The following is a 57,671-nucleotide window of genomic DNA, read 5'->3' on the forward strand; positions in this document are numbered from 1 at the left end:
AGATGCCCGGGTTCGGCGCGGCCGGGCCGGACGGGCACTGCGCCGGCCTGATCTTCGACGCCAGCAGTATCACGGACAGCGAGGGGCTGTCCGCCCTCTACGAGTTCTTCCACCCCGTGATCCGCTCGCTGCGCCCGTCGGGGCGGATCATCGTCCTCGGGAGTCCGCCCGAGCTGTGCACCAGCGCCCGGGAGGCCACCGCCCAGCGCGCGCTCGAGGGGTTCGTGCGCTCGATGGGCAAGGAGGTCGGGCGCGGCTCGACCGCCCAGCTGGTGTACGTGGCCCCGGGCGCCGAGGAGGCCACCGAGTCGACGCTGCGGTTCCTGCTGTCGGGGCGCTCGGCGTACGTCTCGGGCCAGGTCGTGCGCATCGGCCCGGCCGCGGTGGACGTCCCGGACGACTGGGACCAGCCGCTGGTGGGCCGCACCGCGATCGTGACCGGCGCCGCCCGCGGCATCGGCGAGGCGATCGCCCGGGTGCTGGCCCGCGAGGGCGCCCACGTGGTCTGCCTCGACGTGCCGGCCGCCGGCGAGGACCTGTCGCGGGTGGCCAACGAGGTGAAGGGCACCGCCCTGCAGCTCGACCTGACCGCCGAGGACGCGCCGCGGCGGCTGGCCGACTTCATCGCGACCCGGCACGTGCACGCCGACGTCTTCGTGCACAACGCCGGCATCACCCGGGACAAGACGCTCGGGCGGATGGACGAGGGGCAGTGGCGCTCGGTGCTCGACGTCAACCTGTCCAGCCAGGAGCGGATCAACGACGTGCTGCTGGCCGAGAACCTGCTCGGCGGCAACGGCCGGATCGTCACGGTCTCCTCGGTCTCCGGCATCGCCGGCAACCGCGGCCAGACCAACTACGCCACCTCCAAGGCCGGCGTGATCGGCCTGGTCCAGGCCACCGCCGGGGCGGTCGCCGAGCGCGGGCTCACGATCAACGCGGTGGCGCCGGGCTTCATCGAGACGACGATGACCGCGGCCATGCCGATGTTCGTGCGCGAGGGCGGCCGGCGGCTCAACAGCATGTCGCAGGGCGGCCTGCCGGTCGACGTGGCCGAGACGATCGCCTGGCTGGCCAACCCCGCCTCGGGCGGCGTGAACGGCAACGTCATCCGGGTCTGCGGGCAGAGCCTGCTGGGGGCCTGAGATGCCGGAGGTCACCGTCCTGCAGCGCCCGCCCCGGATGGGGCCGCTCTACCGGGCGGCCGCCCTGCGCCGCTCGGCCGGCGGCACCGCGCTTCCCGACCGGGCGCTGCGGCTCGACGGGGTGCGCGTCGACCGGGCGCACCTGGCCGAGTACGACCGGGTGTGCGGGTTCCGGCTGTCCGACGAGCTGCCCGCCACCTACCCCCACGTGCTGGCGTTCCCGCTGGCCATGGCCCTGATGACGGCGAGCGACTTCCCGTTCCCGATCCTCGGCCTGGTGCACGTGGCCAACCGCGTCGAGGTGCGCCGCCCGCTGCGCGCCGACGAGACGCTCTCGCTGGAGGTGCGGGCGGAGCACCTGCGCCCGCACGACCGGGGCACCCAGCTGGACGTGGTGGCCACGGCGACCGTCGACGGCGAGGAGGTCTGGGTGGACCGCTCGACGTATCTCAGGAAGTCCGGGAAGTCCGAGAGGTCGGGCAGGAGCGCGCCGGACGAGCAGCCGGGGGAGATCGTCTGGCGCGTGCCGAGAAGCACCGGCACCGACTACGCGGCCGTGAGCGCCGACCGCAACCCCATCCACACGAGCCGCATCCTGGCCAGGGCGTTCGGCTTCCCCTCGACGATCGCGCACGGCATGTGGACCAAGGCGAGGTGCCTGGCCGCGCTGGAGGGCCGCCTCCCCGACGCGTACGCCGCGGAGGTCGCCTTCAAGCTCCCCGTCCTGCTCCCGGCCACCGTCGCGTTCCGAGCACGCCGAGGCGGCGACGGCAAGGGCTGGCGGTTCGACGTACACGATCGAAGGACAGGCAAGCCACACCTGACCGGCGCGATCGTTGACCCCGACTGTGCAGACCCCGACGAGGGCGACCGCGCCGACTGAACCCCGCGACACTCCAACCCTTCCGACGACCAGGGCCGCCGGGCGCCGCGAGCAGCGGTTCGCGGGCCCGGCGCTGCTGCTGCTCGCCGCCGTCGCCGTGCTGTGGTACTACCGCGTGCCCCCGGCGACCACCGCGATCTTCGCGCTGTACCTGGCCCTGGGCATCGCCCTGCCCGGCACGCTGTGGTGGCGGTTCCTCACGAGGAAGCCCGGGATGGCCGACATCCCCGCCGGCCTCGCCCTGGGCTATGTCGGCGAGGTCTTCACCTACATTCCCGCCCGCCTGGCCGGCGCCCCCCTGCTGGTGCTGGCCTGGCCGCTCGGCACCATCGCCGTCTTCCTGAGTTGCAAGAGCCTGCGCCGGTACTTCCTGAGCGCACCGGACCCCGACCGCCCGCCCGCCGCGTGGCGCTGGGCGATGACCGCCATGTGCGGCCTGCCCCTGCTGTGGAGCGTCAAGTTCTACCGCGTCTACGGCCTGAGCTACCCCGCCAACGCCTCCCCGGACACCGACTCGACGTTCCACCTGGCCCTGCTCGGCGAGGCCCGCCACCACATGCCGATGCGCGTGCCGTGGATCGAGGGCGAGCCGCTGCTGTACCACTGGTTCGTCTACCCGGAGATGGCCGCCACGAGCTGGGTCACCGGCATCGAGCCCAACGTCCTGCTGCTGCGCCTGTCCATGCTGCCGATGCTCATGGCGTTCACGCTGCTCGTGGCGCTGCTGGCCCGCCAGGTCACCGGCGGCTGGTGGACGGGCGCGGCCGCGAGCGCCGTGACCCTGCTGGTCCTGGCCCCCAACCCGTACCAGTGGCAGCTCTACGCCTTCTACCGCGACATGGCCTTCAGCGGCCTCGACGACGGCGGCGCGCTGCGCCAGACCGTGTGGACCGGCCCGACCCAGACCTTCGGCGCCCTCCTGTTCGTCCCGCTCATGCTGGTGCTGACCGACCTGCTGCGCGGCGGCGCCGGACGCCGGGCCTGGCTGCTCTTCGCGCTGCTGCTGGCCGGCGTGATGGGCGCCAAGGCCACCTACCTGCCGCTGCTGGCCGCCGGCCTGGCCCTGCTGGTGGCGCTCGATCGGGTGCGCCGCCGCCGCTGGTCCCGCCCGGCCCTGGCGGCGCTGGCGCTGACCTGTGCCGGCGCGCTCGCCGCCCAGCTGATCCTGTTCGGCGGCAGCAGCCAGGGCACGAAGCTCGCCCCGCTGACCGACATGGCCACCGGCGGCATCGGCGTGACGACCGCCTACTCCGCGGGCCGGGTCCCCTGGCGGCTGCTGGTGCTGGCCGCCCTGACCCTGCTGTGCTGGGCCGCCATCTGGGCCGGCCTGGCCGGGCTGCGCCGCCGCCCGCTGAGCCCGGAGCTGGTGGTCATGCTCGGCATCGGGCTGGCCGGCGCCACGGCCACGCTGCTGCTGGGCCAGGACGGGGACAGCCAGCGGTACTTCCTGGAGTCCGCCCGCCCGTATCTCAGCATCGCCGCCGTGGCCGGCCTGGCCGCCTGGCTCCCGGGCGCGATGACCTGGCGGCGCGCGGCCCCCTTGGCCGCCGCGGCATTCCTGGGCCTCGTGGTCGTCCAGGTCGTGCAGCAGCTCGGCCGGCACGCCATTCCCCGGCCGGCGACGACGGCGGAGCTCGTGCTGCCCTACGCCGGGCTGGGGCTGGTCACCCTCGCGCTCTACGCGGCCGCGCGCCGGATCAGGCGCGGCCCGCCCGCGTTCGCCCTGCTCGTCGCGCTGCTCGCGGGCTTCGGGGCGAGCACCTCGGCGCAGCACTTCGCGCTCATCGCCCAGGAGTCGCGGCAGCAGGGCTGGCGCGACGTGGTGCGCGACTCGCGGTACGTCTCGGAAGGCACCCTGGAGGCCGGCCGCTGGCTGCGCGAGCACTCCGCGCCGGACGACCTGGTCGCCACCAACGCCCACTGCCTGACCTTCGAGGGCCGCTGCAGCAACCTGCACTTCTCGATGACCGCGTACTCCGAACGGAGGATGCTCGTCGAGGGCTGGGGCTTCGCCACCACCGCGCACGCGGAGGCGCAGCGCCTCGGGACCTGGGTCGGCGCGGTCCCCTACTGGAAGCCCGAGGTGCTCGCGGCCAACGACGCCGTCTTCGCCGCACCGAGCGTGGAGAACGTGGCAGCGCTGCGCGACCGCTACCGAGTCCGGTGGCTGTTCGTTGATGAAACACAGAGCACCGTTTCGCCGGAACTATCCACCTTCGCCCGGTTTCGCTACCGGTCCGGCGTCTGCGCGGTGTACGAGCTGCCCCGTTCCTGACGTTAGGTAGGCGCCGCCGATGAGAGCCACGAAGCAACTCGCCGTCCCGTTCAACAAGGGGTACCTCACCGGGGCCGAGACCGGATACATGCAACAGGCGATGGCCGGCGGCCCGATGACCGGCGACGGCCCGTTCACCAAGCGCGCCAACCAGCTGCTCAACCAGATCATCGGGTCCCGCCACACGCTGCTGACCACGTCGTGCACGCACGCGCTGGACATGACCGCGCTGCTGCTCGAGCTCGGCCCGGGCGACGAGGTGATCCTGCCGTCGTTCACGTTCTGCTCCACCGCCAACGCGTACGCCCTGCGCGGCGCCACCCCGGTCTTCGTCGACTGCCGGCCCGACACGCTCAACCTCGACGAGCGGCTGACCGAGGCGGCGGTCACCGAGCGGACCCGGGCGATCGTGGTCGTGCACTACGCCGGCGTGGCCGTGGAGATGGACGCGATCATGGCGATCGCCCGCCGGCACGGCCTGGTGGTGATCGAGGACAACGCGCACGGGCTCGGCGGCACGTACCGCGGCCGCAACCTCGGCTCGATCGGGGAGCTGGCCACCCAGAGCTTCCACGAGACCAAGAACGTGCACTGCGGCGAGGGCGGCGCGCTGGTGCTCAACGACGACCGGTTCCACGACCGGGCCGAGATCATCCGCGAGAAGGGCACCAACCGGGGCCAGTTCTTCCGGGGCATGGTGGACAAGTACCGCTGGATGGACCTCGGCTCGTCGTACCTGCCCTCCGACCTGCTGGCCGCGTTCCTGACCGCCCAGCTGGAGCACTTCGGCGAGATCCAGCGCCGCCGCCAGCACGTGTGGAACAGCTACCACAACCGGCTGGCCACCTGGGCGGTCGAGCACGGCGTGAGCCAGCCGACGGTGCCCGGCGACCGCACCCAGCCGGCCCACCTGTACTACCTGCTGCTGCCCGACCTGGAGAGCCGCTCGGCGATGCTGGGCCACCTGCTCGAGCGGGGCGTGCTGGGCACCTTCCACTACCAGCCGCTGCACCAGGCCCCGGCCGGGCTCAAGCACGGCCGCACGGGCCCCGGCGGCTGCCCGGTGACCGAGGACGTCGCCGACCGACTGCTGCGCCTGCCGCTCTACGCCGGCATGAGCAACGACGACATCGAGCTGGTGATCGGCGCGGTCCAGTCCTACCGGCCGGCGCGGCGGATGCTGACGTGTCCGCAGTGACCACAATGGACCGCTTCCTCGCCGACCGCCGCGTGCGTTACGTGGCGGTCGGCGGCTTTTCGTCGGCCGTCTACTACGCGCTCTTCGCCGCGCTCTACCTGACCACCCGGCACCACCTGCACTACCTGGCGCTCCCGGTGCTGGCCAACCTGGGCTGCGCGATCGCCACGTACCCGCTGCAGCGCCGCTGGGTGTTCGTGAGCAAGGGACCGGTGCTGTCCGGGTTCCTCAAGTTCTATGTGATCTGCCTGTGGGCGATGCTCTTCACCTACGCCGGGCTGCCGCTGCTCGTGGAGCTCGCGGGCGTGCCGGTGCTGGTCGCGCAGGCGGTGCTCATCGTCACCGCCCCGCTCGTCAACTACCAGCTCAGCAAGTCGTGGGCATTTCGCCGCTGAGCGGTGCTCTCGCGGATCACGTACGTCGGGCGGCCCATGCCGTGTGCGTGGACGCGGCCCAGGTACTCGCCCAGCACGCCGATGCCGATGAGCTGGGCCGAGGAGAACAGCGCGACGAGCGAGGCGAGCGTGGTGAAGCCGGCGACCTTCGTGTCGCCGATGAAGTACAGCCAGATGAGACGGGCCGTCAGCAGCACGCCGCACACGCCGATCATGAAGCCGAGGTACGTCACCAGCCGCAGAGGCTTGGTCGAGTAGCCGAGGATCATGTTGATGGCGTGCTTCGTCAAGGACTTCAGCGTGAAGCCCGAGCGGCCCTCGGTGCGCCGGTCCATCCGCACGGTCACCGACCCGACCCGGGTGGTGGTCCACGACAGCACGATGTCCACGGACACGTGCGGCCCGCTGACCTGGTCGAAGCCGGCCCGCAGGAAGGTGCGGAAGATGCGCAGGGCGCCGAGGACGTCGGCGTTGGGAATGCCCATCGTGCGCCCCATGACCAGGCTCTTGGCGCCCCACGAGGTGAGGTTGCGCACGGCGCCGTGCTCCTCGGTCTCCGGCACGGCGTAGACCAGGTCGAGGTCGTCGGTGAGCGCGGCGACGAGCTTGGGCAGCTCCTCCGGCGGGTGCTGCAGGTCGTCGTCCATCGTGATGATCCGCTCGCCGGAGGCGGCCCGGATGCCGGCGATGAGCGCGTTGTGCTGCCCGTAGTTGCGGGCCATCCGGATCGCCTGCACGTGGGCGAACTCGGTGGCGAGGGCGCGGGCCGCGTCCCAGGTGGCGTCGGTGCTGTCGACCACGAGGATGATCTCGTGCCGCGGATGGATGTCCGGCAGTACCGCGTTGAGCCGCGCCACCAGCCTGGGCAGGATGGCCGCGGAGCGGTAGCAGGGCACGACGACGGAGACAGACACCTCGGGAAACTCCTCAGGCGGCGATCGTGATGATGCGGGTGAACTCGTGCAGCAGGTCGAGGCCGTCCCAGACGCCGGCGAAGGTCAGCGCCCGGCCGAACGGCACGATCCGGTCCAGGCCGCGCCCGGCCAGCACGGTGACGAAGTCGTCCAGCTCGGCCTGGGAGAAGCCGAACTGGCTCAGCGTCTGGTCCTTGCGGGTGACCGCCGGAGCCAGCTCGGCCAGCGAGCCGACGGTGACGTGGCAGATGGTGCCCGCGCCCAGCCAGCCCCGCTGCAGCGCCTCGAGGCCGGCCAGGTCGACCTCGGCCAGGGCGTTGCCGGCGAAGGTGACCCGGGTGGCCGCCCCGGTCGCGGCGAGCCCGTAGGTGGCCACGTACTTCTCCACCGCCATCGCCGGGTCGACCGCCCAGCCGCGGCGGGACACCTCCTCGGCCAGCATCCCGGTGAACTCGGCCCGGGCCCGCGCGGCCGGCTCGGCCGCGCCGACCCAGCACAGGTCCCGGGGCGAGGAGCAGGCGGCCTGGTCGAACCAGAAGAGGTCGGTGGCCAGCCCCGCCACCGCGGCCCGGCGCTGCTGGGGCGGGGCCGCGAGCCAGCCGTCGACGGAGATCGCGGCGAACGAGGAACGGTCCGGGAAGGCCAGCTCGCGGGCCAGCGGCCGGATCGGGTGGCGGCGCAGCGCGGCCACCGAGGCGTCGCCGCCCCACAGCACGCGCAGGTCGCAGGCGGCGCTCAGGGCGGCGGTCAGCGCGTCGTCGCGCTCGTAGGTGACCATCCGCTGGGTCTGCGCCACGGCCGGGTCGGCGCCGGCCAGCGCGTCGTTGAGCGCCTCCAGCACGGCCTCGGCGGCCCCGGCCGAGCGGCTGGAGATGCGCACGACGTTGTGGTTGCCGGCCAGGGCGGACAGCGCCCAGGAGTACACGAAGATCGTGTCGACGTTGGCCGGCGGGAAGTGCAGCACCAGGCCCCGCGGGGCGCGGCGCTGGCCGCCGGCCCCGTCGCCGAGGCGGGCCACGGCCCGGGCCAGCTCGCCCTTGCGCAGGAAGAAGCCGAGCGAGCCCAGCTCCGGGTGGCGGCGGGCCGCGTCGGGCCGGAGGAGCCGCGCGGAGAACGCGGCCAGGAAGTCGCGAATCCGCTCGTCGCCGACGGCCAGGCGCCCGGCCGGCGGCTCGGAGGTGACCTCCCGGAGAAGATCACCCAGGCGCACCGTGCCCGAGAAATGCGGAAATTTCACCTCAAACGTCATACCGCGGCCCCGACGAAGGTGTCGCTGCAGCCCCGGGCCTCGGCGCGGGGCAGGCGGCCCAGGATGGAGAAGCGCTTGCCGGGCCAGGCGCCGTCGTCGACGCCGTGCACCACGCCCAGGTCCTCGGTGAGCAGCACGTGCCCGGGGTAGGACTCCGGCAGCGTGCTGAGCACCTCGACCAGCCCCGGCCGGCCGGGCGGCAGCGGCTCCCACGTGTCCGGGTCGCGCACGATCACGTCGGCGAAGTCGGGGCAGTACAGCGAGTCGCCGTCGGGGCCTTCGAGGTACACGACGCCGATCTGCTCGACCATGCCGTAGAAGTTGTGGATGCGGGTCAGCCCGGTGTCGCGGCGAAACGCCCGGCGGAACTCGGCGTTGCCGACCCGGCGGTCCGCCAGCTTCTTCCAGCCGCCCGAGTGGACCAGGATCCCGTTGGCGAGGTCCAGCCGGTGGTCCCTCGCGAGCTCGTACAGGTACTGCCAAACCATGAACGTGAAACCGAAGACCAGGAACGGGCCGCCGCCGTGCTCGGCCAGGAAGCCGCGGATGGTCTCCAGGTCGGGACGGCCCTGCTCGTCCAGGGCCCAGGCGTGGTCCCGGCCGAACGTGATCATGCCCAGCACGCCGGCGCCGCGGGCGCTGAACGAGCGGCGGTCCTTGATGATCGCGGTGGTGTCGACGACGAGCATCGGCAGCCGGCGCGGGCCGAGCACGGTCTGCAGGGTCTGGCCGAGCATCCTCGTCTGCGCGGCGGCGGCCGCGCGGTCCAAGTAGATCCGGCTGACGTCGCCGGTGGTGCCGCTGGAGGTCAGCACCTTGAACACGGCCTCGTCGGGGATGCTCTTGAGCATCTGGGTCTTGAACAGCCGGACCGGCAGCCAGGGCAGCTCGGCGGTGTCGCGGTAGATCCGCCCGGTGTGGTGGCCGGTGGCGGCGAGGATGTTGGCGTACTCCTTGCCGCGGGCGCGGTGCCGCTCGGTCAGCTCGATGAGCCGGGGCAGCAGCCGCGCCTCCCGCTCGAGCTCGGACAGCGTGAAGACGGTCATCGCATCGCCTCCAGCGCCCGGTAGTCGATCTTTCCGTTGGGGAGCAGGGGGAGGCCCTCCACCGGCCGCACCTCGAAGCCGGACCAGTGCAGCTTGAGGTGTTCCGCGAGTTTATGCCCGAGTTCAACCGGGTTCGTGCAGTTTGCGAAGACGATCACTCGGTCGTCGCCGGCCACCGCGGCCGCCGGGACGGGGAGCAGGCGCTCGATGTCGTCGAGGTTGAGCCGCACGCCGAAGACCTTGCCGAAGCGCTTGAGGCGGCCGTCCAGGTAGAGGTACCCGTCGGCGTCGAGGTGGCCCAGGTCGCCGGTGACCAGCAGGCCGCCGTGGTCGTCGCCGCGGGCCAGGTCGGCCGCGGTCTCGGCGTAGCCGAGCATGACGTTGGGGCCCCGGTAGAGCACCTCGCCCACGAGGTTCGGCTCGGTCGTCTCGGTGCCGTCCCCGAGGCGGATGCTGAGCCGCCCGCCGGGCACCGCGGGCCCGACCGAGCCCGGCTTCTCCCCGAGCCGATCGGCCGGCAGGGTGGTGAGCCGCGGCGCCGCCTCCGTCTGGCCGTACATGACGAACAGCCGCCCGTCGACCGCCGTCATCCGGTCGTGGAACTCGCGCACGAGCTCGGGCCGCAACCGGCCGCCGGCCTGGGTGAGGGTCCGCAGCGCCGGGTGCGCGGCGGAGTCGAAGCGAAGACGGACCAGCATGTCGTACTGCGACGGCACCAGCGCCAGCGAGGACACCCGGTAGCGGTCGATGGCCGGCCAGAACCCGCGCCCGAGCAGCCCGCCGTCCTCGACCACCAGCGCCGCCCCGGCCACCAGGTGCGTGTTGAGCACCGACATGCCGTAGCTGTAGTAGAACGGCAGCGCGCTGATCGCCACGTCGGCCCCGGTGATGCCGAGCGCCTCGACGATCGACTCGGCGTTGGCCAGCAGCGCCCGCCGGGACAGCCGGACGAGCTTCGGGTCGCCGGTCGAGCCGGAGGTGGCCAGGAGGACGGCCAGGTCCGGGTGCGGCGCGGTGTCGGGCCCGGTCTCGCGCACCCATGCCTGGTTCAGGGCCGCATAGCCCTTGGCCGGCTCGTCCGGCAACGGCCCGAGCACGGCGGCCGGCTCGAACCGGTCGATGAACTCCAGCAGCGTCTCGTCCGCGAGCCCCGGGTCGAGCAGCGCGACGGGCCGCCCCAGCTCGAAGGCGGTCACGTAGGCGGCGACCGAGTCGACGGTGGTCGGCATGCGCAGGAACACCACGCCCGGCGGCACGCCGTCGAAGATCTCCGGGCGCACCAGGTCGGTGACGACCGCGCCGGTGGCCGCGTCGATGATCCGCGCGGCGGGGTTGAGCAGCCTCACACGACCACCCCGCCGTCCACGCCGAGGACCTGCCCGGTGACGAACCGGGCCCGCCTGGAGAGCAGGAACGCCACCACGTCGGCCACCTCCTCGGGCGCGCCCAGACGGCGCAGCGGGGTCGCCTCCACCCGCTCGGCCCGGCCGGCCTCGTCGAGCGAGGCGAGCATGTCGGTGGCGATGAAGCCGGGGGCGACCGCGTTGACCCGGATGCCGGCCGGGCCGAGCTCCTTGGCCGCGGCCCGGGCCAGCCCCGCCACGGCGGCCTTCGAGGCGCCGTAGACGGCCTGGCCGGCCGCGCCGGCGGTGCCCATGACCGAGGAGACCAGCACGACGGCGGGCGCGTCGCCGCGGCGCAGCAGCTTCACCGTCGCCTGCAGGGTGTGCGCGGCACCGGCCGCATTGACCGCGAAGAGCCGGTCGACGGCCTCGGCGCCCATCATCCCGAGCAGGCCGGCCTCGTGCACGCCGGCGTTGACCACCAGGGCGTCGAGGCGGCGGTGGCGCTCGAAGACGGCCCGCACGATCCCGGCCACGTCCTCGGCCCGGCTCACGTCGCCGTGCACGACCAGGTGCTCGCCGGGGATCTCCTCGGCGGTGGCCTTGGCCGAGCCCTCCTCGCGGCCGTGCAGCACGAGCTGGTAGCCCTCGGCGCCCAGCGCCAGCGCGACCGCCCGGCCGATCCCGCGGGAGGAGCCGGTGACCAGCGCGACCCTAGCCGGCGAGCGCGACATCGTGCTTTCCGAGGATCTCGACGGCCTTGTCGAAGGAGCTGAGATCGATGACCTCATCCGTGTCGATCATGACGTCGAACGCGTCCTCGATCTCGGCCACCAGCGTCAGGTGGGCCAGGGAGTCCCACTGCTCGATGCCGCGGTACTCCAACCGGTCCACGTCGACGTCGTCGGGCAGGCCGAGCGCCGTACGGAAGGCGGAGCGAAGGCGGTCGAGGTTACTCAAGGGGGTTCCCTCCGTTGTAGGAGTCGTCAAGGTGCTCAACGACCTAGGAGGTGCCGAGGTGCTGCGCGAGGCCCGGGAGTCGGACGTGGAGAGCATTCGCGAGTGGCGCAACCACCCGAAGACCCGGGGGGCGAGCATCTGGACGGCGTACATCACGCCGGAGGGCCACGCGCAGTGGTGGGCGAAGGTGCGGGCCGACCCCGCCCGCCGGGTGCTGATCTTCTCGTACGCCGGACGGGACTGCGGCGTCGTGACGTTCAACGACCACGACCCGGTCGCCGGCTCCGCCGAGTGGGGCTTCTTCCTGGACGTCGACGGGCTGCAGGAGCGCGGCGAGCTGCTGCCGGCGTGGATGGAGCTGGAGCGCGCGGCCGTGGACTACGCGTTCGGCGAGATGGGCCTACGCTCGGTCGGCGGGCGCACGCTGGCGTGGAACAAGCAGGTCATCGCGCTGCACCGGCGCTTCGGCTTCGTCGAGGTGCCTTCGCGGCGGTACACCACCGAGATCGACGGCGCCGAGCAGCTGGTGGTGTGGACGGAGAAGACGCGTACAACCTGAGCGGGAACGGCACCCGTCTGAGGGGGGACGAAAACCCTAGACGGGAGGGACCCCTCGATGGGCGACACCGCCGACTCCGAGTACGTGGAGTACGTGACGGCGCGGCTGCCGGCGCTGCACCGTCTCGCGTTCGTGCTCAGCGGCGACTCCCACCGCGCCGACGACATCGTCCAGCAGACGATCACCAACCTGTACGTGAAGTGGTCGCGGGTCCGCACGGTCGATCACCTGGACCGGTACGTGCGCAGCATGCTCGTCAACGCGTTCCTCGACGAGAAGCGGCTGGCCTGGGCCCGGGTCCGGCTCTTCGCCGAACCCCCGGACGCGGTCGCCCCCGACGGCGGCGACGAGGCCGAGGACCGCACCCTGCTGCGCACCGCCCTGACCCAGGTGCCGCGCCGCCAGCGCGCCGTGCTGGTGCTGCGCTTCTACTACGACCTGCCCATCGATGAGGTCGCCAAGGTTCTCGGCGTCTCGTCCGGCACGGTGAAGAGCCAGACCTCCCACGGCCTGGCGGCCCTGCGCCGCCTGCTCGGCGAGCGCCCCGTCGCCGCCCTGACTAAGGAGCGCTGAAGTGGTCGACCTCAACGAACACAACGCCGGCGACCTGCTGCGGACCCTGCCCGGCCACTCCCCCCGCCCGCCGGCGGTCGACATCGCCCGGGCCATGCGGGAGGGCCGCCGCCGGCGCACCACCCGCCGCGCCACCGTGGCCGGCGCCATCGGCGTGGCCGTCCTCGTCGTGGCCGGGCTGCCGGCGGTGCTGCTGACGAACCGCGACAACAGCGCGCCCCCCGCGGGCACACCCACCACCACGCCGGCCTCGACCCAGCGCCCGAGCGTCCCGCCCGCCGTCCCCAATGCGCCGGTGCCGACCTCCTGCCGGGCCGAGCGCCTCCCGGAGAACGGCAACGGCCAGACCCTGATGACGGCGGCCGACCCGACCGGGAAGATCTTCTACGGCCTGACCGACCCCAGCGGCGGCGACCAGGCCGTGGTCCGCTGGCAGGACGGCAAGCTCACCAAGGTCCCCGTCCCCGGCGCCTACCCGACCGTCTCCGCGGTGAACGCCAACGGCCTGGCCGCCGGCTACTCGGGCGGCCGCGACCAGGAGAAGGCCTTCCTGCTCCGCGATGGCAGGATCGTCGACCTCCCCCGCCCCGAGGACATCGAACCCGTCGGCATCAACAGCTATGGCGACGTGGTGGGCCACTGGATCGGCAGCGCCCACGCCCGCCCGGCGGTGTGGCGCGACCTGAGCGCCGAGCCGGAGTTCCTGCCCCTCCCGGAGGGCGCGGTATGGGGCGAGCCGAAGGCCATCGCCGACGACGGCACGGTGGTCGGCGTGGTCTCCTTCGGCTCCCAGCAGTGGGCCTATGCCTGGGCCCCGGACGGCACTCCCCGCCGCCTGGCCGTGCCGGAGGGCACCCCGATCACGCCGACCGGCGGCCCGAACCCGGGCCCGAGCGTGGTCGCCGAGTGGGCGCGGGGCGACTGGGCGAGCGGCATGGTCGCCAAGTACACGGACCGGGCCCAGCCGGTCCGCTGGAACCTGCGCACGGGCAAGGTGGAGGGCCTCTCGGGCATCACCATCCCGGGCGGCCCGGTCAACGGCCTGGGCTGGGTGGCGGGCGAGACGACGGACGGCCACGGGGTGCTGCTGGCGGGCGGGAAGCGGATCCCGCTGCCCGACGCGTACGGCTACCACGGCCGCGTGCCGGCCAACACGCCCTCGTTCGTGAGCGACGACGGCCGGGTGGTGGCCGGCCAGTCCTTCGACACGCACGGCGCCTACCACGCCGTGCTCTGGCGCTGCTCCTGACTACGAGGGGTCGGGCAGGCGGCCCGGTGCCAGGCGGTCCTCCGGGTCGAGCGACACCCACGGCGCCTACCACGCCGTGCTCTGGCGCTGCTCCTGACTACGAGGGGTCGGGCAGGCGGCCCGGTGCCAGGCGGTCCTCCGGGTCGAGGGCCAGCTTGAGCCGGGCCGCGGCCGCCGGCACCGGCTCCGGCCCGTACGTCTCCACCAGCTCGCGCAGCTCCAGCGGCGCCCGCAGCAGGGTGCAGCCCCCGCCGCCCCGGGCCAGCAGCACCGTGCGCGCCGCCGTCAGCATCCCGTCGAGCCGCTCCGGAGTCACCGTGTCCGGCAGGGCCACGTGCGCGACCCCGAGCCCGACCGACCCCCGCACCGGCACCGGCACACCCGCGGCGTCGCGGATGGCGTACACCACGGCGAAGAGCTCGCTCGGCCGGCCCCAGATCTTCAGGGCCACGTCGTCGGCCTCGAAGGGGTAGCGGCCCCACCAGGCCGGCGGCAGCTGCTCGACCGTGGCTCCGCCGCCGAGCAGCTTGGCCGCGGACTCGGCGCGGTGGGCTGCGGCGGCCCGGTCGCCCTCGAAGAGCGCGGCGAGCTCGGCCGGGCGGCCACCCGCGGCGCCGGGCAGATCGGCCTCGATCGCGACCGGCTCCAGCGCCGAGGCGGCCAGGGCCTCGGTCAGCTGCCGCACCTCGCGCGGGGTCGACACCGGCCGCACCACCCAGGCGCGGGCGGCCGGTAGGGGCTCCAGCCGTACCGTGGCCTCGGTGATGACGCCGAGGGTGCCGTAGGAACCGCAGGCGTGCCGGGCCAGGTCGTAGCCGTCGACCGCGCGCTCCAGGCTGCCCTCGTCCAGCGCCACCCGGACGCCGGTGACCCGGTCGCGCGGCGCGCCGAAGCGGTGGCGCAGCGGGCCGGCCTCGTTGGTGGCGAGGACGCCGCCGAGGGTAGCGGCCGGGGAGCCGACGTCCAGCGGCAGCCGCAGGTTGTCCTTGAGCAGCATGGCCCGCAGGGCGCGCAGCGGGGTGCCGGCGGCGACGGTGGCGGTGCGGCCGGCCGCGTCGTACTCGAGCACGCCCGTCATCCGGCCCAGGTCGAGCAGCAGGTCCGCGTGCGTCGGCGGCGCGCCCCAGTCGAGCTTCGTGCCGGCACCGGAGGCCACCACGGCGAGCCCCTCGGCGGCGGCGAAGCGCAGCACGTCGGCCACCTCGCCCGGCCCGCCCGGCGCGGCCACCCAGCCGACCGGCACGCCGTCGACGGTGTCGACCGGCCCCGCTTCCCATACGTGCTCCGGCCCGCACGCCTCGGCCAACGCCTCGATCACCGTCACCGCAGCTCCCGCTCCCTGGTCCATCAGCCGATGTCGTGGGGAAGATCGGTCGATGGGAATCGCGGTAGCCGGGATGAGGAGGTCATGATCCAGGCTTTCCCAATGACGCGCGTCAACTCATGCTCGACGACCGGCCGATGCACATGGTGCACCAACCGACATCGAACATACGTTCGAAGCCTATGCGCCCCCGCCGGGGACCGCAAGCCCTACGACAGGCGCAACGCCTGCTTGAGGAAGGCGGTGCGGTCGGCGGTGGCGGCCTGGAAGCCGATCAGGTCGTGGCCGGTGTCGTAGTCCTTGCGCTGCTTCGAGCCGGCCACCGCCGCGGTCAGCTCGTCGCGCTCCGCGGCCGGCACCACCGCGTCCTGCTTGCCGAACTGCAGCAGGACCGGGCGCTTGCCGCCGACGGCCACGTAGGGCCCGGCGTCGAAGCGGGACAGCGAGTCGAGATACCCGTGCCAGTCCGCCGGCACCTTCTGCTTGACCATCCAGCGGGAGAAGCGGCTGGTGCCGGAGGCGAGGACGGCGGCGGTGATCCGCGACTCCAGGCCGAGCAGCACCGCGCCGAGGGCGGCGCCGGAGTGGTGGCCGGCGTAGCCGACCCGCGAGCCGTCGCAGTCGGTGCGCCGGATGAGCAGGTCGAAGGCCCGCCGCTGGGCCAGCACGGCGGCGGCCATGGCGGTCGCGTCGGCGATCGGGTCGCCGGTCGGCTTGATCGGCACGCTCGCCACCATGACCAGGGCCTTCATCCGGGCCAGGCCGGTGGCCTCGTCCAGCAGCTTGTCGCGGTCGCCGTCCGGGCCGGTGCCGAGGACGATGGCCGGCATGCGCAGGGTGTCGCCCGGGATGTCGGCGCTGAGCACGTACGCCGGGATGGCGTCGTTGCCGCGCGTGTCCGAGTACGTGATGTCCTCGAGAATGACCCCGTCGCCGGTGCGCTTGTCGGTCAGCTGCGCGTTGAGCGTCGAGCCCTTGTCGTAGTTGTAGAGCTTCTTGAGCTCCGCGATCGGCACCGGCTTGGGGACGTACCCCGAGGGGTCGAGCGTCGATCCGGCTTGCGGAGTGACTGACGGCGACGCGGTACCCCGCGCCGACGGTTCGCTCCCCGCCCCAGGTGTCTTCGTCGACCCCTCGGAGCACGCCTGGACCAGCATTGCTGCCAGCCCGGTCACCCCGATGTGCAACACCCCACGACGCCGCACCGGCATCCCTCCGTGGTCTCGCCCGAACTACGAGACCTTGACGGTAACCGGCGTCGCTCTCTCCTGATGGACAGACCACCGAACGACGCGCGTGGTTGCGTGGCGGAGGGGGTAACGTCTGGCTGTGTGACAAGCGAGCAGCCGCCCACCGCGAAGCGAGTCCCGCACGAGCGGGTCCACCACGGCGACACCGTGGTCGACGAGTACTTCTGGCTCCAGGACAAGGAAGATCCGGACACGGTCCCCTACCTGGAGGCCGAGAACGCATTCACGACCGCGGCCACCGCACACCTCGAGCCGCTGCGCGAGACGCTGTTCGGCGAGATCAAGTCCCGGACCAAGGAGACGGACCTGTCGGTGCCCACCCGCAAGGGGGGCTACTGGTACTACACCCGCACCGAAGAGGGCAAGCAGTACGGCATCCACTGCCGCGTCCCGGCGGCGGACGGCCGGATGGCGCCCCCCGAGATCGGCGACGGCGCCGCGCTGCCCGGCGAGGAGGTCCTGCTCGACGGCAACGAGCTCGCCGGGGACTCCGAGTTCTTCGCCCTCGGCACCTTCGACCTCAGCGTCGACGGGCAGCTCCTGGCGTACAGCACCGACTTCTCCGGCGACGAGCGCTTCACGCTGCGCGTGAAGGACCTGCGCACCGGCGAGGTCCGCCCCGACGTCATCGAGGACGCGTTCTACGGCTCGGCCTGGTCAGCGGACGGCTCGACGCTGTTCTACGTCACCGTCGACGAAGCCTGGCGGCCCTACCGGGTCTGGCGGCACACGCTGGGCACCCCGGCGTCCGAGGACGTCATCGTGCACGAGGAGCCCGACGAGCGCTTCTGGGTCGGCGTCGAGCTGACCCGCTCGGAGCGCTTCCTGCTCGTCGACATCAACAGCAAGCTGACCAGCGAGGTGCTGGTCATCCCGGCCGACGCGCCGGACACCCCGCCGCGCCCGATCGCGCCGCGCCGGCAGGGCGTCGAGTACTCCGTCGAGCACCACGGCCACCGGTTCCTGATCCTGCACAACGACGGCGCCGAGGACTTCGCGCTGTCGTACACGTCGGTGGACAACCCCGGCGACTGGACCACGCTCATCGAGCACCAGCCGGGCACTCGGCTGCTGCAGGTCGACGCGTTCAGCGGGCACCTGGTCGTCTCGCTGCGCCGGGACGGGCTGACCGGGGTCCGGGTCGTGCCGCTGCACGGCGCGGCGCCCTACGACATCGCGTTCCCCGAGCCGCTGTACTCCGTCGGGCCCGAGGCCAACCTGGAGTACGACACCACGTCCTTCCGGCTGCACTACGTGTCGATGGTGACGCCCGACTCGGTGTACGACTGCAACCTGGACAGCGGCGAGCTGACCCTGCGCAAGCAGAAGCCGGTGCTCGGCGGCTTCGACCCGGCCCGCTACGAGCAGCACCGCGAGTGGGCCATCGCCGACGACGGCACCCGCGTGCCGATCTCGATCGTGGCCCGGGCCGGCACCCCGCGGGACGGCTCGGCGCCGGCCGTGCTGTACGGCTACGGCTCCTACGAGTCCTCAATGGACCCCTGGTTCTCCATCCCGCGCCTGTCCCTGCTGGACCGCGGGGTCGTCTTCGCCATCGCGCACATCCGCGGCGGCGGCGAGATGGGCCGCCGCTGGTACGACGAGGGCAAGCTGCTGGCCAAGAAGCACACCTTCACCGACTTCATCGCCTGCGCCGAGCACATGGTGAAGGCCGGCTGGAGCGCGCCGGAGCGGGTGGTGGCCCGCGGCGGTTCGGCCGGCGGCCTGCTGATGGGCGCGGTGGCCAACCTGGCCCCGGCCTCGTTCGGCGGGATCGTCGCCCAGGTGCCGTTCGTCGACGCGCTGAACACGATCCTCGACCCGTCGCTGCCGCTCACCGTCACCGAGTGGGAGGAGTGGGGCAACCCGCTCGAGGATCCCGAGGTGTACGCCTACATGAAGTCGTACACGCCGTACGAGAACGTCGCCGCGGTCCCCTACCCGCCGATCCTCGCCGTGACCAGCCTCAACGACACTCGGGTGCTCTACCACGAGCCGGCCAAGTGGGTGGCCCGGCTGCGGGTCGCGTCGCCGGGCTCGGAGGTGCTGCTCAAGACCGAGATGGGCGCCGGGCACGGCGGCCCGAGCGGGCGCTACGACGCCTGGCGCGAGGAGGCGTTCATCGCCGCCTGGGTGCTGGACAAGGTCGGCAAGGCGTAATCCACACGTTGTCCACAGCGGTTATCCACAGGGCTTGTCCACAGCCCTGTGGATAACCCTCAGGAGAAGATCCGGGCGACGCGACGATCGGGCAGGTGCCCGGCGATCAGGCGAAGAGCCGGGCGGCCAGGTCGGGGGCGATGTTGCCGCCGCTGATCACGGCGACGGTCCGCCCGGCCGGCAGCTCGTCGCGGCGGTGCAGCACCGCCGCGGTGGCCGCCGCGCCGCTCGGCTCCACGATCAGGCGCGCCTTGCGGGCCAGCGTCCGGACCGTGTCGAGGATCTCCTCCTCGCTCACCGTGACGATGGCGTCGAGGTAGGTCGACAGGTGGGCCAGCGTGAGCTCGGACAGCGGGGTGCGCAGCCCGTCGGCGACGGTGCTGAGCATCCGCTCCTCCGGCCACACCCGGACCATGCCGGCGGCGAGGCTCTCGGCGGCGTCGGCCGCGACCGCCGGCTCGACCCCGATGACCGCGACGTGCGGGGCGAGCGACTTGACCGCGGTCGCCACGCCGGAGGACAGCCCGCCGCCGCCGACCGGCACCACGACGACGTCCACGCTGGAGAGGTCCTCGAAGATCTCCAGGCCGATGGTGCCCTGACCGGCGATGATGTCCGGGTGGTCGTACGGCGGGATGAGCGTCAGCCCGCGCTCGGCCACCAGGCGCTTGGCCTCGGACTCCCGCTGCGACTGCGGCACGAGGATGACCTCGGCACCGTAGCCCCGGGTCGCCTCGATCTTCAGCGGCGTGGAGACCTCGGGCATGACGACGGTGACCGGCACGCCCAGCGCCCGGCCCGCGTAGGCGAGGGCCTGGCCGTGGTTGCCCGACGAGTGGGTGACCACGCCCGTGCGGCGCCGCTCCAGGTCGAGGCGGTGCAGTGCGTTGGTCGCGCCGCGCAGCTTGAACGCGCCGATCGGCTGCAGGCTCTCCGGCTTGAGCCACAGCTCCTCGGCCCACGGGCTGGGCAGCAGCGGGGTGCGCACCACGAGCCCGGAGATCCGGGCGGCGGCGTCCCGGATGTCGTCCAGGTGAACGAGATTTTGTTTGGTGCCGGTCACGTCGCCCATCCTGACATCACCCAGGCCGTTTCACCCTCGTCGCGGACGCCGAATGAGAGATCCATAACGCCGAGCCGGCCTCACACATTCAGCCGCTGCTATAGAACCGTGCGGCCCCCGGATGCAACGGGATCGGGTCGGTCTGCGGCGCGGTGCCCTTGTCGAAGTTCCCGCCCTCGGGGTGGACCTTGGCGAGGTCCTTCTGGTACTCGAACAGCACCTTCGTCAGGTCGTGGGCCAGCTGTTCGGGCATGTCGGGCGAGACGACGATGTAGTTGCCGATGACGATCGTGTCGATGTCGGCGGGGGTGCCGTACGCCTCCTTCGGGATCTTGGCACTGCTGTAGACGGTCCCCCAGCGGGCCGTCAGCGGCTGCAGCAACGACGACAGCGGCAAGACCACGTAGTTGCCCGGCGAGCTGGCGAGCAGGTCGGCGATGCCCGGCGTGGGCAGGCCACCGGCGAAGAAGAAGGCGTCGAGCGAGCCGTTCTGCATGCCCTTGGTGGTCTCCGGCAGCGACAGCCGCTCGCGCACGATGTCGGTGTCGGGGTTGAGCCCGCCGGCGATGAGGACCCGCCCGGCCATGACGTCCGCGCCGGAGCCCACAGAGCCGGTGGAGACCCGCTTGCCGCGCAGGTCGGCGAGCTTGTTGATGTTGGCCGAGCGGCGCACGACGAGCTGGACGTAGCTCTTGTACACCCGGGCCAGCGCGACCATCTTCTGCGGCTTGCCGTCGAAGGCGCCCTTGCCGGAGTAGGCGTCGGCCGCCGTGTCTGCCAGGGTCAGCGCGATGTCCATGTCGCCGGTGGCCACGCGCTGGATGTTGTCGCCCGAGGCCCCGGTGGCCTCGGCCCGGGCCTCGTAGCCGGTCACGTGCTTGGAGATGAGGTCCGCGTAGCCGCCGCCGATCGTGTAGTACACGCCGGTGGTGTTGCCCGTGGCGATGAACAGCCGGCCGTTGTGCCACAGGCCGGCCCCGGGCCGCTGAGGCGCGCTGGCGCAGCCGGTGACAAGGAATGCCACCACCAGCGCCAGCGCGACGTTGCGAAGCTTCAAGCGGTACCTCTCACCTGGACAGAGCGTCGCGCGGAAGGGGGTCCAGGGCGTCGGCGACGCGGTGGACCAGCATGGCGGTCTCGTAGCCGACCTGGCCCAGGTCGCAGCCTGGGGCGGCGAGCACACCCAGCAGGGCCCGGTCGCCGACGGACATCACGATCATGACGCCGCCGTCCATGTCGACGATCGTCTGCCGCACGTGGCCGGCCTGCATGACCCGTGCGGCCCCGAAGACCAGGCTCGCCAGGCCGCTGATGACGGCGGCGAGATGGTCGGCCTGGTCCACCGGCAGGTCGGCCGATGCGGCCAGGCGAAGCCCGTCGCCGGACACGGTGATGGCGTGCGCCACATCGGGCACCTGCCGCGCGAAGCTCACCATCAGCCAGTCGAGCTGTCCGGCGCCGTGCGGTTGCTGAGACATCATGAATCCTTTTGTCCTGGGGTTGTGCTGTTGGAACGTCGTGCAGCGGCCGAGACGCCCTCGGCGAACGCCGACAGCCGCGACCGGATCTGCTCCGGGTCGACCGTCGCGCCTCTGGGCTCGGCGCGCTGTTCAGTGGTTTCCGGCAAGAGTTGGGCGCCGGGACGGCGACGCGGGAGATGCTCTTCGTTCGGCACTGGGCCACCTCCGAAGGTGGACGGGCCCCCGGGCCGTGGCGGCCATGTGCCGGGGCCAGGGGGACCCCAGGTGGGTTGGGCGGTAGCGGGTTGGGGTGGGGTGGGGGTGGGGGTGGGGTAGGCGGGAGGTTGCGGCGGCTGGGGGGCCACCTGAGCGATGCCGCGCGGCGGGGTGTGACCGCCCGGCTGCACCATCGTCGGCTGGTTCCAATTGCCGACCCCGATGGTGCTGGTGCTGGTGTTGTGCTCACTTCCGGTGCTGCTCAGATACGGCCGGAACCACGGGGTCGCGACCGCGGGCTCGGGCTCCGGGCGCCGCTGCTCGGGCGCCCGGGACTGGGGCCGGCCGATCGGAGCGCCGACCGTCGAGGGGACCTGCACCGGCCGCGGGGCCGGGGCCTGCACCGCCGGGACCGGCGCGGCGCTCGCCGGGGTGCGGCCGGCGGGCAGGGCGCTGACGCGCTCGAGCACCCGGTGCGGCAGCAGCACGTAGGCGACCGTGCCGCCGACGACGCCCTGCAGCTGCACCCGGATGCCGTGCCGGGCCGCAAGATGGGAGACCACGTGCAGGCCCATCGTGCCGGCCGCGGCCGAGCTCAGGGTGCTCGGCACGGCCAGCCGGGAGTTGATCTCGGCCAGGCGGGCCGGGACGATGCCGATGCCGCGGTCGTGCACGCGCAGCATGGCGCCCTCGACCGTCGGCCGCGCGTCGACCAGCACCGGCTCGGTCGGCGGTGAGAACGAGGCCGCGTTCTCCAGCAGCTCGGCCAGCAGGTGCACGAGGTCGCCGACGACCGGGCCGGCGATGGCCAGGTCGGCCGGCTGGAACTCGACCCGGGCGTAGTCCTCGATCTCCGACGCGGCGGCCGTGACAACCGCGCCGAGCCCGACGGCGGTGGTCTGCGGGCGGCCGGGCTCGCCGCCGGAGAGGACCAGCAGGTTCTCCCCGTTGCGGCGCAGGCGGGCGGCGAGGTGGTCCAGGGCGAAGAGCCGGGCCAGCACGTCGGGGTCGGTCTCGTCCCGCTCGAACTCGTCGAGGAGGCGCAGCTGGCGGGTGATGAGGGTGCGGATGCGCCGGGCCAGCACCTCGGCCATGCGCGACACGTCGACGCGCAGCTCGGCCTGCTCGCCGGCCAGGCGCAGCGCGGTGCGGTGCACCGTGCCGAAGGCCTCGGCCACCTGGCCGACCTCGTCGTTGGTGGCCGCGATGCCGCGGGTGACCTCGGCCGCGGTCCGGCCGCCCTCCATCACCGACGGGGCCGGGGCGGCCGAACCGGCGGTGACCGAGGTGATGGCGTCGGGCAGGTCGCGGCGGGCCACCTGCAGCGCCGCGCTGCGCAGCAGGTTGAGGCGGCGGGCGGTGCGCACGGCGAGCATGATCGCGATGGTCAGGGCGGCCACGGCCAGCAGACCGGCGCCGAGACCGGTGATCCAGGCCCGGCGGGTGGCGTTGACCGCGATCTGCCCGGCCCGGGCGTCGAGGCTGTCGGCGATGTCGAGGCTGACGATGGTGACCCGGCGGATCACGCCGCTCTGGGCCGCGAACCAGGCGTCGCCGTCGACCCGCACGCCGGAGATGTCGCGCTCGGCGTTGCGGGCGGAGGCGGCCATGCTGTCGGCGTTGTCGACGTCGGTGCCCTGCATCTCCTTCGAGTACCACTGGGCCTGCTCCGGCGTGGCCACCCGGCGGAACTCGGCCTCGCGCTGGCCGCGGGCGCCCTGGATGAGCGAGAGGGCGCCCAGGTCGCCGGGCTGCAGGTTGGCCCGGCCGAAGACGGTGCGCAGCAGGTCGCGCTCGACCGCGGCGTAGTGCTCGATGGCGGCCATGGCGGCCAGCGCGCGGGCCGCCTTGGCCAGCTCCACGTCCTCGATCTGGCCGGGCACCGCGTCGGCCACCGTGAGCAGGGCGTCGGCCAGGCCGCCGTAGACGACGTCGGTGACCAGCACCATCGTGGCCGTGCCCTTGTCGATCGACTGCCGGGTGTAGCGCAGCTGGCCGTAGTCGTCGCGGACTACGCGCACCGGGGTGGCCAGCGCCGGCGCGGCCTTGACGGCGCCGCTCGCGTCGGCGAAGAAGCGCTCGGCGGCGGCATCGGTGCGGGAGCGCTGCGCGGTGACGAGGGCGGCGCCGGACTTGCCGCCGCGCTGCTGCAGCGCGGCGGTCTCGGCCAGTTCGCGCTCGAGCTCGTTGACGAACAGCGCCGCGCTGCCGGCGGTCTGGGTCAGCGTCCGGGCGTGCCCGGCGTCGCGGGCGGCGGCGACGGAGGTCGTCACCTGGATCGCGCCGAGCACGACGAGGCCGATCATGGCCACCGCGATCGGCGCGAGCAGCTGGGCGCGCACCGACCGGAAGCGGTTCGGCCGCGGGCCGCCGCCGCGGCGGTGCCCGGCCACGGACGTGTCGGTGCCCGCCGAACGGCGGGCCGCGCCGCCACCGGGCTGGCTACCGCCGGCGCTGCTGACGCCGTGCCGCGGTAAAGGGGCGCGGGAGGGGCCGCTGCCTGCCACCGCCTGGCCTCCTAAAAGTAGCGTCCTCCATACGGAGCGTGAGGAAGAGAGCGCTCCAACGCGAGGAAATGAATGCCGGGTCCACTACGGAACACGATCAGGCACGCTACTGGAAGAGGTCGGATCCCTAAAGAGTCCTTAGCCGAACGGCCGAGTTGTTCTCACTGAGTGTGACGGCGACGTTGCGTAACGAACCAGACGGCCGCGGCGGCAAGGGCCGCGACGACGCCGCCGACGATCCAGGCGGTGCTTCCGCCGCCCTTCGACCGGCCGGGCGCCGGGCTCACCGACGCTGAGCCACCACCCGGCCCCGGCGCGGCCGGGGAGGCGGGCGCGGGCGAGGTGGCGACGGGACGCCCGGTGGGTTCGCGCAGCGTGGACAGCGGCGCGACGGTGTCCGGCACCGCCGTGACGCCGGGCAGCGTGGCCGACGGCCCGACCGGCTCGAGGATCGGCGGCGGCCCCGGCAGTGGCGGCCCCGGCGGGGGCGTGGGGCCGAGGCCGCCGATCAGCAGCGCGATCGCAAGGGCCTTCACGCCGGTCCAAACGGCACCGCCGGGGCCGGGTTGAGCCTTTTACGAAGGTTAACTGCGGCTTAGCCGGTTATCGACGCCGGTCGTTGCGGATCCGGATCGGAGCCGGCTCCGGCCGGGGCAGGTTCTGGACGAACTTCCCGAGCAGCACGGCCGAGACGACCACGCACACGGCGAGCACCGTGGCCGCGGTCAGGGCGGCCCGCGAGGTCGCCACCCAGCCGGCGTCGGCGAGCAAGACGAGCAGCCACATGGCGGCCGTCGCCTTCAGGACGCGGTTGCGGTATCGACTCATGCAAGGGTGGTTACCCCTGGCTTTTCGGTTTCATGCGGCCTGCACGAACACCGCCACTGTCCGTGCCGGCACCGTGAACGCACCGTGCACACCGTCGAAAGTGGACTGCCGGGCCACCGGGTCGGCCGAGGCGGCCTGGACCGGGTGCAGCGCCACCTGGGCCCCGCGGTAGGCGTCCAGGGTCTGGGTGGTCGCCGTGGCGCCCGCGTTGAACACGACCACCAGCGAGCGCCAGTGCCCGTCCAGCCCGCGCGCGTCGAGCACCATGGTGATCACGCCCGGGGTGGCCTGCGCCCCGGAGAGCGGGAAGCTCAGCCGCTGCTGCACCTGGGCCGCGGTGTCCAGCGCGAACACCGGCGAGCTGGCCCGGATGCGCAGCAGCTCCTGGAAGCGGGCCGACGCCAGGTCGACCGCCGAGCAGCCCGGCACCAGGGCGGGGTCGGCCAGCAGCGGCTGGGCGTACGGCCACTTGTCCTGGTTGTCGGCCGCCGGCGGGAGCCCGGCGCCGAAGCCGTTGCCGTCGGCGCAGTCCCAGCGGATCTGGTTGAACCAGTCGCCGGAGTTGAACGAGTTGCGGTCCAGCGACTTGGAGCGCAGCCGGTCCGAGCCCGCGGCGACGAAGCCGGTGCCCTGCCCGAGCACGGTCGTGGACAGCGCCAGGACCTGCAGCCGGGCCCGCTGCTCGGCGGTCGTGCCGGTGGGCAGCTTGTAGGCCATGGCGTCGTACAGGATCTCGTTGTCGTGGGCGTCGACGTACGTCACCGCCTCGCTCGGCGAGCGCGTGTACCCGGCCGGGGAGCCGTTGTAGTCGACCTGCGCGCCGGAGACCCGGTGGCCGGTGGAGTCGGTGAACTCGTAGGCGGCCAGGTTGCCGGTCAGCCCCACCTGGATGAGGTCCTGGTAGTGCAGCAGCCGGGTCCGCTGCTCGGCCGCGCTGCCGTTGACCGCGTCGCCGTTGGGGTCGGTGTAGAGGCCGGTGGCGAAGCCCTGCACGCGCGGGTTGCCGTCGAACGGGCCGCCGCCGCGGACGGCGTCGCGCATCCGGTCGTTGAAGGTGCCCACGCCGGTGCCCGCCATGTTGGCCTGGGTGGCCTGCACGAAGCGCGCGTCGCCGGCCACCTCGCCGAAGTTCCAGCCCTCGCCGTACAGCAGGATCTTCTTCCCGTCGACCCCGTCCTTGGGCACCGTGAGCTGGTCCAGCGCGGCCCGCACGGCGAGGATGTTGGCCTTCGGGTGGTGCCCCATCAGGTCGAAGCGGAAGCCGTCGACCTTGTACTGCTTGGCCCACTGCACGATCGAGTCGACCACCAGCTTGCCCATCATCGCGTTCTCGGGCGCGGTGTTGGCGCAGCACGTGGAGTTGGCCACGGTGCCGTCGTCGAGCAGCCGCTGGTAGTAGCCCGGCACGATCTGGTCGAGCACCGAGTACTGGTCGGTGCCGGCCGCCGTCGTGTGGTTGTAGACGACGTCCATCACCACGCGCAGGCCCGCGCCGTTGAGCCCGGCCACCATCTGGCGGAACTGCGTGATCCGCGGCGTGCCCTGCGGGTCGGTGGCGTAGGAGCCCTCCGGGGCGTTGTAGTGGAACGGGTCGTAGCCCCAGTTGTAGCCGTCGTGGTCGGCCACCTGCGCGATGCAGGCCTGCTGCTGCGGCGAGTCCGCCGGCAGCGCGGCCAGGTCGCACGGCGGCTGCGCCTGGTCGGCCCGGACCTCGGGGATCGTGGCGATGTCGAAGACCGGCAGCAGGTGCACGTACGACGTGCCGGCCGAGGCCAGCTGCTTCAGGTGCTGCATGCCGGCCGAGCTCGGCTGGGTGAAGGCCAGGTAGGTGCCGCGCATCTGCGCCGGCACGGTGGCGTCGGCGATCGAGAAGTCGCGCACCGACAGCTCCTGGATCTGCGGGCGGGCCGGGGCGAGCGGCTTGCGCAGGCCGGCCCAGCCGTCCGGGCGCAGCGCCGGGTCGGCCAGGTCGGCCAGCTGGCTGTGCGTGCCGTTGGCGCTCAGCGACACCGAGTACGGGTCGGTGACGCTCGCGGTGGTGACCGCGTGCACGGCCGGCTGGAAGGCGGTGACCCGGAACTTGTAGTAGAGGTTCTTCCAGCTCTTGTCGCCCGTGACGGACCAGACCCCGGTCCGCTCGTCCTGGCGCATCGGCAGGACCTGCGGGGGCTGGGTCGTGTCGCGGTACAGCTCCAGGGAAACCCCCTGCGCCGTCGGCGCCCACACGCTCACGCCCGGCCGGCCGCCGTCGAAGGTGGGGCCGAGCTTCGCGCTCAGGGCCGCGCCGTAGAGGTCGTCCAGGGCGCCGGCCAGCTGCACGCCGGTCGCCTCGGTGACCTGCCCGGACGCGTCGCGCTCGACGGCGACGACCTGCCCGCGCAGGGCCGCGGTGAACGCGGCGCGGTCGCCGTCGAGGTGGAAGGCCTGGTACGCCCACAGGTGCGGGAACTTCGCCCGCTGGCTCTCGGTCAGGTTCCCCGGAACCGCGCTCATGGGTAGCTTCGTGGCGTTGCCCACGAGCTGCCCGTCCACGACCTTCAGCCCGCCGGCCGGCGCGGACCACAGCTCGTAGCTGTGCCCGTCGGTCGGCCCGGCCCGCCAGGCCACCGTGCTGCGGTCGATCCAGACCGCCTTGGCCTTGTTCACGTCGGTGTCCGGCGTGCCCTGGGCCGGGATGGGCAGCAGGTACTTCTCCACCCCGGACAGGACCCACACCTCGTGCCCGACGGTGACCAGGTCCAGCGCCTGGTCGGCCGGCAGGTCCTTGGTGTCGCCCTTGTGCACGATGTAGTTGAGCAGCGGCGCGTTGGCGGCCAGCGGCACGGTGAACGTCACGCCGAAGGCGTCGGTGCCCGACGGCGGCAGCGGGCTGCCCCAGTCGGTACCGGTCGCGGCGCCGGTCCACACGTGCAGGCCCCAGCCGTCGTAGTCGCCGGCCGGTCGGCGATAGTGCAGCACCGCAGTGTGCTCGGCCGCGGCGCGGGTCGGGTGCACGGTCGCCTCACCGGAGCGGATCCACGCCTCGCCCTGGGTGCTGGGCAGCACCGACTGGTCGGGGCCGGGGTCCTTGGCGTCGCCGTTGTGCACGATGAAGTTGACCGGCTTGCTCGGGTCGCTCACGGGGACGTGCCAGTAGGCGCCGTACGAGTCGATGCCGTCCGGCGGGCGCGGGCTGGACCATTCGGTCGCCGTGCCGGCGGCCAGGCCGTCGCCCCACAGGTGCAGGCCCCAGCCGGCGTAGTCACCCCCGGGCCGTCCATAGTGGATCGAAACGCTGCCGGTGGCGGCGGCTTCGGAGGTGTAGATGGTCGCATCTCCTTGCTTGAGCCAGATCTCCGGATGTTTCGTGGGGTCGAGCGCGCGGTCGGCGGCGACGTCCTTGACGCCGTTACCGTCCACGACCAGGAAGCCCACGTTAGCGGCCCCCGGCTTCAGCTTGACCCATGCGAAGCGCCCGTACGAGTCCTCTCCGGCAAAAGGCGCGCCGACCGGCCACGTCATCGGGTCCTGGACGTCGCCCCAGGCATACAGCCCCCAGCTGCCGTAGTCCCCGGCCGGCCGCTGGTAGTGCACGACCGCGTAGTCGGGGGACGCCGCGCTCGGCGGCGTGCCGACCACGGTGGAGATCTTGGCTTCGGCGGTACGTCCCGAGCCGTCGCGGACCACCGCCTTGTACTCGAGCTTCGTGCCCGCGGCCAGCCCGTCGAGGTCGTGGTAGGCCGCGTACGGGGCCGCGTGGTCGGTGCCGAGCAGCTTCCACGGCCCGCCGGCGACGCGCGCGGCGTAGGTCACGGTCGACAGCGGGTCGCCGGTGACGGCGGCCCGCACCTCGGCGATGGTCGCCGGGGCCGGGTCGACCCCCAGCGCGATGGTCGGCTTGGCGGCCGCCCGCTTGATGGCGCCGCGGGCCTTGAACACGACCGTGGTCAGCGCCGGGATGCTGACCTGCAGCGAGCCGTCGCCGGCGGAGGCGGCCAGGCCCCCGGCGGTGGGGTAGATCTGGTCGAAGGTGGTGTTCGCCATGTACGTCGGGATGTTCACCGTCTTGGTGCCGTTGCCGTTGTTGCTGGCCACCACGTACTCGACCCGCTGGTCCGGGTCGATGCGGGAGAAGGCGAAGACGTTCTGGTCGGCGTACCGCGTCACCTGGATGCCCTGCCGCAGCGCGGGGTTGCGCTCCCGGAGCTGGGCCAGGCTCGCGATCGTGCGATAGATCGGGTGAGTCACGTCGTAGTTGTCCACCGCGTGCGTGCGGTCGGTGCCCAGCAGGTCGTCGTCGAGGTAGTCGGCCGTCCTGGTGGCGAACATGTCCTGCCGGGCGTCCTTGTCCCCGCCCGCGCCGGTGAAGCCCTGCTCGTCGCCGGAGTACACCACCGGCTGGCCGCGGGTCAGGAACATCAGCTCGTGGCCCAGCTCGTCGCGGCGCAGGTGGGTGGCGGGGTCAGTGCCGCCGGTGGCGACGAAGTACCCGATGCGGCCCATGTCGTGGTTGCCGAGGAACGTCGGCAGCGTCTGGGCGCTCGTCCCGGCACTCGTGTAGCGGTCATCCTGGGCGTACATCTCGGCCAGCTCCTGGCCGGAGCCGCCGCGGGCGACGAAGTCCGACGCCGCCTGCTGGAACGGGAAGTCCAGGGTGGCCGGCAGGCGCCCCTTGCGCACGTAGGTCGAGTCGAAGGCCGGGTCGGCGTCGTACACCTCGCCGAACATGAAGAAGTCGGGCTTGGCGACCTTCTCGACGGCGCTGGTGAACTGCGGCCAGAACTGCATGTCGACGTGCTTGGCGGTGTCGATCCGATATCCGTCGATGTCGCTGTCTTTGACCCAGTCCGCGTAGATCTTCGACATGCCCTGCACGACCTCGGGGCGCTCGGTCCACAGGTCGTCGAGGCCGAAGAAGTCGCCGTACTCCGCGTTCTCGCCGGTGAACGTCGAGTCGCCGCGGTTGTGGTACATCGTCGGGTCGTTGAGCCAGGCCGGGCGCTTGACCGTCTTGTCGGCCTCGGTGGGGAAGACCGGGGTGTACGGGAATGACTGCGCATTGACCGGCGGGAAACCCTTGGTGCCGTCGGCGTAGTTACGGTCGTCGAACTTGTTGCCGTTGGCGTCCTTGTACGGATAGTCGGCCTTGTCGCGGTACGAATACTGGTTCTGCGCGTATCTGATGACGTCGGCCGTGTGGTTGGTGATGACGTCGAGGTAGATCTTGATCCCGCGCTGGTGCGCCTTCCTGGTCAGGACCTTCAGGTCGTCCTTGGTGCCGAAGTGCGGGTCGATCTGGGTGAAGTCGGTGATCCAGTAGCCGTGGTACCCGGCCGAGACGTCGGCCCCGCTGCCCTGCACCGGCCGGTTCTTGAACACCGGGGCGAGCCAGATCGCGGTCGTGCCCAGGCCCTGGATGTAGTCGAGCTTGTTGATGACGCCCTTGAGGTCGCCGCCGTGGTAGAAGCCCTTGTCCGTGGGGTCGTAGCCGGTGCTGAGCCGGTCCCCGGTCAGGCCGCCGGTGTTGTTCGAAGGGTCGCCGTCGGCGAAACGGTCGGCCAGCACGAAGTAGAACTGCTCGGCGTGCTGCGGCTTCTGCTTGTCCAGCAGGCTGGCGATCGAGGGCTCGGCGGCCCACTCCGGCACGCCCGAGGCGTAGGTGGTCGGCCGCTGCGGCGCATCCGGCAACCGGGGATTGTCCCCCGGTACCGCGGCAAGCATGGCAAAGCCGATCAGGGCACCTAATGCGATCTTGGCGGCGCTGACGGACGGCATGACGGGGCCTCCCTCGACGTGGCTCGCGAGGTGGGCACCGTATCGACAGGCAGAGATCCTTACAAGGCTTGACTTCTACTTTTTCAACGTTTCGGTGATCGCCTGGCTGATCTGACGGAGCTGGTCGAGCTGCTCCGGGGTCAGCGGGTCGAACAGGTGGGTGCGAACCGTTTCGACGTGCCCGGGCGCGGCCGCTTCCAGCGCCGCGAAGCCCTGCTCCGTCAGGTCGGCGAACTGCCCGCGCTTGTCGTCGTCGCAGTCGCGCCGCTTCACCCAGCCGCGCGCCTCGAGCTTGCTCACCGCGTGCGACAGCCGGCTGCGCGACGAGCGGGTCTGCAGCGCCAGCTCGCTCATCCGCAGCGACCGCTCAGGCGACTCGGATAGCACGACGAGAATCTCGTAGTAGGCGTGCGGCATGCCGGCGTCATGCTGCAACTCACGGTCGAGCCGGTCGATCAGCAGCGTGGCCGCCCCGTAGAAGGCGCGCCACGTCACCTGCTCTTCCTCGTCGAGCCAGCGGGTCATGCCGCCATTTTTGCACGTTCAGAAAAGCGACTCGGCCATGTTGGTAGCTTGCGCCGCAAGGTACTCTGTGCGACATGGATGTACCCGGCTCACTGTCCACCGCCTTGCGCCGCGGGACGCTGGAGTTCTGCGTGCTGGCGCTGATGGAGAAAGAGGAGCAGTACGGCGTCGAACTGGTCCGCCGCCTGGGCGCCGAGCGCGCCCTGACGACGAGCGAGGGAACGCTGTACCCGATGCTCGCCCGCCTGCGCCGCCTCGGCTGGCTGGAGACGACCTGGCGCGAGTCCACCAGCGGCCCCCCGAGGCGCTACTACTCCCTGACCCCCCAGGGCCGCGCGGCCCTGCGCCACTTCCGCGAGGAGTGGTCGGCATTCCGCGACACAGTTGACCGAATTGTCGGAACGAGGGCCGCATGAACACCTACGATGACCTGGTCAACGACTACCTCCGCGCCGTCGAGCAGGCCTTGGCCGGCGTCCCCGCCAACCGGCGCGCCGAGCTGCTGGCCGACCTGAGCGAGCACATCGCCGCCAAGCGGGCCGAGCTGTCTCCGGAAGAGGAGACCGAGGTCGAGGTACGGTCAATCCTGGAGCTTCTGGGCGACCCGGAGGAGGTCGCGGCGGAGGCCATGCTGGACAACGACCCGTCCCCGCCTCCTGTCGTCATCCAGCCGAAGAAGCGGTCGGCGGCGCTCATCTGGGTGGCGGTCACCATCGCCGCGGTCGCCATGATGTGCGTCGTGGCCGGGGTGCTGGGCCTGTTCCTGTTCACCTGGTCGGACAGCGGCGGGAGCAAATCACCGGCCGAGCCGGCGCCGAGGGCCACCTCGTCCGTGGAGTCGACGGCGTCCCCCACCCCGACCTCGTCCTGACCCGTCTTCGTTTCCCGAGGGCGCCTCGCCCTCGGGCTTCCTCCGCCCTGCGAGGGCTCTGCCCACACGCGCCGGGCCGGGCGCGGGCATGAACTTCCCACGGGCATGAACCGCGCGGCGCTGGGCCCTTCAATGGCTTTGAGCTGGGCGCGGGCCTGGCCACTCCGCGGCGGGCGTTCCGCGGATCGAACCCTCCGCAGGCCGGACGCCTGCAAGCTCCGCGGGCTCTCCACGGGCCTGACCCTCTCCACGGGCCGGCGCCCTGCGGGCCGCCCTCTCCGCGGGCCGGGGATTTCCGCACGCCGGCCGCCTTTCAACGCCGCGGGCTGGGCGCGGGCCTGGCCTCTCCACGGGCGGGGGCTCTGCGGGCCGACCTCTCCGCTGGCCGTGGCTTTCCGCGAGGCGGCCGCCCGTCAACGCCGCGGCTGGCGCCTGCCTGCGCGGGCCGCCGGGACGCTCGCCCTCCCCCGAGGCCGGGCGTCCCGCATGGGCCCACTCCGCGAGCCGCACCCCCCGGAACCGTGCCCCCCGACGCGGTCCGTCCCCCGACCGCCGCTCTCTCGAGCGACGGCGCCCCCCAATGCCGGCCGACGCTCAAGGCCGGCCGGCAAGGCGGTCGCGAGGCCCGGCGAGACCCCGCGACCGCGGCTCAGCTACCGACGTCGTCGAGCAGAACGCGCCTGTACGCGACCCGCTCGACGACCGGCGTCCGCGTCGCCCCGTTCCCCCGTTCCTCGCTGCGGACGCCGCCACTCGCCCCCTCGGTTACGCGCTTCGCACGCGACCGCCCCCCGGTCTCGAACGCTCAGTGGCTGGTGAGTCCAGATAAGCGTATCTAGACGTCTAGGTTGGCGCAATTGTTGATTTGCGGAAATGTGGACTAGCCTTGCCGCGTGCGGGGCCGCCTCTTCCCAGTCGCTGACGACTGGTACGAATGGCGCCAGGACGAGCCGCCGCTGACCGGCACGGTGCTGGTACAGATCGGCGTCGGGCCGGGCGGGCGGATGGTGCTCACCGGGCTGCGCATCGACGGCGCGCCGACCGCCGAGCTGTTGCGGGCCATCCCGGTCGGGCGCATCGAGGCGGCCGCCAATGCGCAGTTGGCGGCGGTGGAGGCTTTGGGCGGTACGACTCCGGCAGTCAGCACCCGGGCCAGACCCGTCGCGCCGCCGGTGGCCGAGGACGTGGGCTGGGAGATGGTCGAGCCGTCGCTGGCCGTCCCGCGGGCGGCTCCCCGGGAGGCCGAGCGGATGCGCGGACGGCCGGACGTGTTCTATCGCCAGGTCGCCGACGTGTACCTCACGTATGCCCAGGCCTCGCACCGGCCCGCCTGCGACCTCGCCGACGAGCACGGCGTGCCGGTGAGCACGGCGCACCGGTGGGTGAAGGAGGCGCGGCGACGCGGGTTCCTGCCGCCGGGACGGCCGGGCAAGAGCGGCTGAGGCCGGGGTGCGGGCCACCGGTATCGTGGACGCGTGTCGATCGACGACGCCTTACGCGCGAAGGTACACCGCCTGGTCACCGACTATCTCGGCGGCCAGGAGGTGCCCGCCGACCTCGTGAGCCGCCCGGCGGCGATCCGCAGCGGGACGGCGGTGCTGTACCTGCGCCTGATCGCCAGCGAGCCGCCCCTGGTGCGCGTCTTCTCGCCGCTGCTGCGCCAGCTCGAGCGCTCCCCGGAGCTGCTCGCCGAGCTCAACGACCTCAACGGGCGGCTGAACTTCATCCGGCTCTTCTGGCGCGACGACTGCGTGTACGCGGCGGCCGAGGTGCTGGCCTCGACCCTCGACCCGATCGAGCTGAGCAACGCCTGCGACTGGGTCTCCGACACGGCGGACTACTACGACGAGCGGCTGCGCGACCAGTTCGGCGGCCGGCTCGCGTTCGACCCGCCCGACTCCGCCTAGCCTCCAAAACTGTCGTACCCCCGCGCGAAGATAGACGCATGACCCGCCTCATCGTTTCGACCGTCGGGGGCCGGCCGATCGCCGCCGCCGAGCACCGCGTGTCCTCCGTCAACCCGTCCCGGCTCGACGACCTCGTGGCCGAGGTCGCGCTGGCCGACGCCGACACCTTCGTGGCCGCCTGCCGGTCCGCCCGCCGCGCGCAGCGGGCCTGGGCCGACGTGCCGGCGCCGGTCCGCGGGCGGGTCGTGGCCAACCTCGGCCGGCTGGTCGAGGCCAACTTCGAGGCCCTGGCCGCGCTGGTGACCCGCGAGGTCGGCAAGACCCTGGCCGAGGCGCGCGGCGAGGTCCAGGAGATCGTCGACACCTGCGACTTCTTCCTGGGCGAGGGCCGGCGGCTCTACGGGCAGACCGTGCCGAGCGAGATGCCCGACAAGCAGCTGTTCACGTTCCGCGTGCCGGTGGGGGTGGCGGCCATCGTGACGGCGGGCAACTTCCCGGTCGCGGTGCCGAGTTGGTACATCGTGCCGGCGCTGCTGTGCGGCAACGCCGTCGTGTGGAAGCCGGCCGAGTATGCGGCGTCCTGCGCCGACGCTTTCGCCGAGCTGATCCGCCGGGCGGGCGTGCCCGATGGGGTCTTCGACATCGTCCACGCCGACGGCCCGACGACCTTCGCCGGTCTCGAAGCGGGGCTGGGCGAGCAGCTGATCGACAAGATCGGGTTCACCGGCTCGTCGGAGGTCGGCGCCCGCATCGGCGAGCTGGCCGGCCGGCACCTGCAGAGCCCCTGCCTGGAGCTCGGCGGCAAGAACCCGATGGTGATCACCGAGGACGCCGACCTCGACCTGGCGGTGCACGGCGCCCTGTTCGCGGGCTTCGGCACGGCGGGCCAGCGCTGCACCTCCCTCGGCACCCTGATCGTGCACGACAGCGTCCTGGACGAGTTCACCGCCCGTCTGGAGACCGCGGTGCGCGGCGCCACCGTCGGCGACCCGACCGACCCGTCGGTCCTCTACGGCCCGCTGATGAGCGAGCGGTTCGCCGAGCGGTACGAGGGCTTTCTCGACTGGATCGAGGACCACCACCGCGTGTCCGGCTCGACCGGCATCGGCCGCATCTCGGCCGGCAACCCGCGCGAGGGCTTCGCCGGCGACCCCGCCGCCGGGCTCTTCTACCACCCGGTCCTGGTCCACGGCGTGCGGCCGGAGGACAAGATCTTCCAGCAGGAGACGTTCGGGCCGTTGGTGGGCGTGGCGCGGTACGCGACGCTGGACGAGGCCATCGAGCTGGCCGACGCCCCCGGCTACGGCCTGTCGGCGGCCATCTACACCACCGACCCGGCCAAGGCCTTCGCGTTCCGCCGGGCCACCCGCGCCGGCATGGTGAGCATCAACAACTCCACCTCGGGCGCCGAGGCCCACCTGCCCTTCGGCGGCAACGGCCGCTCGGGCAACGGCAGCCGCCAGTCCGGGGTGTGGGTCCTGGACCAGTTCACCCGCTGGCAGTCGATGAACTGGGACCACTCGGGCCGCCTCCAGCGCGCCCAGATGGACACCCTGACCATCACCCCGGACCTGGGCTTCCGCTTGTAGGGCCCTTCGCAACTGGGTTGAAGCGAGGCGGAGTCCTGCGGAAGCCCGGGCTTCCGCGGGACGCCGTCGGCGCCCTGAGCTGGCCGGCCGGGCGCAGTCGGCCTGCCGCCGAGGCGCTAGGCCCGGCCGTCAGAGAGGCGCCTGACGGGTCGCCCGGCGGAGCAATCCCGGCCCGGCCGACCAGGCACAGCACGCCGAGCCAGCCGAGACAGGAATCTCGGCCCGGACCGGTCAGGCACAGCGCGCTAAGTCGGCCTGACGCCGAGGGCCTGGGCCCGGCCGTCAGCGAGGCGCCCGACCGTCGCCCGCCGGAGGCTCCGGCCGTCCAGCCGCAGCGAGCCGAGCCGAGCCCGCCTCGATGGGAGTCTCGCCCGGGGCCGGCCAGGGCCAGCGCGCCGAGCCAGCCCGGGCGGGGATCCCGGCCCAGACCAGCCCGGCGCAGCGAGCCGAGCCGAGCCCGCCTCGATGGGAGTCTCGGCCCGGAGCCGGCCAGGGCCAACGCGCCGAGCCAGCCCGGGCGGGAATCCCGGCCCAGACCAGCCCGGCGCAGCAAGCCGAGCCGAGCCCGCCTCGATGGGAGTCTCGGCCCGGGGCCGGCCAGGGCCAACGCGCCGAGCCAGCCCTGGCGGGAATCCCGGCCCAGACCAGCCCGGCGCAGCGAGCCGAGCCGGCCCGGAAGAGAGGCCTGGGTCCGCCGCCTCAGTCGTGAGACGGGTGCCGCGGTCGGGGCGGGGCGCTACGCCGCCAGGGCGGCCGCCGCCGGAGTGGGGGCCTTGGCCGCCGGGTGGCGGGACTTGAAGAGCATCAGCGACAGCGCGGCGGCGCCGATGGACAGGCCGCCCGCGACGTACCAGGCGGCGTCGTAGTTGCCGAGCCGGTCGCGCAGCACGCCGGTCGCGGTGGCGGCGATGGCCGCGCCGAACTGGTGGGACGCGAAGACCCAGCCGAAGACCACCGGGCCGGCGGCGCCGAAGTACTCGCGGCAGAGTGCCACCGTCGGCGGGACCGTGGCCACCCAGTCCAGGCCGTAGAACAGGATGAAGACCACCATGCTCGGGCGGACCGTGGCGGCGAACAAGGCCGGAAGGAACAGCAGCGAGAGGCCGCGCAGGGCGTAGTACCAGCCCAGGAGGATGCGGCTGTCCATCCGGTCGGTCAGCCAGCCCGACGCGATGGTGCCGGCGATGTCGAAGAGGCCGATGAGGGCCAGCAGCGACGCCGCGGTCGGCTCGGCCATCCCGTGGTCGTGGGCGGCCGGGATGAAGTGGGTGCCGATCAGGCCGTTCGTGGTCGCGCCGCAGATCGCGAAGCCGCCCGCGAGCAGCCAGAAGGCCGGCGTCCGCGATGCCGTGCGCAGCGCGCCCAGGGCTCGGCGGGCGGCGCCGGTGGCGGGGGGCGGCGGGGCGGCGGGGGCGTCGGACTCCGGGGCGCCGTAGGCAGTCACGCCCAGGTCGGACGGGTGGTCGCGCAGGCGCCACAACACGAGGGGCACCACGGCCAGGGCGGCGCCGGCGACGGTCAGGGCGGCGGTGCGCCAGCCGTGGTCCTCGGCCAGCAGGGCCAGGACCGGCAGGAACACCAGCTGGCCGGCGGCGCCGCCGGCGGTCAGCACGCCGGTCACCAGGCCGCGGCGCTTCACGAACCAGCGGCCGGTCAGCGTGGCCACGAAGGCCAGGGCCATCGAGCCGGTGCCCAGGCCGACCAGCACGCCCCACAGCGCGATGAGCTCCCACGAGTGGCGCATGAACACCGTCAGGCCGCTGCCGGCGGAGACCAGCACCAGCGCGTAGGCGACCACCCGTCGCAGGCCGAAGCGCTCCATCAGCGCGGCGGCGAAGGGGGCGGTCACGCCGTACAGCAGCAGGTTGATCGAAACAGCCAGCGAGATGGTCCCCAGCGACCACCCGAACTCGTCGTGCAGGGGGTGGATGAGCACGCCCGGCGTCGCGCGGAAGCCCGCGGCGCCGACGAGGGCGACGAACGCGACGGCGGCGACCAGCCAGGCCGGGTGGAGTCGTTTCACAAGAAACATTGCATCCGATCCGGTACGGCGGAACGAGTGGCCCGACAGCCATAGTGCGCAAGAATTGAGCCATGAACGAAAGGCACCTGGTGGCCATCGTGGCCCTGGAGGGGGTCGTTCCGTTCGACCTCGGCACGCCCAGCCAGATCTTCGGCACCGCCCGGGACGATAACGGCCACCGCAAGTACGAGATCCAGGTCTGCAGCCCGGGGGGCCGCCCGGTGATGACCGCGGCCGGCTACCGGGTCGCCCCCGAGCACGGCCTGGAGGCGACCGAGCGGGCCGGCACCGTCGTCGTCTCCGGCATCGGGTCCGGCAGCCCGGTGGAGACCGGCTCCCTCGACGAGGAGACGAGGTCCGCCCTGCGGGCCGCGCACGCCCGCGGGGCCCGGGTGATGTCGGTCTGCACCGGCGCGTTCGTGCTCGCCGCGGCCGGGCTGCTGGACGAGCGGCCGGCGACCACGCACTGGTGGTGGGCGGAGCGGTTCCGGGAGCTGTTCCCGCAGGTCAAGCTCGACCCGGACGTGCTGTTCGTGGACGACGGGGACGTGCTGACCAGCGCGGGCGTGGGCGCCGGCATCGACCTGTGCCTGCACGTGGTGCGCACCGACTTCGGCAGCGAGGTGGCCAACCGGGCGGCGCGGCGCAGCGTGGTGCCGCCGTGGCGGGAGGGCGGGCAGGCGCAGTACATCGAACGGCCCCTGCCCCGCACCGCCGACGTCACCTTGGCCGGCACCCGGGCCTGGGCGCAGGAGCGGCTGGACGCGCCGCTGTCGCTGCAGGACCTGGCCGAGCACGCGCGGATGAGCGTGCGCACGTTCACCCGCCGCTTCCGCGAGGAGACCGGGGTGAGCCCGGCCCGCTGGCTGCTGCAGCGGCGGGTCGACCACGCGCGCGCCCTGCTGGAGTCCACCGACCTGCCGGTCGAGGTGGTGGCCCGCCGGGCGGGGCTCGGCACGGCCGCGGGGCTGCGCCAGCACATGCAGAGCACGATCGGCGTCGCCCCGAGTGCGTACCGCCGTACCTTCCGGGTTGTGCCGGAGGTCAGCGGCGGGTAGGCAGGTAAGAAGCGATCGCCGTCGATCAGTGGAGGTACCGATGCGAAGGCTTCTCCTCATCCTCCTCGTGCCAGCATTGCTCGCGCCGGCGGCCCCGGCCGCGGCCGAGACCAGGAGCGGGCCCACCGCCTCCGGCTACGGCGGGGCGGTCGCGTCGGTCGACCCCATGGCGACGGCGGCCGGGCTGGAGGTGCTGCGCCGCGGCGGCAACGCGGTGGACGCGGCGCTCGCGGTGGCGGCCACCCTGGGGGTGACCGAGCCCTTCTCGTCCGGCATCGGCGGTGGCGGCTTCTTCGTGTACTACGACGCCCGCACCGGCCGCGTCTCCACCCTCGACGGCCGCGAGACCGCCCCGCGCGCGATGACCGAGACGGCGTTCGTCGACCCGGCCACCGGGCAGCCGCTCGCCTTCCAGGAGGCCAGGGTGAGCGGGTTGTCCGCCGGCGTCCCCGGTTCGCTGGCCACCTGGGACACCGCCGCCCGGCTGTGGGGCACCCGGCCGCTGTCGGCCGCCCTGCGCCCGGCCGCGCAGGTGGCCCGGGACGGCTTCCCGGTCGACGCCACCTTCGCCCAGCAGGTGTCCGACAACGCGACGGCCTTCTCCCAGTTCGAGCCCACGGCCCGGCTGTTCCTGCCCGGCGGGGCGCCGCCCGCGGTCGGCAGCACCATGCGCAACCCGGACCTCGCGGCGACCTACGAGCTGCTGGCCCGCCGCGGCGTCGACACCTTCTACCGCGGGGAGATCGGCCGCGACATCGTCGCCACGGTGCAGCGCCCGCCGGTCGCGGCGGGCCCGGCGCAGCCGTGGCCGTACGCGATCCGCCCCGGCGGCATGACGCAGGACGACCTGCGGGCCTACGAGGTGCGCCGGCCGGCCCCGACGCGGATCAGCTACCGCGGCTACGACGTCTACGGCATGGCCACGCCGTCGTCCGGCGGCTCGACCGTGGGCGAGTCGCTGAACATCCTCGAACGCTCCGACCTGCGCGCTCTGCCGAAGAGCCAGGCCTTGCACCGGTACCTCGAGGCAAGCGCCCTCGCCTTCGCCGACCGCAACCGATACGTCGGCGACTACACGCCCCGGCCCCTGCTGGACGCCCTGCTGACGGACGGCTTCGCGGGCGAGCGGGCCTGCCTGATCGACCCGGCGAAGGCGCTGGCCAAGCCGGTCCAGCCGGGCGTGCCCGACGGGCGGTACCAGCGCTGTGCCACCGCGCCGGGCGGCGCCGCGCCCGACCAGGGGCAGTCGACGACCAACCTGACGGTGGCCGACAAGTGGGGCAACGTCGTGGAGTACACGCTCACCATCGAGCAGATCGGCGGCAACGGCATCGTGGTGCCCGGCCGCGGCTTCCTGCTCAACAACGAGCTGACCGACTTCAACTTCACGCCGACCCAGGGCACCGAGCGCGACCCGAACCTGCCCGGCCCGGGCAAGCGGCCGCGCAGCTCGATGGCGCCGACGATCGTGCTGCAGCACGGCCGCCCGTTCCTCGCCGTGGGCTCCCCCGGCGGCTCGACCATCATCACCACGGTGCTGCAGATCCTGGTCAACCGGCTCGATCTCGGCATGACGCTGCCGGAGGCCCTGGCCGCGCCGCGGGCCTCGCAGCGCAACACGGCGTCGGTGACCGCGGAGCCGGCGTTCATCGCGTCGCCCGAGGGGCAGGCGCTGGCCGGGCTGGGCCACACGTTCACCCCGATGGCGGAGATCGGCGCGGCCACCGCGGTCGAGTTCCTGCCGCACGGCAGGTTGCTGGCCTGCGCGGAGCCGGTCCGCCGCGGCTCGGGCTCGGCCGGCACGGTCCGGTAGCCGGGCACTGCTGAGTCGCGGTACCTATCGACGAATGGGTACCGCGGCTCAGGACCGGGCCGGGGCGCGGGCGGCATTGTCCTTGCATGCGTTCGACCAACGCCCGGCGGCGCGACGGGGTGTACCGCAGGATCACCCGCGCCATCGCCGTCGCGCTCGCCCCGGCCGCCTGGCTCGTCGCCCCCGGCCGGGCCCGGCTCACGGCCTGCCAATGGGCGCTGGCCGCCCGCTTCCCGGCCGAGGACCTCGGCGGCCTGACGGCGGCGACCCGCGCGGCCTTCGAGGCGGCCCGGACCGAGGCGCTGTGGCGCGACGGCGAGCTGATCGGGCTCACCTCCGGGTACCGCCACCCGCTGGAGCAGGCGCGCCTGTTCCACCGCGCCGTGGCCCGCGAGGGCTCGGTCGAGGCGGCCTGGCGCCACGTGCTGCCGCCCCATGCGTCCCGCCACGTCGCCGGCACCGCGCTCGACATCCGCCCGACCGAGGGCGCGCGCTGGCTGGAGCGCCACGGCAACCGCTTCGGCCTCTACCGCACCTACGACAACGAGTGGTGGCACTTCGAGCACCGCCCGGACGGCCGCCCGGTCCGCCTGCCCCATCCTGGCTTCAGTGGGGTCGGCGCGGCCGGGACGGATCGGCGATGATCGCTGCCATGAACCAGCCGCGCGCCGCGATCGCCTCCGCCGGGGTGGCCGCCCTGCTCCTGCTCCTGGTCCCGATGCGCGGCAGCAACGCGCCGCTGCTGCTCGACCTGCCGCTGCGGGGCTCACCGGCCGGCCTGGCCGAGACGGCGACCCCGATCGTCGTCGTCATCGCCGGGCTGCTGGCGCTGCGCTGGTGGCCGTGGCTGCTCGCCGCCGCGGCGCTGCTCACGCTGGCCGCGATGGTGTCGCACCCGGCCGGCAACGTCGCCCCCGACTGGCTGTTCCCGCTGCTGCCGGCCGCGCGACCCCTGACCGTCATCGCCGTGTTCGCCGCCGCCCAGTCCCTCATCGGGCGGGGCCACACCCGGCTCGGCGCGGTCCTCGCCGGGTTGAGCGTCGGCGTCGCCCTGATCGCCTCGGCCTCCTCGCAGCTGTGGTGGTTTCTGACCCAGGGGGAGATCTCGCACTGGCACGTCGCCTTCGCCACCGTCGCGCTGGCCGCCCTCGCTCCGGCGGTCTGGGTGCTGCGCTCCGGCGACGAGGCCGCGCGCCCGGGCGGCCTCCTCTCCCGGCCCATCATCGCCGGCGGCCTGGCCGTCGCCCTGGCGATCCCGCTGAGCCTGATCACGACCGAGCGGCTGGCCGAGCTGGTCGGTGTGCCGCAGGACGCGCTGTACCGCCATGCCGACGCCGAGAACGCCATCATCGCCGCGGTTACGCTCGTCGTGGTGGCCGTCCTGGCCGCGATCGCCGGGCCGTGGCCCCTCGGCGGCGCGCTGACCGCCGCGCTCGCGCAGTTCGCCGCGGCGGCCCCACTGCTGCTGGCGATGTCCGCGCTGCGGGCGTCGGTGGCGCCGTGGCTGGCCGTCGTGGGCGGCCTGGCGCTCGGCGCGGCGCTCGCCGCCGGCCGCCGGCGCTTTCCCCTCGCCGCCGCGGTCACGGTGGCCGCCGCGGTGGCGCTGCTCATCGCCTACTCCGCGACGATCGGCCACCCGGAGAAGCTGGCCGACCAGCAGCGGGTCATCCCCGCGATGCTGATCGCGGTGCTCGTCACGGCGGCCGCGGTCGCCGTCGTCGGCGCCACGACGACCGCCCTGGCCCCGAGCGGGACCGCCCCGGCCACGCTGGGCCCGCTGGCCGGCGTGCTGGCGCTCGGCGGCATGCAGGTCGTCGACTCCGGCTACTTCAGCGGCTCCGGAGCGGCCATGAAATCGCTGCCCAGCAGCGAGTACCTGGGCGTGTCGGTCTGGCTGCTGTTCGCCGCCGCGGCCGCGGCCGGCGGCCTGGGCCTGGCCCGGCACTGGTCCGACCGGCGGGCCGAGCGCCGCCTGGCCGAGCAGATCCGCCGCGAGGCCGCCGAGGCCGAGCGCAACCGCCTGGCCCGCCCCATCCACGACGGCGTGCTGCAGGTCCTGGCCCTGGTGCAGCGCCACGGCGCCGAGCTCGGCGGCACCGGCGCCGAGCTGGCCAGCCTGGCCGGCGAGCAGGAGGTGGCGCTGCGCACGCTGCTCAGCGGCGGCGCGACCGCCCCGTCCGCGCGCGGACGCGCCGAGCCGGGCGACCTGCGCACCGCCCTCACCGCTCTGGCCTCGCCCACGGTCGAGGTGGCCGCGCCCGCCGGCCCGGTCCCGTTGCCGCAGCCGGCCGCCGCCGAGGTGACCGCCGCCGTCGAGGCCGCCCTGGACAACGTCCGCCGCCACGCCGGCCCGGACGCGCGGGCCTGGGTGCTGCTGGAGGACGAGGGCGACGGCGTACGCATCACGGTCCGCGACAACGGCACCGGCTTCGACCCGGCGCGGCTGGGCGAGGCGGCCGGGGAGGGGCGGCTCGGCGTGGCCCAGTCCATCCGGGGACGCATCGAGGATCTGGGCGGCACCACCGACATCTTCAGCCGCCCCGGCCAGGGCACGGAGATCGAGATCTGGGTGCCTCGCTGACCGCGAAAAGAAGCCACGTCGACCGCGAAAAGCGCCCCCGGCCAGCACGGCCGGGGGCGCCTCGCGGTGCACTTGCGTCAGATCAGTAGGAGCGTCAGATCATCACCAGGGCTGGGGAGCCGGGGGAACCACGACCGGCGGGCGGTCGTCGCAGGTGATGGTGTTCGGCAGCTCCCACGACGCCATCCACGGACCCGTGGTGCCGCCGCCGTCGTTGCCGCCCAGGTCGGTCAGCGAGAACTCCGAGCCGGTCGGCTTGAAGTTGAACGCGCCGCAGTTGTTCACGCCGACCGCGCCCACGTTGCGGGCGTCGACGTTCTCGAAGGTGGCCGAGCCGCCGACGCGGGCCGAGACGACCGAGGTACCGGTGCCGTCCACCTTGATGTTCTTGAAGTGGACGTTGGTGATCGTGTACTGGTCCTTCACCGGCCAGTCGACGACCAGCATGATCGCGTTGTAGGTGTTGTCGAGGAAGTTGTCCCCGACGACCTGGATGTTCGCGTCCATGTTGCGCTCGAGCGCGAACAGCCAGATGGCGCCCAGGCCGATGTTCCAGTTGAGCTCGTAGGTCCCGGCCCGGACCGTGGTGTTGTTGGTGACGTTGATCGTGCCCGAGAACGGCTGGGCGCCGAAGCGGGTGCCCAGGTGCAGGGCGCTGCCCTCGCGGATCGGGTCGGCCACCAGGTTGTTGGAGACCGTGATGTCCTTGCCGCCGTAGATCGCGATGCCGTTGGCCAGCGTCGGGGTCTGCACGGTGTTGTGGTCGAACGTGTTGTTCGCGTCGGCGGTCGTCTCCGACCACATCGCCAACGCGTCGTCGCCCGTGTTGCGGAAGAAGCTGTTCGACACGGACGAGTTGGTGACGCCGAGGTGGAAGTTGACGCCGTCGGCGATCTGGTCGACCACCGTGGTGTTGGTGACCTTGGTGTTGTTCATCGGGCCGTCGAACCAGAGGCCCACCTTCGTGTGCTGGATGTACAGCCCGTCGATGGTGGAGTCCGACAGCGCCCCGCCGATGCCGTTGACCTGGTCGGTGTCGATGCGCTCGCGCACGTCACCGATGATCGAGAAACCGGAGAGGTGGACGTTCTTGCTGCCGCCGTCCTGCGAGTACTTGCCGTAGAACCCGACCCCGGTGTGGATCGAGTTGTCCGGCAGCGGCTTGCTCAGGGCGACCTCGTGGCCCTTGATGATCGTGTACCACGAGCCGGCGCCCTCGATCGTCACGTTGTCGACGATGATGTGCCGGTTGACCTGGTACGTGCCCGGCGGCACGTACACCTTGAGGTGGGTCCACTTGGCGAAGGCGATCGCCATGTCGAAGGCGTCGGCCGAGTCGCGCTTGCCGGTCGGGTCCGCGCCGAAGAACAGCACGTTGGACGCGACCAGGTTGACCTTCGGCGCGCCGACGAGCTCGGAGTCGAGCAGGTCGATCGCGGTCCAGGCGGCGTTGCTGCCCGCCGGGACCTGCAGCCGGACCTTATCGCCCGCCTTGTAGGTCTTGCCGAGCAGCAGGCGCTGCTCGTCGTACATGTGGAACGGGCGGAACGGCTTGCTGATCTGCGGCGCCGGCGTGGTGAAGGCCGGCACGCAGCCGCACTCCGTGATCCACCAGTCGCTGTGCAGCAGGTCGGCGTTGGGGTCGTTGGAGAACGGGTACTGGTTGTACAGCCAGGAGTACTGCGAGGTCAGCGTCATCGTCTGCTTGGACTTGCCGTTGACCGTGACGTCGAGCGGCGCGGTGATGCCCCCGCCGTTCGGCGCGTCCGGGATGCTGTACCGGACGTTGATCGCGTTGGCCGCGCTGGGCAGCGTGAACTCCACCCACTGCCCGGGCGTGAGCTTGACCGCCGACCGGCCCGACGCCTCCGCCGCCAGGGTGTACGCCGTGCGGTCGGGACCGATGACCACCCCGTTGGTCTGGGCGCGCTCCGCCTCCTGCTCCGCGAAGCCGACGCTGGCGCCCCGGCCCGCGACGAGCGCGGGGTCCAGGGCCGCCCGCGTGACGGTCGGCGAGGCCGAGGCGGCGTGCGCGGCGGTGCCACCGGCGACGACGCTCCCTAAGCCGATCAGGGCCGCCGTCGCCGCCGCGGACCACCGCGGTGGTGTTCCTGTGGTGCTCCGTGACATCGAATGACTCGTTTCTCTCGGGAGGGCGCACGCCGAGAACGCATCGAGGTGGGCGGACGTCGAGCGGGGGCGATGGGGTGATGCACCTCGGACGCTCGAGGCGGGGGCGGACGCCGTGAGTGAGGTGACAGTAGGTCTGCCGCACCACCTTGCACAAGGTCCCGCGACATATTTGCGTAACACTGCCGCGTTCTTGCACGGCATGTTGTCCCAAATGGACGAACTAACCGACTTCAGAAGCCGCGATCACCGCGCGGCAAAGGCGCACGAGGTCGTCGTCCCCGGTGATGTACGGGGGCATGGTGTAGACGAGATCACGGAACGGCCGCAGCCAGACGCCATGATCAACCGCGGCGCGGGTGGCCGCGGCCATGTCGACGTCGTGGTCGAGCTGGACCACGCCGATGGCCCCGAGGACGCGCACGTCCCGCACGCCGGGCAGGGCGCGGGCCGGGGCCAGGCCGTGGATGAGGCCGGACTCGATGCCGGTCACGGCGTCCACCCAGTCGCCCGAGAGCAGCAGCTCGATCGAGGCGTTGGCGACGGCGGCGGCGAGCGGGTTGCCCATGAACGTCGGGCCGTGGGCCAGCACCGGCACGTCACCGCGGCTGATCCCGCTGGCGACGCGGGGGACGCACAGGGTGGCGCCCATGCTGAGGTACCCCCCGGTCATCGCCTTGCCGATGCACATGACGTCGGGCGCGACCCCCGCGTGGTCGGCCGCGAACAGGGCGCCGGTGCGCCCGAAGCCGGTGGCGATCTCGTCGAACACGAGCAGCACGTCGTGCTCGTCGGCCAGCTCGCGCAGCGCCGTGAGGTACCGCGGGCTGTGGAACCGCATCCCGCCCGCGCCCTGCACGACGGGCTCCACGATGATCCCGGCGATCTCGTCGCGGTGCTCGCGCAGCAGCGCGTCCAGTTCCTCGACGTAGGACGGGTCGTACTCGACGGGCGGCATCGGGGCGAAGACCTGCTCGGGCAGCACGCCGCGCCAGAGGCTGTGCATCCCGCCGTCGGGGTCGGTCACCGACATGGGGTGGAACGTGTCGCCGTGGTACCCGCCGCGCCACGTCAGCATCCGGCGCTTCTGCGGGCGGCCCAGCGAGAGCTGGTACTGCAGGCACATCTTGATCGCGACCTCGACGGCGACGGAGCCGGAGTCGCAGAAGAAGACGTGCGCGAGCGGCCCCGGCGTGATGTCCACGAGCGTCCTGGCCAGCCGGACCGCGGGCTCGTGGGTCAGTCCGCCGAACATCACGTGGCTCATCCGCCCGAGCTGGTCGCGCACCGCGGCGTCGAGGACGGGGTTGGCGTACCCGTGGATCGCCGCCCACCACGAGGACATCCCGTCGACGAGCTCGCGCCCGTCGGCCAGGCGCAGCCGCACGCCCGAGGCCGACGAGACCACCAGCGGTGACTGCGTCGCCGGCATCGGCGCGTACGGGTGCCAGACGTGCTCACGGTCCAGCGCGATCAGCTCGTCGGGGTCCAAGGCCACGGACCCGACACTATGCGCTGGGTCAGCCCTGCGGCTGGGTGATGTTCACCATCCACTGGATGCCGAACTGGTCGGTGCAGGAGCCGAACTCGTCGCCCCACATCTGCTTCTCCAGCGGCATGGAGACCTTGCCGCTGGACGACAGCTTCTCCCAGTAGCCGCGAAGCTCCACGGCGTCGTCCCCGCTGACGCTGATCGTGATGTTGTCGCCGGGGTTGATCGTCATGTTCGAGGGCGTGTCCGACGCCATCAGGTTGTAGCCGCTCGACGACTCCAGCTGCGCGTGCATGACCTGGTCGGCGATGGCAGGGTCGCCGCCGTACTCGCCGAACGTGTTGATCCGCAGGTTGCCGCCGAAGACGGACTGGTAGAACTCCATCGCCTGTCGGGCGTTGCCCCGGAAACTGATGTACGGGTTGAGCCTCGAGGTCACAGCAAACTCCCTTGGTCGTGTGACGGGCGCGATACCGGCAGCCTAGTTCGGCGCGGCGCGGCGTTCGTCCGATCGAGGGAACATGTCACCCCTGTGCGGCCAAGGCGTCACCGAGCGCGGTGCGGCGGTACAGCACCGAGCGCCCCGACCGCGCCGGGCGCACCAGGCCGGAGCGGCGCAGCACGGCCAGATGGTCGCCGACGGCCCCCACGGCCAGGCCCAGCCGGGCCGCCAGCTGGGTGGTGCTGGCCGGCGAGTCCAGCGCGAGCAGCAGCCGGGCCCGGGAGCGGCCGAGCAGCTCCCCCAAGCCGGTCTGGGCGGGCATCTCCTCCCACAACGCCGCCACGCCGCGGGCCGGGTAGACCAGCGCGCGGCGCCAGGGCGGGTCGGTGAACGCCCCGAACCGGGGCCAGATCAGCACCGAGGGCACCAGCAGCAGACCCTGGCCGTCGGTGGGGACGGTGCGGCCCCGTTCGAGGGGCGTGTCCAGCTCGAGGGCGCCGTCGCGCCAGCGCAGGTCGGGGTGCAGGCCGTCGAAGGCGGCCGCCCAGCCGCCCTCGCCGAGCCGCCCGGCGCGGTGCACCACGTCGCTCTCGCAGATCGCGCGCAGCTGCGGCCAGTCGGGGGCGAGCAGGGCCAGCCAGGCCGACTCCAGCGCCGCGGCCAGGCGGTCGACCACGTCGGCGGAGCGGAGCACGCGCAGTACCGAATCCGAGACCCTGGGACCCTTGGCGAGGGCCCTGGCGATCTCCCGGCGGGCCACCGGCAACGGCGTCGCGCGCACGACGTCGAGGTCGGCGGTCCAGGTCTGCTGCAGCCCGGCCGGGGGCGGCCCGATGAAGTCGGCGCCGTAGACGGCGGTGTGCAGGGCGACCACGGCGTCGAGATCGGTCTGCGCCCGGAGGCGGTCGAACTCGGGCCGCAGCCGCGCGAACCGGCCCAGCGGCGCCAGGCCGGCTAGCTTGCGCAGCAGGCCGCCCAGCTCGAACAGCGGCGACACCCCGAAGCGGGTGTGCAGCAGGTCGGCGGCGTCGACCTCCAGCCGGAGCATGCTTCGACCTTACGTCGAGGGACGAAACATTAACTGCCCAAGGTGTACGTCCCGGAGCCTGGCGACATGACGACGTACTCCGCGGTGCTGCAAAACCGCGCGTTCAGGGTCCTGTTCGGCACCCGCACGCTGAGCATCCTGGCCGACACCCTGCGGATCGTCGCGCTCTCGCTGCTCGTCTACGCCGCGACCGACTCGCCGGCCCTGGCCGCGCTCGCCTACGGCATCGGCTTCCTGCCCCAGCTGCTCGGCGCCGGGCTGATCGGGGCGCTGGCCGACCGGGTCCGGCCCCGCCGCCTGATCGCGTTGGGCTACCTCGCCGAGGCCGCGGTCGCGCTCCTGCTGGCGGCGGTGCCGATGCCGGTGTGGGCCGCCCTGGCCCTCGTCGCCGTGGCCGCGCTCATCACCCCGGTGTTCAACGGCGCGCAGAACGCGCTGATCGCGGCCACCCTGCACGGCGAGGCCTACGTGCTGGGCCGGTCGCTGGCCAACGTCGCCTCGTCGCTGGCCCAGCTGGTCGGCATGGCCGGCGCCGGGCTCGCGGTCGCCACGCTGGGCGGGCGGCGGGCCATGCTGCTGGCGGCCCTCGGCCACCTGATCGCCGCCGCCTGGACGCGGCTGGGCCTGACCGACATGCCGGCCGTCGGGCGCGCCGACGACAAGAGCCTGACCGCTGCCAGCTGGCGGGGCAACGTCGCCCTGCTGCGCGACCGGACCGTGCGCCGGCTGCTGCTCGTGCAGTGGCTCCCGCCGGCCTTCGTCACCGGCGCCGAGGCGCTCATCATCCCCTTCGCCGCCGGGCGCGGCTTCCCGGCCGGCGCGGCCGGCTGGCTGCTGGCCGCCATCCCGGTCGGCATGATCGGCGGCAACCTGGTGGTCGGCCGGCTGGTCGGGCCGGCCCGCCGGGAGCGGCTGGTGCCCGCGCTCATCGCGCTCATGGGCCTGCCCTGCCTGGCCTTCGCCGCCCCGGTGTCGTGGCCGCCGCTCATCGGCGCGCTCGCCGTGGTGGGCGTGGGCTTCGCCTTCGGCCTCGGGCTGCAGGAGGCCTTCCGCGACGCGCTGCCGGAAGAGGGCCGCGGCCAGGCCTTCGGGTTGCTGTCCACCGGCCTGATGACCGCGCAGGGACTACTGCCCGCGCTGGCCGGCCTGCTCGCCGAGGCGCTGCGCCCCGGTGTGGTCATCGCGCTGCTCGGCGCGGCGACGCTGCTCACCGCGGGAGGCGCGACCCCACGGTTTGTACGTCGACAGCACCGTCGAGAACAACAGCAGGGAACTGGAGACGGCGGGCGCGATGACCAGGTTGAGCCGCTGCTGCTGGCCTAGCGCGGCGCCGAGGTCGTAGGCCTGGGTCAGGTTCGGGTACAGGGCGAACGTGACGAGGCCGAGCATCACGGTCACGACCGCGAGCTTGACCGCCACCCACCACCACTTGAGCAGCCCCCACGGGGTGCCCAGCGCGTTGAGGACGCCGACCAGCCAGACCACGAACGTCAGCGGCACGAACAGGGCCTGCCCGACCAGGCCGAGCGCCGGGTACACCACCCCGCGGTCGGCCGCGCCGGACAGGCCCGCGATGCCGAGCGTCAGCAGGACGAGGTCGACGCCGAGCCACCCGACGGCGGTGGCCACGTGCAGCGTGAGGACCGCCTTGCGCCACTTCGGTGTGAATCGCACGCTTCCCAGCCTCGCAAAGGTCACGTCCCGCGTCTGTACTCCCGGTGTCGTACCTTGGCCCGATGCGACTACGCCCGGCGACGAATGCCGACGTCCCCGCCGTCCTGGTGTTCTGGAAGCTGGCCGCCGAGGACACCAACCGGGTCGGCGACGACGCGGCCGCGGTGACCGCGCTGATCGACCGCGACCCGGAGGCGCTGCTGCTCGCGCTCGACGGCGACGAGATCGTCGGCTCGCTGATCGCCGGCTTCGACGGCTGGCGCTGCCACCTGTACCGGTTCGCCGTCCACCCGGACCGGCGCCGCCGCGGCATCGGCAAGGCGCTGCTCGACGCGGCGGAGGAGCGCTTCCGGGCCCTCGGCGGGCGGCGGGCCGACGCGATGGTGCTGGACGACAACGCGCTGGCCCACCACGCCTGGTCGGCCGGCGGCTACGCCCCCCAGCCGCAGTGGCGCCGCTGGGTGAAGGGCCTCTGACCGCGGATTGGCCGTTTCCACCGGCCGGCGCGCCCGGCAGGGTGGGATCATGATCTCCGTCGGTGCGGTTGTCGGCGTGACCCTCGTGGCGCTGGGCATGGTGCTCACGCCCGGGCCCAACATGATGTACCTCGTCTCCCGCAGCATCACCCAGGGCCGCCGCGCCGGGCTCACCTCGCTCGGCGGCGTCGCCGTCGGGTTCGGCGTCTACCTGACGCTGGCCGCCACCGGCCTGTCCGTCGTCTTCGCGGCCGTCCCGGCGCTGTACACCGCGGTGAAGCTGGCCGGCGCCGGGTACCTCGCCTGGCTCGCCTTCCAGGCCGTGCGCCCCGGCGGCACGTCGGTCTTCGCCCCGGTCGAGCTGCCGCCGGACTCCAACCGGCGGCTCTTCGCGATGGGCCTGATGACCAACCTGCTCAACCCGAAGGCGGCGATCATGTACGCGTCGCTCATCCCGCAGTTCGTGGACGTGCGGGCCGGGCACCTGGTGGCCCAGGCGTTCCTGCTCGGCGGGGTGCAGATCGCGGTCAGCATGCTGGTGAACACCGGCATCGTCTGCGCCGCCGGGACGATCGCCGCCTTCCTGGCCAAGCGGCCGGCCTGGCTGCGGGTCCAGCGGTACGTCACCGGCACGCTGCTCGGCCTGATCGCGGTGAGGCTGGCGACCGACAGGGCGCGGCCCACGGTGGTGTAGTTGTTGGTTGTGACGGTCGAGGAGGAGCTGCGGGCGCTCGCGCCGCAGGTACTGGGCATCCTGATCCGGCGGTACGGCCAGTTCGACGCCTGCGAGGACGCGGTACAGGAGGCGCTGCTGGCCGCGGCGCTGCAGTGGCCGTCCGAGGGGGTGCCGGCCAACCCGCGCGGCTGGCTCATCACCGTCGCCGTGCGCCGCCTCACCGACCAGTTCCGCTCCGACGACGCCCGCCGCCGGCGCGAGGCCGCCGTCGCCGCCCTGGAGCCCGAGCCGTCCGACGCCGTGCCGGACCGCGACGACACGCTGACCCTGCTGTTCCTGTGCTGCCACCCGGCCCTGTCGGCGGCCTCCCAGCTGGCGCTCACCCTGCGCGCGGTCGGCGGCCTGACCACGGCCGAGATCGCCGCCGCCTTCTTCGTCCCCGAGGCCACCATGGCCCAGCGCATCAGCCGGGCCAAGGCGAAGATCAAGTCGGCCGGCGCCCGCTTCGCCCCGCCGCCGCCCGAGGAGCGCCCGGCCCGCCTCGAGGTCGTCCTGCACGTGCTGTACCTCATCTTCAACGAGGGCTACACCGCCTCCTCGGGCGCGGACCTGCAGCGCGGCGACCTGACCGCCGAGGCGATCCGGCTGACCCGCGAGGTGCACCGGCTGCTGCCCGACGACGGCGAGGTGGCCGGCCTGCTGGCCCTGATGCTGCTCACCGACGCCCGCCGCCCGGCCCGCACCCTCCCGGACGGGATGCTGGTCCCACTGGCCGACCAGGACCGCGCGGCCTGGCTGCGCCCGATGATCGACGAGGGCACCGCGCTGATCACCCGTACCCTGCCGCTGGGCCCGCCCGGCCCCTACCAGCTGCAGGCCGCCATCGCCGCCGTGCACGACGAGGCCGCGCGGGCCGGGGACACCGACTGGCGGCAGATCCTGGCGCTGTACCAGCTCCTGTCCCGGGTCGCCCCGAACCCGATGGTGACCCTGAACCACGCCGTGGCGCTGGCCATGGCGAAAGGCCCGGAGTCCGGCCTGCGGCTGCTGGCCACGCTGGACGGCGACGACCGGATGGCCGGCCACCACCGGCTTGCCGCGGTCCGGGCGCACCTGCTGGAGATGTCCGGCGACCTGCCCGGGGCCCGCGAGTGGTACACGCTGGCCGCCAAGCGCACGACCAGCCTCCCCGAGCAGCGCTACCTGTCTTCGAAGGCCGCGGCGCTGGCCTGAGTCGCCGCCTTTCGGATATGTCGGGCGCTGGCGCACCCGACATATCCGACTTATCAGCATTTTTCATGCTGAACCGGCACTTTCGCTGCTCGCCTACCATCGACGGGTGTTGTACGTCGCGTTCGACGACATCGGCCGCTGCCTGGTCTCGCGGGACGACCCGGAGCCGGCCGGCACCGTGCAGCGGGCCGACTACGACGGCGTGGTCGCCATCCGGCTCTCCGGCAACGAGGGCGACGACTGGGCCCGCACCGCGCCCGATCTGGCCGGCACCCGCCTGCTCACCGGCAGCGTCCTGGCCATCGTCGCCGGCGCCACCGTCACCGCCTCCGCGCTGATCAACCCGCTGCTCACCCTGCCGGTCGGCGCCGCCGTCGCGGTCTACGTCGGCCGGCGGCACAACGCGGCCGCAGCCGGGCTGGAGCGCCGGTGGGCCGAGCGGCACCGGATGCTCGCCACCCGCCCCGAGGTGGCCCGGTTCCGCAAGGGCTTCGACGCGGCCCGCACGATCCTGGTGGCCTGGCCGTTCCTGGCCGACCTGGTGCAGATCCCGTCGCCCCGCACGGAGGTGGCGGCGTCGCTGTGGACGCTGGCCGCGCTGCTGGACGAGCACGCGGACCTGGCCGAGCAGTACGCCGCCCTCAACGACGCCCGCTTCGGCGCCCTGCCGCCCGAGGCACCGGTGCGGGCGGCCCTGGAGGAGCGGCTGGCCCTGGTAGACCGCTCGCAGCGGCGGCTCAGCGCCGAGATCGACCGGCGCCTGGAATCCTTGACCACGCTGGCCGCCCGGTGCGCCGGCTTCGTGCGCGCGGAGTCCGCGCTGCATGCGGCGCACGAGGCGGTACGGCGGGCCGACGAGTCCCTGCACCGCCTGACACCCCCGGCGGTCCTGACCCACACCCCGGACGCGGCCCGCGAGCTGGCCGAACGCACGACGGCCGTCATCTCCGCCTACCGCGAACTGCGCCGGTAAGCGTCCGACACTTCGCGCGAGAGCGGTGCGACCGGGGCTCTCCATGCCCCGGTCCCACCACGCCGGCCGAAGCCTCCTCTCGTCAGGGTGCGCCGCCGGCCGGGCGCTCGCCGCGCCGGCTCCTTCCAGGCCGGCGCCGCGGGAGGGCTCTCAGCAGCGGCGGCCGCCGTTGATGCAGCCGACCACGAAGTTCATCAGCTGCTGCGACATCACGTTGGTGAAGTCGCCGTGGTCGGTGATCGGGGCGTGCAGCTGCTCGGGGAACGAGTCCAGGGCGAACGTGCCGGCCGGCTGGCGGGCGTAGGAGATGGTCATCGTCAGCCGCGGCACCGCCGAGGTGCGGCGGGGGCACTTGCCGTTGGGGTTCGGGAAGACGATGTGCGAGCGGTGGTTGGCGCTGTCCGTGTTCTGGCCGTCCCAGCAGCTCGGGAACTCCAGGACGCGCTGGACCTGGCTGCCCTGGGGGCACACCGGGTACTTCGTCGTGGTCCGGTTCTCGAAGCCACTGCACGTCCACTTGGCGCGGGCGTTGGCCGGGCCGTTGGTCAGGGCCTTGGCGTCGCCGGTGATGATGCGGATGAACTGCGGCTGGGCGCGGACCTTCGACTGGCTGTTGCCGCTGAACTCCAGCCGCACCGCGACCGGCTCCAGGAGCTGGCCGACGTTGCCGTCCAGGCCGCCGCCGTTGGCGTCGGCGTCGGGGCCGGCGCCGCGGTTGGTGCGGCGCAGGACCGGCCAGTAGTAGGCCGACTTGTCGCCGAAGCGGCAGGTGGTGCCGCCCGCGGCCAGGCTCGCGTCGGTCGAGTTGCCGTCCGTCGTCACGTTGCCGACGTAGTCGTGGACGTGGTGGGCGCCGTTGGTCACGCCGGGGGCCACGATGAAGTTGTCGGAGTTGTGGTGGCCCTCCTTGTTCGTACCGCAGACCGAGACGAACGTGCCGGTGGAGGCGTTGCGGCCGGTGCGCACGCCGTTGCCCCCGGCCGGCTTGACCTGGCGGATGTCGATGAAGTCGGTGTTCGCCGGCCCACCCATGTTCGCGTGGCACTTGTCGGGGACGGTCGCGGGGCTCGGCGAGTCCACAGTGGATGGACGAGCCAGGCACTCCGGGGCCGGGCCCTGGTCGTTGGGGATGCGCGCGGCGTCGGCGAGCGCGTCGGGGCCCTCGTCGGCGGAGGCGTAGTAGGTGACCGACAGCATCGCGCCGATGACGACGGCGCCGGCCGCGGCCGCGGTCCACCACCGCGGCCGGCGGCGCCGGGGTACATGTTCCAACCTGCTCACGTCCTTTCTGCTGGATCACAAGACGCTGGATCAGAAGACTGGGCTGCGCCGGGAACCGCGGTAGATGCGCAACGCGGCGACGGCGCCGACGACCAGCGCGAGGCCGGCGACGGCCCAGGCGGCGTCGGGCGAAAACGCGGCGGCGGGGCCGGAGCTCGTGGGGATGCCGGCGGCCAGGCCCGGCGTGGGCAGGGCGCCGAAGTCGACGTTGCCGATGCTCTCCAGCAGGGTCATGTGCTTCATCACCACGTTGACCGCGGTCTGCGCGAAGGTGCGCACGACATCGTTGCGGGTGCCCGAGCGGATCGAGGACACCAGCGCGAAGACCTTGCCGTGCGCGGCCCGCAGCCGGTTGGCGAACGTGCTGTCGAAGTCCGCGCCGAACTTGCCGTTGAGCTCGTCGAGCCAGCCCTGCTGCTCGTCGCTGGGCTTGTCCGGCAGCGGTACCCCGAGCCGCGCGGCCGCCTGGCGCACCTGCTGGTCGAGGCCGCGGTGGTCGGTGGCCAGCTGCGCGCCGACCTCCTTCACCCGCTGGTCGTCCGCCCGGGTCTGGGCCATCTGGCCGGCCGGGCCCTCCCACAGGCCGGCCTGGCGCACCTTGGCGAGGAACTCCCGGTCGGCCGGCCCGATCGGCCCGCCCGCGGCCACGACCCAGCCCTCGGGCAGCGGCCCGGTCACCGGGCCGGTCACCGCGACCTGCACGGGGTCCTGCTCCGGATCGTGCCGGTGCGCCGTGGGGGTGGGAACATACGCCGTCCCGGAGCCGCCCGCCTGCGCCTGGGTGAGGGCCGCCCGCAGCGACGGCACGGCGAGCATCGTCCCGACGGCGGCGACGATGAGCAGCCACCACGGCCACGTCCGGCGGCGCGGCGGCCGGCGGTGCGCCGCGCCCGCGGGCTCGACGGGGTACATCAGTAGCCGCCGGATCCGCCGTCGTCGTTCGTCGTCGCGGTGGGACCGGCGGCGGCCGGGGGCTGCACGGCGGTGGGGGCCGGCGTGGGCAGGCAGGTGAGGTTCTTCTTGCCGTCGGGGGCCACGACGAACCACACGCCGCCGACGTTCTGGCCCTTCCAGGCGCCCGGCTTCGGGTCGCCGATGTAGCGGTACACCGGCCAGCCGGCCAGCGTGATCTGGCGGGACCCGTCGGCGCGCACCACGGTGCCGACCACGGCCGGGTCGACGCCGGTCAGCTCGGGGTTGCCGTCCGTCAGTGCGGGCGGCCAGACCTGGGCGCACTTGTCGACGCAGTTGGACTTCGGCGGCTTCGCCGTGTCCTTGTCGAACCGGTACAGAACCAAGCCGTCCTGATCGGTGACGACCTTGCCCATCTTCGGGATCGTCGCCGCCTTGAGCCTCAGCGTCAGCGGGGCCGCCGGCGCGGTGCTCGGCGGGGGCGCCGAGCTCGCCCCCACGTCGTTCAGGGCCGGGATCTGTTGCTGCGCGGCGGCGTCGTAGCCGGCCGCGGCGTCGGTGCCCCTCGGTGCGCACGCGGTCAGGCCGGCCAGTGCGGCGGCCGCCGCCGCGCAGCCCGCCACGGTCGCGGTGAGCCTCGTTGCTGCCACGTCGTCCTCCTCGGTCCCGTCTCTGGCGTTCCGCCATGTGGTACGGACGGCCGGAGGGGACGGGACTGAAAGGATCCACAGTGGACAAATTCACAAAGGTAGCTGGGAGAAACCTCGAACTATCCTGGGCCCGATTCCGTATCAGCCCTTGTGTCCAGCGCCGCGCGCAGCGCCCGCAGGGCGTAGTACACCCGCGACTTCGCCGTGCCCAGCGGGAGCCCGAGCAGCTCGGCCACCTCGTGCACCGTGCGGTCGCGCAGGTACGTCTCGACGATGATCTCGCGGTGGGCCCGGCTGAGGCTGCGCAGCGCGTCCATCACCACGAGGCTGGACAGCACCCGCTCGGTCTCGTCGCGCTGGGCGAGCCCGGCCACCCACACCTCGTCGAGATCCTGGCCGTAGGTCTCGCCGGCCCGGGCGCTCGCGCTGCGGTGCTCGTCGATCGCGATCCGCCGGGCCACCGTGAACAGCCACGGCCGCAGCGAGCCGACCGCGTCGCGGTCGAAACGGTCCGCGTTGCGCCAGGCCCGCAGCAGCGTCTCCTGCACGATGTCCTCGGCCCGCTGCCGGTCGCCGGCGGTGAGCCGCCCGACGAAGCGCAGCAGCGCGTCGGCGTGCTCGCGGTAGAGCGCGGACAGGAGCTCGTGCCGTCCGTTCGCCTCGATCATCGCGTCACCGCCTCGCCGCTCTCTGGCCGGTCAGTGCTGTGGGGCTGGTCAGTGCTTGGGTGCGGCCATGCGCAGGGCCAGGGCCGGGCACATCGCCACGGCCTGCGTGGCGACGGGCTCGAGCCGCACCGGCACCGGCGCGTCGAGGAGGGCCGGATAGCCGTTGCCGTCCAGCCGGATGAGGTCGGGGGCGACGTCGGCGCACAGGCCGTGCCCGTCGCAGCGGGACCAGTCGACGTGCAGCCGCCGGTTGCCGCCCTCGTCGCGGGCGGCCGGCACCGGCAGCACCCCGGCGACCGGGCGGCCGCAGTCGCCGGACCGGGCGTGGCGGGCGAGGTCCTCGGCGAAGACCTCGAGGGCGGAGGTGGCGAAGCCCGCCGTACCGTCGGGATGGCTGCAGGCCCCGCGGCCCTTGACCCCCGCCGCGGCCGCCCGCACCACGGCCGGGTCGCCGGCCCCCGAGGCGAGCCCGTCCACGGCCCGGGACAGGTCCGGCAGGCCGAGCCGGCACGGCCCGCACTGCCCGGCCGACTCGGCCGCGAGGTAGCGCACGACCCGGGCCACCTCGCCGACCGGGCAGGTGTCCGGCCCGAGCGGCAGCACGATGCCGGCGCCGAGCGAGCCGCCGGCCGCGGCCATCCCGCGGCGGGAGACCTCGGCCCGGCTCGCGGCGGCCATGTCCAGCCAGCGGCCGTGGAAGCCGCCCGACAGCACGGCCGGCCCGGCGGGCACCGCGCACAGGTCGAGCACGTCGGCCAGCGGGGTGCCGGTCGGGCACTCGACCACGGCCGGGTGCCGGGCGCTGCCGGTGACGCTGAGCAGCACCGTGCCGGGCTCGTCGGCGTTGCCGGCCTCCCGGTAGCGCCGCGGCCCGACCCGGGCGGCGATCGCCAGCTGCGCGAAGGTCTCGGCGTTGGACAGCAGCGTCGGCTGGCCGACCACGCCGCCCTCGCTGGCCCGGCGCTTGATGCCCGGCGGGATGTGCGGCAGGCCGTTGATGCCCTGCACCAGCGCGCCGCCCTCGCCGGAGATGAATCGATGCGGCACCCGTACCACCCGGGCCGGCACCGGCAGGTCCCGCTCGGCCACCGCGGCCAGCAGGGACGACTCGCCGACGCCGTCGTCGGCGACGCACAGCACGATCTCCACCGCGCGCAGCGCCCAGGCGACCAGCGCGGCGCCGTCGAGGATCAGGTGCGGCGCGCGGGTCAGCAGGACCTTGTCCTTCCAGGCCGCGGGCTCGCCCTCGGTCGCGTTCACCACCACGAAGGGCGCGAGCCCCCGCCGCTCGACGGCGA

Annotated in this window: 49 protein-coding genes (1 of these 49 cut by a window edge); 23 read left to right on the forward strand and 26 right to left on the reverse strand. The window is 73.1% G+C overall.

Going from position 1 to position 57,671, the window contains the following annotated elements; translation table 11 throughout:
• From ABD352_RS03285 to ABD352_RS03305, 5 genes are all read left to right on the forward strand, one after another.
• A partial coding sequence (locus ABD352_RS03285; RefSeq protein WP_344610673.1) for a 3-oxoacyl-ACP reductase occupies window positions 1-1,145 on the forward strand: 1,145 nt, incomplete at its 5' end.
• Window position 1,146: 1 nt separating this feature from the next.
• Window positions 1,147-2,028 (forward strand): MaoC family dehydratase, encoded by an 882-nt coding sequence (locus ABD352_RS03290; protein ID WP_344610674.1) that lies wholly within the window; start codon window positions 1,147-1,149, stop codon window positions 2,026-2,028.
• Window positions 1,994-4,303, forward strand: coding sequence for a hypothetical protein (locus ABD352_RS03295; RefSeq protein ID WP_344610675.1), 2,310 nt, complete (start codon window positions 1,994-1,996; stop codon window positions 4,301-4,303). The genes ABD352_RS03290 and ABD352_RS03295 overlap by 35 nt, the downstream gene beginning before the upstream one ends.
• 19 nt (window positions 4,304-4,322) lie before the next feature.
• Window positions 4,323-5,501 (forward strand): dTDP-4-amino-4,6-dideoxygalactose transaminase, encoded by a 1,179-nt coding sequence (gene rffA / locus ABD352_RS03300; protein ID WP_344610676.1) that lies wholly within the window; start codon window positions 4,323-4,325, stop codon window positions 5,499-5,501.
• 5 nt (window positions 5,502-5,506) lie between these two features.
• A complete protein-coding gene (locus ABD352_RS03305) occupies window positions 5,507-5,896 on the forward strand; it encodes a GtrA family protein (RefSeq protein ID WP_344610962.1) in 390 nt (129 codons plus the stop codon).
• On the opposite strand, the gene ABD352_RS03310 is transcribed toward ABD352_RS03305, so the two are convergent.
• Genes ABD352_RS03310 through ABD352_RS03335 form a run of 6 tightly spaced genes read right to left on the reverse strand, consistent with a single transcriptional unit; the run spans window position 5,860 to window position 11,408 of the window.
• A complete protein-coding gene (locus tag ABD352_RS03310; protein ID WP_344610677.1) occupies window positions 5,860-6,810 on the reverse strand; it encodes a glycosyltransferase family 2 protein in 951 nt (316 codons plus the stop codon). The genes ABD352_RS03305 and ABD352_RS03310 overlap by 37 nt on opposite strands.
• Before the next feature lie 13 nt (window positions 6,811-6,823).
• Window positions 6,824-8,059 carry an acyl-CoA reductase gene (locus tag ABD352_RS03315; protein ID WP_344610678.1) on the reverse strand — a complete coding sequence of 412 codons (1,236 nt, stop codon included), beginning with the start codon at window positions 8,057-8,059 and terminating at the stop codon, window positions 6,824-6,826.
• Window positions 8,056-9,105: a LuxE/PaaK family acyltransferase gene (locus ABD352_RS03320; protein WP_344610679.1), complete on the reverse strand. Its 1,050-nt coding sequence runs from the start codon at window positions 9,103-9,105 to the stop codon at window positions 8,056-8,058. The genes ABD352_RS03315 and ABD352_RS03320 overlap by 4 nt, the downstream gene beginning before the upstream one ends.
• A complete protein-coding gene (locus ABD352_RS03325) occupies window positions 9,102-10,451 on the reverse strand; it encodes an AMP-binding protein (protein WP_344610680.1) in 1,350 nt (449 codons plus the stop codon). Before ABD352_RS03325 ends, ABD352_RS03320 begins: the two co-directional genes overlap by 4 nt.
• Window positions 10,448-11,182, reverse strand: coding sequence for an SDR family NAD(P)-dependent oxidoreductase (locus ABD352_RS03330; protein WP_344610681.1), 735 nt, complete (start codon window positions 11,180-11,182; stop codon window positions 10,448-10,450). Before ABD352_RS03330 ends, ABD352_RS03325 begins: the two co-directional genes overlap by 4 nt.
• Window positions 11,163-11,408 (reverse strand): acyl carrier protein, encoded by a 246-nt coding sequence (locus ABD352_RS03335; RefSeq protein WP_344610682.1) that lies wholly within the window; start codon window positions 11,406-11,408, stop codon window positions 11,163-11,165. Before ABD352_RS03335 ends, ABD352_RS03330 begins: the two co-directional genes overlap by 20 nt.
• Window positions 11,409-11,439: 31 nt before the next feature.
• On the opposite strand from ABD352_RS03335, the gene ABD352_RS03340 reads away from it, so the two are divergent.
• The 3 genes from ABD352_RS03340 to ABD352_RS03350 are packed head-to-tail and all read left to right on the forward strand — an operon-like array spanning window position 11,440 to window position 13,789.
• Window positions 11,440-11,967: a GNAT family N-acetyltransferase gene (locus ABD352_RS03340; protein ID WP_344610683.1), complete on the forward strand. Its 528-nt coding sequence runs from the start codon at window positions 11,440-11,442 to the stop codon at window positions 11,965-11,967.
• A gap of 57 nt (window positions 11,968-12,024) precedes the next feature.
• Window positions 12,025-12,540 carry a SigE family RNA polymerase sigma factor gene (locus tag ABD352_RS03345; RefSeq protein WP_344610684.1) on the forward strand — a complete coding sequence of 172 codons (516 nt, stop codon included), beginning with the start codon at window positions 12,025-12,027 and terminating at the stop codon, window positions 12,538-12,540.
• A 1-nt stretch (window position 12,541) separates the two neighbouring features.
• The gene (locus ABD352_RS03350; RefSeq protein ID WP_344610685.1) at window positions 12,542-13,789 is read left to right on the forward strand and encodes a hypothetical protein; all 1,248 of its coding nucleotides are present in this window, start codon (window positions 12,542-12,544) and stop codon (window positions 13,787-13,789) included.
• 97 nt (window positions 13,790-13,886) lie between these two features.
• Here the strand turns inward: ABD352_RS03350 and ABD352_RS03355 are convergent, their stop codons facing one another.
• Window positions 13,887-15,113 carry an FAD-binding oxidoreductase gene (locus ABD352_RS03355; RefSeq protein ID WP_344610686.1) on the reverse strand — a complete coding sequence of 409 codons (1,227 nt, stop codon included), beginning with the start codon at window positions 15,111-15,113 and terminating at the stop codon, window positions 13,887-13,889.
• Window positions 15,114-15,322: 209 nt separating this feature from the next.
• Window positions 15,323-16,129 carry a dienelactone hydrolase family protein gene (locus ABD352_RS03360; protein WP_344610687.1) on the reverse strand — a complete coding sequence of 269 codons (807 nt, stop codon included), beginning with the start codon at window positions 16,127-16,129 and terminating at the stop codon, window positions 15,323-15,325.
• Window positions 16,130-16,444: 315 nt separating this feature from the next.
• Between ABD352_RS03360 and ABD352_RS03365 the strand changes: the two genes are divergently transcribed.
• Window positions 16,445-18,523: a S9 family peptidase gene (locus tag ABD352_RS03365; protein ID WP_344610688.1), complete on the forward strand. Its 2,079-nt coding sequence runs from the start codon at window positions 16,445-16,447 to the stop codon at window positions 18,521-18,523.
• A gap of 106 nt (window positions 18,524-18,629) precedes the next feature.
• Here ABD352_RS03365 and ABD352_RS03370 read toward each other — a convergent pair whose 3' ends face one another.
• The 8 genes from ABD352_RS03370 to ABD352_RS03405 all read right to left on the reverse strand — a co-directional run bounded on the left by ABD352_RS03370 (window position 18,630) and on the right by ABD352_RS03405 (window position 30,876).
• Entirely contained in the window at window positions 18,630-19,595 is a 966-nt protein-coding gene (locus ABD352_RS03370; RefSeq protein ID WP_344610689.1) for a threonine ammonia-lyase, read from the reverse strand.
• Window positions 19,596-19,674: 79 nt separating this feature from the next.
• Window positions 19,675-20,643, reverse strand: coding sequence for a TAXI family TRAP transporter solute-binding subunit (locus ABD352_RS03375; RefSeq protein WP_344610690.1), 969 nt, complete (start codon window positions 20,641-20,643; stop codon window positions 19,675-19,677).
• Window positions 20,644-20,653: 10 nt separating this feature from the next.
• Window positions 20,654-21,064: a roadblock/LC7 domain-containing protein gene (locus tag ABD352_RS03380; RefSeq protein WP_344610691.1), complete on the reverse strand. Its 411-nt coding sequence runs from the start codon at window positions 21,062-21,064 to the stop codon at window positions 20,654-20,656.
• A complete protein-coding gene (locus tag ABD352_RS03385; RefSeq protein ID WP_344610692.1) occupies window positions 21,064-23,769 on the reverse strand; it encodes a sensor histidine kinase in 2,706 nt (901 codons plus the stop codon). Before ABD352_RS03385 ends, ABD352_RS03380 begins: the two co-directional genes overlap by 1 nt.
• 161 nt (window positions 23,770-23,930) lie before the next feature.
• A complete protein-coding gene (locus tag ABD352_RS03390; protein WP_344610693.1) occupies window positions 23,931-24,305 on the reverse strand; it encodes a hypothetical protein in 375 nt (124 codons plus the stop codon).
• Window positions 24,306-24,372: 67 nt separating this feature from the next.
• A complete protein-coding gene (locus tag ABD352_RS03395) occupies window positions 24,373-24,597 on the reverse strand; it encodes a hypothetical protein (protein ID WP_344610694.1) in 225 nt (74 codons plus the stop codon).
• 30 nt (window positions 24,598-24,627) lie between these two features.
• On the reverse strand, window positions 24,628-30,351 hold the full coding sequence (gene pulA / locus ABD352_RS03400) for a pullulanase-type alpha-1,6-glucosidase (protein ID WP_344610695.1): 5,724 nt from the start codon (window positions 30,349-30,351) through the stop codon (window positions 24,628-24,630).
• 75 nt (window positions 30,352-30,426) lie between these two features.
• On the reverse strand, window positions 30,427-30,876 hold the full coding sequence (locus tag ABD352_RS03405) for a MarR family winged helix-turn-helix transcriptional regulator (protein WP_344610696.1): 450 nt from the start codon (window positions 30,874-30,876) through the stop codon (window positions 30,427-30,429).
• Window positions 30,877-30,950: 74 nt separating this feature from the next.
• Here ABD352_RS03405 and ABD352_RS03410 point away from each other — a divergent pair, with 74 nt between their 5' ends.
• The 5 genes from ABD352_RS03410 to ABD352_RS03430 all read left to right on the forward strand — a co-directional run bounded on the left by ABD352_RS03410 (window position 30,951) and on the right by ABD352_RS03430 (window position 35,243).
• The gene (locus tag ABD352_RS03410) at window positions 30,951-31,292 is read left to right on the forward strand and encodes a PadR family transcriptional regulator (RefSeq protein ID WP_344610697.1); all 342 of its coding nucleotides are present in this window, start codon (window positions 30,951-30,953) and stop codon (window positions 31,290-31,292) included.
• Window positions 31,289-31,747, forward strand: a complete 459-nt coding sequence (locus tag ABD352_RS03415) for a DUF1700 domain-containing protein (RefSeq protein WP_344610698.1) — start codon at window positions 31,289-31,291, stop codon at window positions 31,745-31,747. Before ABD352_RS03410 ends, ABD352_RS03415 begins: the two co-directional genes overlap by 4 nt.
• Window positions 31,748-32,640: 893 nt before the next feature.
• Window positions 32,641-33,189: a hypothetical protein gene (locus ABD352_RS03420; protein ID WP_344610699.1), complete on the forward strand. Its 549-nt coding sequence runs from the start codon at window positions 32,641-32,643 to the stop codon at window positions 33,187-33,189.
• Window positions 33,190-33,222: 33 nt separating this feature from the next.
• Complete coding sequence (locus ABD352_RS03425; RefSeq protein WP_344610700.1) at window positions 33,223-33,654, forward strand: T3SS (YopN, CesT) and YbjN peptide-binding chaperone 1; 432 nt, start codon at window positions 33,223-33,225, stop codon at window positions 33,652-33,654.
• A 38-nt stretch (window positions 33,655-33,692) separates the two neighbouring features.
• A complete protein-coding gene (locus ABD352_RS03430; protein ID WP_344610701.1) occupies window positions 33,693-35,243 on the forward strand; it encodes an aldehyde dehydrogenase family protein in 1,551 nt (516 codons plus the stop codon).
• Between the two features lie 736 nt (window positions 35,244-35,979).
• Here ABD352_RS03430 and ABD352_RS03435 read toward each other — a convergent pair.
• The gene (locus tag ABD352_RS03435) at window positions 35,980-37,275 is read right to left on the reverse strand and encodes an MFS transporter (protein WP_344610702.1); all 1,296 of its coding nucleotides are present in this window, start codon (window positions 37,273-37,275) and stop codon (window positions 35,980-35,982) included.
• Between the two features lie 62 nt (window positions 37,276-37,337).
• Between ABD352_RS03435 and ABD352_RS03440 the strand changes: the two genes are divergently transcribed.
• The 4 genes from ABD352_RS03440 (at window position 37,338) to macS (ending at window position 42,718) form a co-directional block, all read left to right on the forward strand.
• Window positions 37,338-38,324 carry a GlxA family transcriptional regulator gene (locus ABD352_RS03440; RefSeq protein ID WP_344610703.1) on the forward strand — a complete coding sequence of 329 codons (987 nt, stop codon included), beginning with the start codon at window positions 37,338-37,340 and terminating at the stop codon, window positions 38,322-38,324.
• 40 nt (window positions 38,325-38,364) lie between these two features.
• Window positions 38,365-40,137, forward strand: coding sequence for a gamma-glutamyltransferase (gene ggt / locus ABD352_RS03445; protein WP_344610704.1), 1,773 nt, complete (start codon window positions 38,365-38,367; stop codon window positions 40,135-40,137).
• An 86-nt stretch (window positions 40,138-40,223) separates the two neighbouring features.
• On the forward strand, window positions 40,224-40,781 hold the full coding sequence (locus tag ABD352_RS03450) for a D-alanyl-D-alanine carboxypeptidase family protein (RefSeq protein ID WP_344610705.1): 558 nt from the start codon (window positions 40,224-40,226) through the stop codon (window positions 40,779-40,781).
• A gap of 8 nt (window positions 40,782-40,789) precedes the next feature.
• Window positions 40,790-42,718: a MacS family sensor histidine kinase gene (macS, locus tag ABD352_RS03455; protein ID WP_344610706.1), complete on the forward strand. Its 1,929-nt coding sequence runs from the start codon at window positions 40,790-40,792 to the stop codon at window positions 42,716-42,718.
• 102 nt (window positions 42,719-42,820) lie between these two features.
• Here macS and ABD352_RS03460 read toward each other — a convergent pair whose 3' ends face one another.
• From ABD352_RS03460 to ABD352_RS03475, 4 genes are all read right to left on the reverse strand, one after another.
• Window positions 42,821-44,848 (reverse strand): glycosyl hydrolase family 28-related protein, encoded by a 2,028-nt coding sequence (locus tag ABD352_RS03460; RefSeq protein ID WP_344610707.1) that lies wholly within the window; start codon window positions 44,846-44,848, stop codon window positions 42,821-42,823.
• Window positions 44,849-45,071: 223 nt separating this feature from the next.
• A complete protein-coding gene (locus tag ABD352_RS03465) occupies window positions 45,072-46,340 on the reverse strand; it encodes an adenosylmethionine--8-amino-7-oxononanoate transaminase (RefSeq protein ID WP_344610963.1) in 1,269 nt (422 codons plus the stop codon).
• Window positions 46,341-46,368: 28 nt separating this feature from the next.
• Window positions 46,369-46,779, reverse strand: a complete 411-nt coding sequence (locus ABD352_RS03470) for a VOC family protein (RefSeq protein WP_344610708.1) — start codon at window positions 46,777-46,779, stop codon at window positions 46,369-46,371.
• 85 nt (window positions 46,780-46,864) lie between these two features.
• On the reverse strand, window positions 46,865-47,830 hold the full coding sequence (locus ABD352_RS03475) for a DUF5937 family protein (protein WP_344610709.1): 966 nt from the start codon (window positions 47,828-47,830) through the stop codon (window positions 46,865-46,867).
• 66 nt (window positions 47,831-47,896) lie between these two features.
• Between ABD352_RS03475 and ABD352_RS03480 the strand changes: the two genes are divergently transcribed.
• The 5 genes from ABD352_RS03480 to ABD352_RS03500 all read left to right on the forward strand — a co-directional run bounded on the left by ABD352_RS03480 (window position 47,897) and on the right by ABD352_RS03500 (window position 52,862).
• Window positions 47,897-49,153, forward strand: coding sequence for an MFS transporter (locus ABD352_RS03480; RefSeq protein WP_344610710.1), 1,257 nt, complete (start codon window positions 47,897-47,899; stop codon window positions 49,151-49,153).
• A gap of 413 nt (window positions 49,154-49,566) precedes the next feature.
• Complete coding sequence (locus ABD352_RS03485; RefSeq protein ID WP_344610711.1) at window positions 49,567-49,980, forward strand: GNAT family N-acetyltransferase; 414 nt, start codon at window positions 49,567-49,569, stop codon at window positions 49,978-49,980.
• Window positions 49,981-50,029: 49 nt separating this feature from the next.
• Window positions 50,030-50,674, forward strand: coding sequence for a LysE family translocator (locus ABD352_RS03490; protein ID WP_344610712.1), 645 nt, complete (start codon window positions 50,030-50,032; stop codon window positions 50,672-50,674).
• Entirely contained in the window at window positions 50,675-51,889 is a 1,215-nt protein-coding gene (locus ABD352_RS03495; RefSeq protein ID WP_344610713.1) for an RNA polymerase sigma factor, read from the forward strand.
• Between the two features lie 106 nt (window positions 51,890-51,995).
• Window positions 51,996-52,862 carry a hypothetical protein gene (locus ABD352_RS03500; protein ID WP_344610714.1) on the forward strand — a complete coding sequence of 289 codons (867 nt, stop codon included), beginning with the start codon at window positions 51,996-51,998 and terminating at the stop codon, window positions 52,860-52,862.
• Window positions 52,863-53,012: 150 nt separating this feature from the next.
• Here the strand turns inward: ABD352_RS03500 and ABD352_RS03505 are convergent, their stop codons facing one another.
• The 5 genes from ABD352_RS03505 to ABD352_RS03525 all read right to left on the reverse strand — a co-directional run.
• On the reverse strand, window positions 53,013-54,143 hold the full coding sequence (locus tag ABD352_RS03505) for a DUF1996 domain-containing protein (protein ID WP_344610715.1): 1,131 nt from the start codon (window positions 54,141-54,143) through the stop codon (window positions 53,013-53,015).
• 30 nt (window positions 54,144-54,173) lie between these two features.
• Entirely contained in the window at window positions 54,174-55,055 is an 882-nt protein-coding gene (locus tag ABD352_RS03510) for a DUF4142 domain-containing protein (protein WP_344610716.1), read from the reverse strand.
• The gene (locus ABD352_RS03515; protein WP_344610717.1) at window positions 55,055-55,705 is read right to left on the reverse strand and encodes a hypothetical protein; all 651 of its coding nucleotides are present in this window, start codon (window positions 55,703-55,705) and stop codon (window positions 55,055-55,057) included. The genes ABD352_RS03510 and ABD352_RS03515 overlap by 1 nt, the downstream gene beginning before the upstream one ends.
• A gap of 119 nt (window positions 55,706-55,824) precedes the next feature.
• Entirely contained in the window at window positions 55,825-56,373 is a 549-nt protein-coding gene (locus tag ABD352_RS03520) for a sigma-70 family RNA polymerase sigma factor (protein WP_344610718.1), read from the reverse strand.
• A gap of 48 nt (window positions 56,374-56,421) precedes the next feature.
• Window positions 56,422-57,671, reverse strand: the 3' portion of a protein-coding gene (locus tag ABD352_RS03525; RefSeq protein ID WP_344610719.1) for a ferredoxin. 253 nt of this gene lie beyond the right edge of the window; only the last 1,250 of its 1,503 coding nucleotides appear in the window; the start codon falls outside the window, past its right edge; it ends in the stop codon at window positions 56,422-56,424.

Source organism: Dactylosporangium salmoneum (assembly GCF_039532525.1).
In the GTDB taxonomy this organism is placed as follows: domain Bacteria; phylum Actinomycetota; class Actinomycetes; order Mycobacteriales; family Micromonosporaceae; genus Dactylosporangium; species Dactylosporangium salmoneum.

Excerpts from the sequence above, each read along its gene's own strand:
- ABD352_RS03450 (WP_344610705.1), top strand. The coding sequence starts at position 40,224 with ATGCGTTCGACCAACGCCCGGCGGCGCGACGGGGTGTACCGCAGGATC.
- ABD352_RS03345 (WP_344610684.1), top strand. The coding sequence starts at position 12,025 with ATGGGCGACACCGCCGACTCCGAGTACGTGGAGTACGTGACGGCGCGG.
- ABD352_RS03510 (WP_344610716.1), bottom strand. The coding sequence starts at position 55,055 with ATGTACCCCGTCGAGCCCGCGGGCGCGGCGCACCGCCGGCCGCCGCGC.
- ABD352_RS03290 (WP_344610674.1), top strand. The coding sequence starts at position 1,147 with ATGCCGGAGGTCACCGTCCTGCAGCGCCCGCCCCGGATGGGGCCGCTC.
- rffA (WP_344610676.1), top strand. The coding sequence starts at position 4,323 with ATGAGAGCCACGAAGCAACTCGCCGTCCCGTTCAACAAGGGGTACCTC.
- ggt (WP_344610704.1), top strand. The coding sequence starts at position 38,365 with ATGCGAAGGCTTCTCCTCATCCTCCTCGTGCCAGCATTGCTCGCGCCG.
- ABD352_RS03490 (WP_344610712.1), top strand. The coding sequence starts at position 50,030 with ATGATCTCCGTCGGTGCGGTTGTCGGCGTGACCCTCGTGGCGCTGGGC.
- ABD352_RS03370 (WP_344610689.1), bottom strand. The coding sequence starts at position 19,595 with ATGGGCGACGTGACCGGCACCAAACAAAATCTCGTTCACCTGGACGAC.
- ABD352_RS03430 (WP_344610701.1), top strand. The coding sequence starts at position 33,693 with ATGACCCGCCTCATCGTTTCGACCGTCGGGGGCCGGCCGATCGCCGCC.
- ABD352_RS03440 (WP_344610703.1), top strand. The coding sequence starts at position 37,338 with ATGAACGAAAGGCACCTGGTGGCCATCGTGGCCCTGGAGGGGGTCGTT.
- ABD352_RS03435 (WP_344610702.1), bottom strand. The coding sequence starts at position 37,275 with ATGTTTCTTGTGAAACGACTCCACCCGGCCTGGCTGGTCGCCGCCGTC.
- ABD352_RS03520 (WP_344610718.1), bottom strand. The coding sequence starts at position 56,373 with ATGATCGAGGCGAACGGACGGCACGAGCTCCTGTCCGCGCTCTACCGC.
- ABD352_RS03380 (WP_344610691.1), bottom strand. The coding sequence starts at position 21,064 with ATGTCTCAGCAACCGCACGGCGCCGGACAGCTCGACTGGCTGATGGTG.
- ABD352_RS03485 (WP_344610711.1), top strand. The coding sequence starts at position 49,567 with ATGCGACTACGCCCGGCGACGAATGCCGACGTCCCCGCCGTCCTGGTG.
- ABD352_RS03460 (WP_344610707.1), bottom strand. The coding sequence starts at position 44,848 with ATGTCACGGAGCACCACAGGAACACCACCGCGGTGGTCCGCGGCGGCG.
- ABD352_RS03330 (WP_344610681.1), bottom strand. The coding sequence starts at position 11,182 with ATGTCGCGCTCGCCGGCTAGGGTCGCGCTGGTCACCGGCTCCTCCCGC.
- ABD352_RS03415 (WP_344610698.1), top strand. The coding sequence starts at position 31,289 with ATGAACACCTACGATGACCTGGTCAACGACTACCTCCGCGCCGTCGAG.
- ABD352_RS03410 (WP_344610697.1), top strand. The coding sequence starts at position 30,951 with ATGGATGTACCCGGCTCACTGTCCACCGCCTTGCGCCGCGGGACGCTG.
- pulA (WP_344610695.1), bottom strand. The coding sequence starts at position 30,351 with ATGCCGTCCGTCAGCGCCGCCAAGATCGCATTAGGTGCCCTGATCGGC.
- ABD352_RS03405 (WP_344610696.1), bottom strand. The coding sequence starts at position 30,876 with ATGACCCGCTGGCTCGACGAGGAAGAGCAGGTGACGTGGCGCGCCTTC.
- ABD352_RS03475 (WP_344610709.1), bottom strand. The coding sequence starts at position 47,830 with ATGCTCCGGCTGGAGGTCGACGCCGCCGACCTGCTGCACACCCGCTTC.
- ABD352_RS03480 (WP_344610710.1), top strand. The coding sequence starts at position 47,897 with ATGACGACGTACTCCGCGGTGCTGCAAAACCGCGCGTTCAGGGTCCTG.
- ABD352_RS03320 (WP_344610679.1), bottom strand. The coding sequence starts at position 9,105 with ATGACCGTCTTCACGCTGTCCGAGCTCGAGCGGGAGGCGCGGCTGCTG.
- ABD352_RS03315 (WP_344610678.1), bottom strand. The coding sequence starts at position 8,059 with ATGACGTTTGAGGTGAAATTTCCGCATTTCTCGGGCACGGTGCGCCTG.
- ABD352_RS03395 (WP_344610694.1), bottom strand. The coding sequence starts at position 24,597 with ATGAGTCGATACCGCAACCGCGTCCTGAAGGCGACGGCCGCCATGTGG.
- macS (WP_344610706.1), top strand. The coding sequence starts at position 40,790 with ATGAACCAGCCGCGCGCCGCGATCGCCTCCGCCGGGGTGGCCGCCCTG.
- ABD352_RS03305 (WP_344610962.1), top strand. The coding sequence starts at position 5,507 with ATGGACCGCTTCCTCGCCGACCGCCGCGTGCGTTACGTGGCGGTCGGC.